General features: G+C 74.6%; 35 protein-coding genes, 1 tRNA gene and 1 pseudogene (1 of these 37 running past the window's edge). 25 read left to right on the top strand and 12 right to left on the bottom strand.

Annotated features, from left to right (window positions below; genetic code table 11):
* Window positions 1–1,174, bottom strand: partial view of a SpoIIE family protein phosphatase gene (locus ACFWOG_RS01815; RefSeq protein ID WP_380353728.1) — the 5' portion only. The gene continues 650 nt to the left of window position 1, outside the view; only the first 1,174 of its 1,824 coding nucleotides appear in the window; it begins with the start codon at window positions 1,172–1,174; the stop codon falls past the left edge of the window.
* Window positions 1,175–1,306: 132 nt separating this feature from the next.
* Complete coding sequence (locus tag ACFWOG_RS01820) at window positions 1,307–1,768, bottom strand: MarR family winged helix-turn-helix transcriptional regulator (RefSeq protein WP_329952778.1); 462 nt, start codon at window positions 1,766–1,768, stop codon at window positions 1,307–1,309.
* 83 nt (window positions 1,769–1,851) lie between these two features.
* Here ACFWOG_RS01820 and ACFWOG_RS01825 point away from each other — a divergent pair, with 83 nt between their 5' ends.
* On the top strand, window positions 1,852–2,757 hold the full coding sequence (locus ACFWOG_RS01825) for an SDR family NAD(P)-dependent oxidoreductase (protein ID WP_380353731.1): 906 nt from the start codon (window positions 1,852–1,854) through the stop codon (window positions 2,755–2,757).
* A 172-nt stretch (window positions 2,758–2,929) separates the two neighbouring features.
* Window positions 2,930–4,147: an ROK family transcriptional regulator gene (locus ACFWOG_RS01830; RefSeq protein WP_329952776.1), complete on the top strand. Its 1,218-nt coding sequence runs from the start codon at window positions 2,930–2,932 to the stop codon at window positions 4,145–4,147.
* A gap of 83 nt (window positions 4,148–4,230) precedes the next feature.
* Here ACFWOG_RS01830 and ACFWOG_RS01835 read toward each other — a convergent pair whose 3' ends face one another.
* The 3 genes from ACFWOG_RS01835 to ACFWOG_RS01845 form a co-directional block, all read right to left on the bottom strand.
* A complete protein-coding gene (locus tag ACFWOG_RS01835) occupies window positions 4,231–4,602 on the bottom strand; it encodes a hypothetical protein (RefSeq protein WP_380353734.1) in 372 nt (123 codons plus the stop codon).
* A 135-nt stretch (window positions 4,603–4,737) separates the two neighbouring features.
* On the bottom strand, window positions 4,738–5,097 hold the full coding sequence (locus ACFWOG_RS01840; protein WP_355403959.1) for a DoxX family protein: 360 nt from the start codon (window positions 5,095–5,097) through the stop codon (window positions 4,738–4,740).
* A gap of 221 nt (window positions 5,098–5,318) precedes the next feature.
* Window positions 5,319–5,813, bottom strand: coding sequence for a cupin domain-containing protein (locus ACFWOG_RS01845; protein WP_380353737.1), 495 nt, complete (start codon window positions 5,811–5,813; stop codon window positions 5,319–5,321).
* 81 nt (window positions 5,814–5,894) lie between these two features.
* Here ACFWOG_RS01845 and ACFWOG_RS01850 point away from each other — a divergent pair, with 81 nt between their 5' ends.
* The 3 genes from ACFWOG_RS01850 (at window position 5,895) to ACFWOG_RS01860 (ending at window position 9,084) form a co-directional block, all read left to right on the top strand.
* Window positions 5,895–6,746, top strand: coding sequence for a LysR family transcriptional regulator (locus ACFWOG_RS01850; protein WP_380353739.1), 852 nt, complete (start codon window positions 5,895–5,897; stop codon window positions 6,744–6,746).
* Between the two features lie 480 nt (window positions 6,747–7,226).
* On the top strand, window positions 7,227–8,288 hold the full coding sequence (locus ACFWOG_RS01855) for a right-handed parallel beta-helix repeat-containing protein (protein WP_380353742.1): 1,062 nt from the start codon (window positions 7,227–7,229) through the stop codon (window positions 8,286–8,288).
* 178 nt (window positions 8,289–8,466) lie between these two features.
* Complete coding sequence (locus tag ACFWOG_RS01860) at window positions 8,467–9,084, top strand: hypothetical protein (protein WP_380353743.1); 618 nt, start codon at window positions 8,467–8,469, stop codon at window positions 9,082–9,084.
* Window positions 9,085–9,336: 252 nt separating this feature from the next.
* Here ACFWOG_RS01860 and ACFWOG_RS01865 read toward each other — a convergent pair whose 3' ends face one another.
* Window positions 9,337–10,110, bottom strand: a complete 774-nt coding sequence (locus ACFWOG_RS01865) for a maleylpyruvate isomerase family mycothiol-dependent enzyme (RefSeq protein ID WP_329952769.1) — start codon at window positions 10,108–10,110, stop codon at window positions 9,337–9,339.
* A 669-nt stretch (window positions 10,111–10,779) separates the two neighbouring features.
* Between ACFWOG_RS01865 and ACFWOG_RS01870 the strand changes: the two genes are divergently transcribed.
* The 3 genes from ACFWOG_RS01870 to ACFWOG_RS01880 all read left to right on the top strand — a co-directional run bounded on the left by ACFWOG_RS01870 (window position 10,780) and on the right by ACFWOG_RS01880 (window position 14,545).
* A complete protein-coding gene (locus ACFWOG_RS01870; RefSeq protein ID WP_380353746.1) occupies window positions 10,780–11,484 on the top strand; it encodes a recombinase family protein in 705 nt (234 codons plus the stop codon).
* A gap of 125 nt (window positions 11,485–11,609) precedes the next feature.
* Window positions 11,610–11,792: a DUF6924 domain-containing protein gene (locus tag ACFWOG_RS01875; RefSeq protein WP_380353749.1), complete on the top strand. Its 183-nt coding sequence runs from the start codon at window positions 11,610–11,612 to the stop codon at window positions 11,790–11,792.
* 221 nt (window positions 11,793–12,013) lie between these two features.
* Window positions 12,014–14,545 carry a collagenase gene (locus ACFWOG_RS01880; RefSeq protein WP_380353752.1) on the top strand — a complete coding sequence of 844 codons (2,532 nt, stop codon included), beginning with the start codon at window positions 12,014–12,016 and terminating at the stop codon, window positions 14,543–14,545.
* Between the two features lie 301 nt (window positions 14,546–14,846).
* Here ACFWOG_RS01880 and ACFWOG_RS01885 read toward each other — a convergent pair whose 3' ends face one another.
* Together ACFWOG_RS01885 and ACFWOG_RS01890 are read right to left on the bottom strand one after the other, a co-directional pair.
* Window positions 14,847–15,083 carry an ATP-binding protein gene (locus tag ACFWOG_RS01885; protein ID WP_380353806.1) on the bottom strand — a complete coding sequence of 79 codons (237 nt, stop codon included), beginning with the start codon at window positions 15,081–15,083 and terminating at the stop codon, window positions 14,847–14,849.
* Between the two features lie 490 nt (window positions 15,084–15,573).
* A pseudogene (locus ACFWOG_RS01890) lies at window positions 15,574–16,089 on the bottom strand (pyridoxamine 5'-phosphate oxidase family protein); the annotation flags it as partial.
* A gap of 302 nt (window positions 16,090–16,391) precedes the next feature.
* Here ACFWOG_RS01890 and ACFWOG_RS01895 point away from each other — a divergent pair.
* Window positions 16,392–16,541 carry a hypothetical protein gene (locus ACFWOG_RS01895; RefSeq protein WP_380353754.1) on the top strand — a complete coding sequence of 50 codons (150 nt, stop codon included), beginning with the start codon at window positions 16,392–16,394 and terminating at the stop codon, window positions 16,539–16,541.
* Window positions 16,542–16,835: 294 nt separating this feature from the next.
* Here ACFWOG_RS01895 and ACFWOG_RS01900 read toward each other — a convergent pair whose 3' ends face one another.
* Together ACFWOG_RS01900 and ACFWOG_RS01905 are read right to left on the bottom strand one after the other, a co-directional pair.
* On the bottom strand, window positions 16,836–17,522 hold the full coding sequence (locus ACFWOG_RS01900; protein ID WP_380353757.1) for a response regulator: 687 nt from the start codon (window positions 17,520–17,522) through the stop codon (window positions 16,836–16,838).
* On the bottom strand, window positions 17,519–18,886 hold the full coding sequence (locus ACFWOG_RS01905; RefSeq protein ID WP_380353759.1) for a sensor histidine kinase: 1,368 nt from the start codon (window positions 18,884–18,886) through the stop codon (window positions 17,519–17,521). The genes ACFWOG_RS01900 and ACFWOG_RS01905 overlap by 4 nt, the downstream gene beginning before the upstream one ends.
* A gap of 133 nt (window positions 18,887–19,019) precedes the next feature.
* On the opposite strand from ACFWOG_RS01905, the gene ACFWOG_RS01910 reads away from it, so the two are divergent.
* Both ACFWOG_RS01910 and ACFWOG_RS01915 read left to right on the top strand, forming a co-directional pair.
* A complete protein-coding gene (locus ACFWOG_RS01910) occupies window positions 19,020–19,934 on the top strand; it encodes an ABC transporter ATP-binding protein (RefSeq protein ID WP_380353762.1) in 915 nt (304 codons plus the stop codon).
* Window positions 19,931–20,851, top strand: a complete 921-nt coding sequence (locus ACFWOG_RS01915; RefSeq protein ID WP_380353765.1) for an ABC transporter permease — start codon at window positions 19,931–19,933, stop codon at window positions 20,849–20,851. The genes ACFWOG_RS01910 and ACFWOG_RS01915 overlap by 4 nt, the downstream gene beginning before the upstream one ends.
* A 133-nt stretch (window positions 20,852–20,984) precedes the next feature.
* Here ACFWOG_RS01915 and ACFWOG_RS01920 read toward each other — a convergent pair whose 3' ends face one another.
* The gene (locus ACFWOG_RS01920; RefSeq protein ID WP_380353768.1) at window positions 20,985–21,968 is read right to left on the bottom strand and encodes a tellurite resistance/C4-dicarboxylate transporter family protein; all 984 of its coding nucleotides are present in this window, start codon (window positions 21,966–21,968) and stop codon (window positions 20,985–20,987) included.
* A gap of 292 nt (window positions 21,969–22,260) precedes the next feature.
* Between ACFWOG_RS01920 and ACFWOG_RS01925 the strand changes: the two genes are divergently transcribed.
* The 11 genes from ACFWOG_RS01925 to ACFWOG_RS01975 all read left to right on the top strand — a co-directional run bounded on the left by ACFWOG_RS01925 (window position 22,261) and on the right by ACFWOG_RS01975 (window position 37,991).
* Complete coding sequence (locus ACFWOG_RS01925; protein ID WP_380353809.1) at window positions 22,261–25,956, top strand: nitrate reductase subunit alpha; 3,696 nt, start codon at window positions 22,261–22,263, stop codon at window positions 25,954–25,956.
* Window positions 25,956–27,593, top strand: a complete 1,638-nt coding sequence (gene narH / locus ACFWOG_RS01930) for a nitrate reductase subunit beta (protein ID WP_329952762.1) — start codon at window positions 25,956–25,958, stop codon at window positions 27,591–27,593. The genes ACFWOG_RS01925 and narH overlap by 1 nt, the downstream gene beginning before the upstream one ends.
* Window positions 27,590–28,213, top strand: a complete 624-nt coding sequence (gene narJ, locus ACFWOG_RS01935; protein ID WP_329881063.1) for a nitrate reductase molybdenum cofactor assembly chaperone — start codon at window positions 27,590–27,592, stop codon at window positions 28,211–28,213. Before narH ends, narJ begins: the two co-directional genes overlap by 4 nt.
* A 30-nt stretch (window positions 28,214–28,243) precedes the next feature.
* Complete coding sequence (gene narI / locus ACFWOG_RS01940) at window positions 28,244–28,969, top strand: respiratory nitrate reductase subunit gamma (RefSeq protein ID WP_329952761.1); 726 nt, start codon at window positions 28,244–28,246, stop codon at window positions 28,967–28,969.
* Window positions 28,970–29,034: 65 nt separating this feature from the next.
* Complete coding sequence (locus ACFWOG_RS01945) at window positions 29,035–30,318, top strand: AAA family ATPase (protein ID WP_380353772.1); 1,284 nt, start codon at window positions 29,035–29,037, stop codon at window positions 30,316–30,318.
* Window positions 30,315–30,830 (top strand): hypothetical protein, encoded by a 516-nt coding sequence (locus tag ACFWOG_RS01950; RefSeq protein WP_380353775.1) that lies wholly within the window; start codon window positions 30,315–30,317, stop codon window positions 30,828–30,830. The genes ACFWOG_RS01945 and ACFWOG_RS01950 overlap by 4 nt, the downstream gene beginning before the upstream one ends.
* 65 nt (window positions 30,831–30,895) lie before the next feature.
* Window positions 30,896–32,578 carry a hypothetical protein gene (locus ACFWOG_RS01955; RefSeq protein WP_380353778.1) on the top strand — a complete coding sequence of 561 codons (1,683 nt, stop codon included), beginning with the start codon at window positions 30,896–30,898 and terminating at the stop codon, window positions 32,576–32,578.
* Window positions 32,575–35,490, top strand: a complete 2,916-nt coding sequence (locus tag ACFWOG_RS01960; protein ID WP_380353781.1) for a bpX6 domain-containing protein — start codon at window positions 32,575–32,577, stop codon at window positions 35,488–35,490. Before ACFWOG_RS01955 ends, ACFWOG_RS01960 begins: the two co-directional genes overlap by 4 nt.
* A 111-nt stretch (window positions 35,491–35,601) precedes the next feature.
* Complete coding sequence (locus ACFWOG_RS01965; RefSeq protein WP_329881053.1) at window positions 35,602–36,075, top strand: Rrf2 family transcriptional regulator; 474 nt, start codon at window positions 35,602–35,604, stop codon at window positions 36,073–36,075.
* Between the two features lie 111 nt (window positions 36,076–36,186).
* Complete coding sequence (locus ACFWOG_RS01970) at window positions 36,187–37,401, top strand: MFS transporter (protein WP_380353784.1); 1,215 nt, start codon at window positions 36,187–36,189, stop codon at window positions 37,399–37,401.
* Window positions 37,402–37,571: 170 nt separating this feature from the next.
* Complete coding sequence (locus tag ACFWOG_RS01975) at window positions 37,572–37,991, top strand: GNAT family N-acetyltransferase (protein ID WP_380353786.1); 420 nt, start codon at window positions 37,572–37,574, stop codon at window positions 37,989–37,991.
* Between the two features lie 58 nt (window positions 37,992–38,049).
* Here the strand turns inward: ACFWOG_RS01975 and ACFWOG_RS01980 are convergent, their stop codons facing one another.
* Complete coding sequence (locus tag ACFWOG_RS01980; RefSeq protein ID WP_380353789.1) at window positions 38,050–39,612, bottom strand: FAD-binding protein; 1,563 nt, start codon at window positions 39,610–39,612, stop codon at window positions 38,050–38,052.
* A 355-nt stretch (window positions 39,613–39,967) separates the two neighbouring features.
* On the opposite strand from ACFWOG_RS01980, the gene ACFWOG_RS01985 reads away from it, so the two are divergent.
* The 3 genes from ACFWOG_RS01985 (at window position 39,968) to pgm (ending at window position 42,400) form a co-directional block, all read left to right on the top strand.
* A tRNA-Tyr gene (locus tag ACFWOG_RS01985) sits at window positions 39,968–40,047 on the top strand.
* Window positions 40,048–40,202: 155 nt separating this feature from the next.
* Window positions 40,203–40,502: a YciI family protein gene (locus tag ACFWOG_RS01990; protein WP_380353792.1), complete on the top strand. Its 300-nt coding sequence runs from the start codon at window positions 40,203–40,205 to the stop codon at window positions 40,500–40,502.
* A 248-nt stretch (window positions 40,503–40,750) separates the two neighbouring features.
* Window positions 40,751–42,400 carry a phosphoglucomutase (alpha-D-glucose-1,6-bisphosphate-dependent) gene (gene pgm / locus ACFWOG_RS01995; protein ID WP_329881046.1) on the top strand — a complete coding sequence of 550 codons (1,650 nt, stop codon included), beginning with the start codon at window positions 40,751–40,753 and terminating at the stop codon, window positions 42,398–42,400.
* The last annotated feature ends 41 nt before the right edge of the window (window positions 42,401–42,441 follow it).

A 42,441-nucleotide genomic window follows, 5' to 3' on the forward strand; every position in this document is an offset into this window, starting at 1 on the left:
CGAGTTCCAGGTTCTGGTGCGGGTGGCCGGGCTCGCTCAGCAGGGCGCGCTGGAGGTCGAGCGCGATGCCCTGCGAGTGGCTGTACCGGCGGGCGTTGTCGATGCCGGTGGCGGCCCGGGCGGCGAGGTCGCCGACGAGGACGGCCTCGTCCGTGGTGAAGACGGGGGCGGTCGGGGGTGCGGTCGGCGCCGTGGCGTCACCGGTGCCGGCCGTGCCGGCCCGGGCCAGGGTCATCAGCCCGACCAGCCGGCCGCGCGCGGTCAGCGGGACGGCGAGGACCGACGTCACCCCGGCGGCCCGGTACGCGGCGAGGCTCGCCGGGTCGGGTGCGGCGTCGGCCAGCTCCTCGGGGGAGCGCGGCCCGACCAGGACCGCTACGCCGGAGGCGAGGGCGCGGGAGGCGGCCGAGCCGTCCCGGTGGCGGACGGACTCGCCCGGGTGGGCGAGGCCGGCGACCGCGCCGCGCAGCCGGTCCGCGCAGCCGACGGCGGCGCGGCGCAGTCGCAGCCCGGACGCGCCGTGGCCGTGGACGGCGGTCTCCGTCGGCAGGAGGTCGACGGTGACCAGATCGGCGAGTCGGGGCACGGCGAAGGCGGCCAGTTCGGCGCACGTGGTGTCGACGTCGAGGGTGGTGCCGATCCGCTCGGCGGCGGCGTCCAGCAGCGCCAGCCTGGTGCGGGTCTGCGCCAGGTCGCGCCGAAGTTCCTGCACGGGGTCGGGGTCGTCCAGGACGACGATGACCACGCCCGTGACGTGCCCGGCGGCCGACAACGCCCGGTAGCGCACGCGGAGCCCCGGCGGTACGGGGGCGCCCGGGCCCTCCGGGCTGCCGGTGGTGTGCTCGCGGTCCCGGCCGTCGGCGACGATCCGGCGCAGCGTGCCCGCCGCGCCCCCGAACGACGTCGACTCGACCGGCCGGCCGAGCAGGTCTGCCCGGCGCAGCCCGGTGGCGGTGGCGAACGCCGCGTTGAGGTACTGCCAGCGCAGGTGCTCGTCCAGGATCGCCACGCCCGCCGGCAGCACCGCCAGGAGGTCACGGAGCAGGTCGGGCATGTCACCTTCGGTGAGGTCGCCGCCGCTCCCGGCGAAGGCCGCCGCCGCTGCCGCGAACGCCGTGGCGTCCGCGCCTGCGGGTGTGGCGCCCTCTCCTCCGCCGCCGTTCCGGAACCGCATGCCCCCATGATCACCCGCCCGGGCGCGGCACGCCCACGGGTCGGTCGATCCTTGACCGATCGGGGGTGGGTGTTGTAGGAGGCCGCGACCGCTGCCGCGGAGGCGCGGCCGGCTCCGGGGCCCGCCGCGGGCTCAGGCGGTCGGCGGCTGCTTGAGCTTGGCCCAGACGGCTTCCAGGGCGGCGATGTCGGCGTCGTCCAGCCGGTCGTCGAAGGCCTCGGCGAGCGCGGTGCGGCGGGTGGCGTCGGCGGCGGCGAAGAGCGAGCGGCCCTCCGGCGTGAGGGCGATCCGCACCGAGCGGGCGTCGGTGGGGGAGGGGACGCGCTCGACGAGAGCGCGGGCCTGGAGCGAGTCGGCGACCCGGGAGACCTGGCTGCGGCTGAGCAGGGTCTTGGCGCCGAGGTCGGAGGCGGCGACCGGGGTGTCCTGGGCGTGCAGCCAGAGCATCACCTCGAACCAGGAGAGCGGCAGGTCGTGGGCCCGGGTGAGGGCCTGGTCGACGAGGGTGCTCAGGGTGGTGCCGGCCCAGACCAGGCCGTAGAAGGCGTGGTCGCGGGCGGTGAGGTCTCCCAGGGTGAGGTCGGTGCGCGCCATGCCGGCCACTCTACCGGTGTGCGTGTGCGTGCACGCATCCTGCTATGGTGTGTGTGCACGCACACAAACTCCAGGGAGTTTCGATGGCCACTCCGACGACCGGCCCGGCGACCACTCCGGCGACCACTCCGGCGACCGGTCCGGCGACCGCCGACCGCACCGTCCTGATCACCGGCACGTCCTCCGGCATCGGTCTCGCCGCCGCGGTGGGGGCGGCCCGCGCCGGCTACCGCGTCGTCGCGACCATGCGGGACACCGGCCGCTCCGGCGCGCTGACGGCCGCCGCCGCCGACGCCGGGGTCGCCGACCGGGTCGAGGTCGCCCGGCTCGACGTCACGGAGCCCGGATCCGTCGCCGCGTGCCTGGACGCGCTGATCGCCCGGTACGGCCGACTCGACGCCGTGGTCAACAACGCGGGCGCCGGCCGCGTCGGCACCGTCGAGCAGGACGGCCTCGACCCCGTCCGGGCGGCGATGGAGGTCAACTTCTTCGGTGTCGTCGAGGTCACCCGCGCCGCCCTGCCGCACCTGCGGGCGAGCGGCGGCCGGGTGGTCACCGTCACCAGCGTCGGCGGCGTGGTCGGCCAGCCCTTCAACGAGGCGTACTGCGCCGCCAAGTTCGCCGTCGAGGGCTTCATGGAATCCCTCGCCCCGGTCGCCGCGACCGTCGGCGTTCACGTCACCGTGGTCGAACCCGGCGCGGTGGCCAGCGAGTTCGTCGCCAGCCAGGCCATCGACCTGCCCGCCCTGCTGACCGCAGCCGGCCCGTACGCCCCCGCCCTGCAGTCGTACGCCGAGCGCACCCTCGCGGCCTTCGGCCAGGCCCAGAGCTCGGAGGAGGCCGCCGCGACCGTCGTCGAGGCGCTCACCGCCGAACGGCCGCCCTTCCGGGTGCAGACCTCCGAGCGGGCCCGTGCCTTCGTCGGCGCCAAGCTCGCCGACCTCGGCGGCTCGGCCGTCCAGCGGCTCACCGGCAGTTGGGTCGGCTGAGTCCCGACCCGGGCGGACGGTTCCTGGACGGACGGCCCCCGGCCCTCCGGTGCCCGGCCCGCCGGGGGAAAACCCGCCGGTGAGGGGGTTGACGACCGGTCATACTGGGCGGTGCCCAGGCCGGGGCGCCGACCGGGTGCTCCGCGCAGCGTCCGGACCGGAGGATGATCCGATGAACAGCCACCCACCGACCGCCGTTCCGGTGGCCGGGACGCAGCCGCAGCCGTGGAACCGGCAGCGGCTGCGCAGCAACAACGAGTGGCTGCTGCTGGAACTGCTGCGCACCGGCGGCCCGTCCTCGCGGGCCCAGCTCGCCCGTGACACCGGCCTCTCCAAGCCCACCGTCTCGACCGCGCTCGCCACGCTGGAAGCGGCCGGGCTCGCCCGGGAGGCGGGCCGCTACGTCCCCGAGCGCGGTCGCACCGCCGTCCTGTACGAACCGGACCCGACGGCCGGGTACGTGCTCGGCGTCGACATCGGCCGGGCCCGGCTGCGGGTGGCGGTCGCCGACCTCGCCGGCACGATCGTGGCCCGGCGCGACGTGCCCAACAGGGGCCGCACCGCCGACGCGGTGGCCGACGCGGTCGTGGCGGCGGCCCGGGAGACCACGACCGAGGCGGGTCTGACGGCGGGGGAGATCGTCCACGCGGTGATCGGCACACCCGGCGTCTGGGACGAGGAGCAGCGCGGCGTGCGGTACGCCACCAGCCTGCCCGACTGGGGCAGACCCGGGCTGTTCGACCGGATAGCCGCCGGTCTGGAGACCGGGATCACCGTGGGCAACGACGCGAACCTCGCCGCCCTAGGCGAGTACACCCTGGGGGCGGGCCGCGGGAGCGGCAGCCGGATGTTCGCCTACCTGCTGGTCGGTACCGGGCTCGGGGTGGGGGTGGTCAAGGACGGCGAACCGCTCACGGGAGCGCACGGTGCCCTCGGTGAGGTCGGCCTCGTCCCCCTGCCGCCGGGGCCGGACGGCGAGCCGGGCGGCACGATCGAGGAGGCGACGGCCGCCGACGCGATCGTGCGCACGGCACTGGACCTGGGCATGCCGGGGCCGCTCACGGCGCGGCAGGTGTTCGAGGCGGCCCGGGGCGGTGACCCGGCCGCCGCTGTCGCCGTCCGCCGCGCCGCCGGGCAACTCGCCTACGCGACCGCCGTGCTGTCGGCGGTCCTCGACCCCGATCTGGTCGTCCTCGGTGGCGGCGTCGGCGCCAGCGCCGACCTCCTGCTCGAACCGTTGGAGCACGCCCTCCGCGGGCTCACGGTGATGCGTCCGGCGCTCGCCCCGAGCCTGCTCGGCGACGAGGCCGTCCTGCTGGGCGCCGTCGCCACGGCGCTGGACATCGCCCGCCCCGAGGTCTTCGAACGCCGCTCCGCCCCGGTCGACTGACCGTCGGTCGGGCGGCGGCCGGACGCGCCGTCGGCCGGATCGCCGCACCCGGGCGGCGACCTGGCCACCGGAACCTCGGGTGGTCAGATCCCGGGGCCGTAGCCGGGGTCCGGCCGGTGGCGGGGGGCGTACCACTCGGCGAGTCCCCACGCCGCGAGCGCGAGCACGGCCACGGCCGCGAGTGCCGCGAGCCAGGGACGGGGCACCCACCTCGCGACCAGCGCCCGGGCGAGGAGCGGAACCAGGACGCCGCCGAGCACGATGAGTGGCAGATCGACGAGGAGCACGCCCAGATCGCGGGCATGACCCTCGAATCCGCCGTCGACACGGAGGGCGGCCCGCGGTGCCCACACGAGGGCCCCGGTCGTCGCGCCGAGGCCGGCGAGAAGGCATCCGGTGCGGCCCCCGGCCCTGGGGTGCACCCGGGCGGTCCGTCCTGCGGGGCTCTCGCTCATGCCCACGACGGACGCGGTGGCGCGCTGCGCGGTTCCGGCGGAGCCACCTGTCCGGCGCGCGGCGCTCGTCCTCGCGCGGTCGCTCGCCCTTGCGCGGTGGCTCGTCTCCGCAGGTCGGGGGCGACCGATCCACGATCACGGGCCGGCTGCCAACCAGGCGGTCACGGCCGCGGTGACGACGAGTCCGACGTTGAGTGTGATCCGGCGGTCTCCGCCCGTCAGGTGAACGGCGATCGCACCGGTCTGCAGGAGTACGAAGCCGACGGCCGCGGCCGGCGCCAGCCAGGGAGCGGTGCCGGTCAGCGGTGGCAGGACCAGACCGGTCGCGCCCAGTACCTCGATCGTCCCCAGCGCCCGCAGGGCCGGCAAGGGCGTGCGGTCGACCCAGGCCATCATCGGGCGGAGTCGATCGCGGCTGCGGATCACCTTCAGCGTGCCCGCGTAGAAGTAGAAGAGCGCGAGCAGTCCCGCGACGATCCAGTAGGCGATGTTCATGGTTCCCGTTCATGGCCCCCGGTTCGCGGGGGTCTGTCGATTGCGGCGTTCTCGTCGAGCACGTCGATCACGTCGAATGGTCCGGTTGCTTCGGTTGCTTCGATTGCCAGGGAAGCCCTGGAGCGGGCGGTCCGTCGTCCGAGGGGTTGGACACGAGAGGCGGTCGCGCTACGGCCCCGCCGGCCGGAGGGGGGCGGCTGGGCGGCTCCGTCCCGTCGGGTTCAGACGGGGTCGGTGGCGGGCTGCGTCACGTAGCGACTCATCGCGTCGACGTTGGCCTGCGGCGTCAGCGGCCGGCCGTCGGCGAGCGACTCCTGAAGGTCTCGGAAGTACTGCACGTACAGGTCGGGCGTGAAGGTGCTGAGCATGACAGCGGGTTGGTCCGTCAGGTTGGCGAAGGTGTGCGGGGTGCCGGGCGGAACCATCACGAGCGTGCCCGCGGCGGCGTCGTAGTCCTCCTCCCCGACGGTGAACCGCACGTTGCCGGACAGCACGTAGAAGCCCTCGTCGTGTCGGCCGTGGCGGTGCTGCGGCGGGCCCTGCGTGTGCGGGGCGAGGACGGACTCGGCGATCGCGAGGCGGTGGCCGGTGTGGCTGCCGTCCTCCAGAACGCGCATGCGCGTGGTACCCAGAACGATCGTCTCGCCGTCCAGGGGACCCACCACCGAGACGACGGGGTCGGCCTGCGGTTCGGTGCCCTTCGCTTCTTCGGTCATGTTCACGAGTGCACCGCCGGGAGCCCGCCGGTGTCCAAGACCCGTTCCGCGGCACCGATACCTGGTGGGTATCGTTGCAGCGTGGAGCTACGGACCTTGCGCTACTTCGTGGCGGTCGCCGAGGAACTTCACTTCGGCCGGGCGGCCACCCGGCTGCACATGAGCCAGCCGCCGCTGAGCCGCGCGATCAAGCAACTGGAGACCGAGGTCGGGGCTCTGCTCCTCGCCCGCTCGACCACCGGCGTCACGCTCACTCCGGTGGGCGCGGTGCTGCTCGACGAGGCGCGAGCCCTGCTCGACCACGCCGACCGCGTCCGGGTACGCGTGAGCGCGGCAGCCGGCGCCGAGACCATCACCGTCGGCATCCTGGGCGACGGCACGGACCCGGGAGTGGCCAGGCTGGCTGCGGCGTACCGCCGTAACCACCCCGGCCTGGACATCCGCATCCGCGACACCGATCTGACCGACCCGACGTGCGGACTGCGCGCCGGACTGGTCGACGTCGCCCTCACCCGGGCGCCGTTCGACGAGACCGCCCTGACGGTGCGTACGCTGCGGGCCGATCCGGTCGGCGTCGTGCTGCGCGCCGACGACCCGCTGGCCCGCCGCGACCGGCTGCGGCTGGCCGAGCTGCGCGACCGCCGCTGGTTCCAGTTCCCGCAGGGCACCGACCACATCTGGCAGGAGTACTGGAACGGCGGCAGGCCGCGTGAGGGACCAGTCGTGCGCGCCGTCCAGGAGTGCCTGCACGCGGTGCTGTGGAACGGCACTGTCGGCCTGGCGCCGCTCGGACACGACCTGCCCGCAGAGTTGACCGTGGTGCCGCTGATCGACATGGCGCCGAGCCGGGTGGTGGTGGTGTGCAACAGAGGGGAAACCAGCCCGTTGATCCGATCATTCATCGAGATCGCCACAGCAGCGTTCCGCCGCTGAGCGCCGACCGTGCCTCGTTCTTAGCCGAGGGAGCCGGCACGGGGCGCCGACAGCCGTGCGAACAACCTCCGGCGGCAGCCCGACGGAGAGTGAGTTGTTGGTCGACCCACCACCGTAGACGGAGACGAAGTCCCGGTGGTCCGCCGGGAAGGGAGTGCCCTACCTGCGGGCCGCCTCGTCCCGGTCGACGGGATCGCCGGCTCCGGCGTGCGGTGGCAGGATCCCGGACAGTCGGGCAGCACCCGGGTGCATCGGTAGTGCCTCTCGGAGAGCTCGGACACGGCCCTGCCGAGCGTGCGCATGTGCGCGGGGCCCGCCACCAGACCGTACTTGCCGAGTTCTGGTTCGGGGTCGGTCGAGGGGCTCGGCCGGGTGTCTCGGCGGGATGCGGGCGCGGGGGCGGCGTGAGGGCGGGCGGTGCGGGGAAGGAAGTTAGGGAGCTTTACTTGATCCTTCGTCGACGACTCCACCGGAGGTCGCGTGTTCCCCCGCTTCGCTCTCCTCGCCGCCGCGGCGGCGGCCCTGCTCGTGCCCGCCGTTCCGGCGGCGGCCTTCGCGGCCCCCGCCGCGCAGACCGTCGACGTCTCCACCGCGGCCCAGTTGAAGGCCGCGCTGGCGGAGGCCGTGCCCGGGCAGACGATCCGGCTCGCCCCCGGTGAGTACCGGGGCGCCTTCGTCGCCCAGCGGCCGGGCACCGCCGACAAGCCCGTCACGCTCACCGGGCCGCGCACCGCCGTCCTGGTCAACGACGGCCCCTCCGGCTCCGCCCCCTCCTGCCCGGCGCCCACCTCCGGCTGGGACTCCGGCTACGGGCTCTGGCTGTACGGCGCGTCGTACTGGAACCTCACCGGCTTCACCGTGAAGGACTCCAAGAAGGGCGTGGTGCTGGACGGTTCGCCGCACGTGGTGATCGACGGCCTGTACGTGCACCACATCGACGACGAGGGCGTGCACTTCCGCCGCTCCTCCGCCGACGGGGTGCTCCGCAACGCGGTCGTCGAGTACACCGGCCGGGTCCAGCCCGAGTACGGCGAAGGCGTCTACCTCGGTTCGGCGAACTCCAACTGGGGCTGCCACGGCAACAGCAACGGCGCGGACCGCTCGGACCGGGTGCTGGTGGAGGGCAACCGCATCGGGCCGTACGTCACGGCCGAGGGGGTCGACGTGAAGGAGGGCACCTCGGGCGGCACGATCAGGGGCAACACGTTCGACGGACGCGGCATCAGCGGCCAGAACTCCGCCGACTCGTGGGTCGACGTCAAGGGCAGCGGCTATCTGATCGAGGGCAACAAGGGCACGTTCTCCTCGCCGGGGACCTTCGCCAACGGTTACGAGACGCACAATCCGGCCACCACGCCGTCCTTCCCGAACGGCTGCGGGAACGTCTGGCGCAGCAATACCTCGGACCTCGGCGGTGTCGGCGCGTACGCGATCCGGATCACCTCCGTGTCCGCCTGCTCCGGACGCCCCAACGTGGTGTACGCGTCCAACACCGTCGCGCGGGCGACTGCCGGCTTGACGAACATCCCCGTCACGCCCTGATCGGTGGGCCGGGGGCGTGACAGAAGTAGGGCTGAATGTGATCGAATCTGCCCGATGATCGACTCTCCGTGATCGCCAGATCTCGATCTGCTCACAAGTGCTTGAATGATGGACATGTCCGGTGGAAGAGCTGATTGACTCACGATCCTCTTTCAAGTGGAACGGAGCGTTCACGTCCATGCCTTCACGGATGCGCGGCGGTCGTCGCGGCCTGGCCGCCGTCGCCGGACTCGTCTTCACCGTCGGTCTCGCACTGACCGGTTGTGACCCCACGACGGCGGACACCGTCACCTCGGCCGCCACGACGTCCGCCACCGCGGCTGCCACCGTCCCCGCGACCGCGCCCGAACCGGTGGTCCCGCCGAACACGCCCGCGGCCGCGCCCGTCCAGCCGACGACCCCGCCGGCGCCGACCGCCGCGCCGACCACGGACGTCGCGGTGCCGCCCCCCGCGGTCGCGCAGCCGCCCGCGCCGCAGACCCAGCCCACCAAGCCGGTCCAGCCCGCCGCACCGGTGACGCCCAAGGCGCAGCCGACGCCCACCAAGGCGGCGCCGCAGCCCAAGGTGACCACGGCCCAGCCGCCCACCGACCCGGAGCCGCCGGTCGCCGAGCCGAAGGCCCCCGAGACCAAGGCGGCTGCGGCCGGGGACTGCGAGATCCGCTCCAACGCGGGCAACTGCTACAAGGCGGGCCAGTTCTGCCGCAACGACGACCTGGGCAAGAGCACCCACGAGGCCGGTGGCCGGGTGATCACCTGCCGGATGGTCAGCGGAAAGCCGCACTGGCAGGTCTGACCGGACGGCACCCCGCGCGGGCCGCACTCGAACGCAGAGTGCGGCCCGCGCGGTGTCCGGCCCACCGTCGCAGGAACCGGGCCGAGCGGGGACGGCCCGACCGGCTCCCGACGACCTGCAGCGCACCTGCGGCGTGGCCTTCGTCCACGGCGGCCCGCAGCCTGCCCGCAGCCGCGCGACGGTCGCAACTCCGGTCCGGCGACGCCCGCAGGAGCGCGCGCACGACCGACAGAGGCGTCACAAGTGCGCGTCCTACGCGTTCGGGTCCCACTCCGCGAGCTGGTCCATCGGCTCGGTGTCGCCCGTGATCTCCAGGCCGTCGAGCGGGATGCGCGCGTAGAAGTAGAGGACCAGTTCGCTGGCTGCGCCCCGGATCGCCAGGTCGCCCGGCTCCGCGTCGGCGGCGAGGTCGTCGCAGTGGACGCCGTCGGCGTTGAGGGTCAGGCGCCAGGAGCGGCCCTCGGTCGCGTGCAGGTCGATGGTCGCCGGCTTGAACGGCCAGGGGACGGTCGTCGCCGAAACGGTCGTCAGGAACTCGTCGACGCCCTCGACCGCGACGTCCGTCGGCAGCGGCTGCGCGGCCCCCTGGGTGAGCTGGACGTCGTAGGTGTGGACGGCGATCTCCTGGATCTGGTGCCTGGCCAGGGCTCCGCTGGTCTCCGGGGCCTGCGAGCGGCCCCACCAGGTCCAGCAGCCGCGGTCCGGGCCGGCCTCGCGCATCGCGTCGAGCATGAGCCCGGTCGACTCGGCGAGCCAGGCGTCCAGGGCTTCGCGGTCGCGGGGCGCGGTCGGGGCGCCCTTCGGGTCCGTCTTCGCCGGGGGCGCGGCGCCCGGGCCCGCCGCGACGATGGCGGCCTGGCGGCGGCGGCCGTCGCCGAGGTGCTGCGCCAGTTCGCGCAGCGTCCAGTCCGGGCAGGCCGGGACCTGGACGTCGAGGTCGGGGGCGGACGCGATCGCGGCGCGGAACGCGGCCGAACGGTCTTCGATCAGCCGCAGGACCTCGGGGAACTCCAAAGTGTTTTGCACCCCGGTTGTGTATCACGGCGCTCCGGCCGCCAGGTAGCGAATTTGTCGGACGAACGCGTCGACGGCCGGGCGGAGCGCCGGGCCGAAGCCGTCCTGAAAACGCCGCGCACCGCTCGCCGACGGTGACTTCGACCACTGCGTTCGACGAGCGGGACGGCGACGACGTCAGCCGCTCGGCATCTACTCCTCCGAGGCCGAGGCCGAGGCCGAGGCCGTGGCCGGGGCCAGGCCGTGGCCGTGGAGCGGATCCGTGCCTTGAGCCGGGCCAGGTCCGGCGCGGCGGAGACGTCGGCGGATCCGAACACGGGGACGCCCGAGGGGGACTGAAGGGAATCGTTGTCAGACCTTACGCTCGTCCAACCAGCCGCCGGGCAGCTCGGCGAGCGTGTTCCAGAAGAGCTGTTCGTACGCTTGCAGGAGCCGGCCGTACTCGCGTGCGGCGTCCGTCTCCGGCGCCGTCAGCCCTGCCGCTCCGATCGCCTCGGCGGCGGCCCGTTCCGGCCCGGTGGCCGGCCGGCCGAAGAAGTCGAAGAACGCGCAGGCCTCGTCCTCGAAACCGTGGTGGCGGCGGAGCGCCTCGGCGAGGGCTGCGCAGTATCGGCCCCAGAACGCGTAGTCAGGTGTCCACCTCTGGGTGCCGACGCGCTCTGCTGATCGGAGTGTGGGGCCGTGGCGAGCAAGGTGAAGTACCTGGATCTTCTCCTTCGGAAGTCCCAGGTGGTCCGGGGAACCACCACGCGAGACATCCTGTCGTTGAAGTCGCAGGAGAGCCAGGGGCGGGCCTGGGGCAAGCGGAACGGTTACACGATCCGCCGCGTCTTCCGCGAGAACCTGTCTGCTTACAAGGCCGGGGTCAAGCGTCCGGATTTCGACGAGGCGTTACAGGCACTTCTCGGCGGCGAGCCGGACTGCTTGTGGGTCTACGACTCCTCGCGGTACAGCCGTCAGGGGGGGGACGTGTTGAAGGTCCTCGACAGGCCGGGGAAGAGGCTGTACTTCTACCTCAACCGGCTGGATAGCGAGGTCCCCGCTGACCGCATGCGCATCGTTGCCGAGGCGGAGCAGGCTCGTGAGTACAGCCGACTGCTGCCGGAGAAGGTCAGAGACGCCAAAGCGGTTGATCGGGACGCCGGAAAGTGGCTGGGCACGCCGCCTGATGGGCTGAAGGTCACGAAGAAGGGCAAGCTGAAGGGCAGCAAGCGCTGGCCCATGATCGAGCGTATCCACGACGAGGCGACGCAGGGGAAATCGCAGCGGCGGATCACGCTGGGAGTGACAGCTGACGGATGGACGGGCGCACATGGGGCCCCGTGCGGGTCAGCACCGTCGGCAAGATCCTCAGGAGCCCGGTCTATCTCGGATGGCAGATCGTGAGCGTGAGGGGAAGGCCGCAGAGTCGCGGGTGCGACGGCCCAGGCGAGCCGACCCGGTCGCTGTGCCGGGGCGAGGAAGCTGCTGCCGGGCGACTACCGGCACCCGCTGCTCGTCCTGGCGACACGGTGGCGCTCGGCTCGGCCGAGCTGCCGCTCGTCGTCGTGGGCCTGTGGGGTGGGCCGGGGCGCTTCATCCGGGTTGTCGCCGCGGAGTTCTGGGGCATCGAGAACAACCTGTCGATCGCGAACATGGACTTCGAGGATTTCGCCCGCGCCGTCGACCAGGGCGTGGTGTTCAGAGGCTTCTGAGCCGGACCGGCCGGCAGGCCAGGGCGGCTGGTTGCCGCCGACGCCGAGCCAGGATCCGCCTTTCTATAAGACATGTGACATGTCACGCCCTATTGATGGCATGTCAGGCACCGTGAGAGCATGCGTTCGACGCGCCCCGGCCGCCTCCCCCATCCCCCGCCTGCCGCGCGCCCGTCTGCCTTCCCCCCCACTAAGGAACGACGTTGCGCCTGCCCTCACGCATGCCCAGACTGCTCGCCGCGATCGCGGCCGGCACCACTCTCCTCGGCCTGGCGGCCGGCCCCAGCCTGGCCGCCACCCCCACCGCGGGGACCGCCCCCCGCGCCCAGCAGGCCCCGGGCAGCCTCCTGCCGCCCACCGACACCGCCGCGGCGGACCCCTCGGAGCACAGCGCACCGCAGAGCCGCCGACTGACGCCCGAGCAGCTCCCGCCGCTCGGCCTGCCCGTCCCACCCGGGTCCGCTTCCTCCGGAACCGCCTCGGCCACGGCCTCGCCGCGGGCACTGTCCGCGGCCCCGACGGCCGCCCAGTCCTGCACCCCGGCCGACTTCGCCGCCCGCTCCGGTGCCGCACTCGTCTCCTACGTCAAGGCGTCGACGCCCACGTGCATCGGCTCGCTGTTCTACACCTCCGGCTCCGAGGCCTCGGCCGTGTTCCGCCAGAGCCGGATGGCGACGGTCGCCGACGCCTTCCGGGACGCCGCCGCCTCCTACCCCGGGGACAACTCGACGAGCCTGTGGCAGCTCGTCCTGTTCCTGCGCGCGGGCTACTACGTGCAGTCCAACGACCCCCAGCGCATCCCGGGCTTCGACAGGTCGCTCACCGACGCCGTCGCGCGCGGCATCGACGCGTTCGTCGCCGGCCCGCACTTCACCGACGTCACCGACGCGAACGGCGAGGTCGCGAACGACGTCGTCGTCCTCACCGACAGCGCCGGGCTGCAGGCCCGCTACCTCAGCACCTACCAGCAGGTGCTGAACGCCTACGACCGCTCGTACGACAGCTCCAGGAACATGGTCACCCTCGTCAACAGCGTCTTCACCCCGCTGGACCGGGGCCACGACAACAACCCGGACTTCCTCGCCGCCGTCACCGCGGACCCGAGCCTCATCGACACGCTCGACGACTTCGCCCGCGAGCACCGCGACCTGCTGGGCACCGACAACGCGGTCCTGGACGCCAACGCCGCCCGCGTGCTCACCCGCTTCGTCAAGTACCCGGCCTTCCAGGCCAAGGTGCGGCCGCTGGTCAAGGCCCTCCTCGACGGATCCTCGATCACCGGCCCCACCGCCCCCCTGTGGGTCGCCACCGCGAGCATGGCCGACTACCTGGACCCGGCCCAGTGCTCCACCTACGGCATCTGCGACCTGAACGATCGGCTGCTCGCGGCCGCGCTGCCGGTCCGTCACACCTGCGACGCCACCCGGAGCATCCTGGCCCAGGACCTCACCCCGGCCGACCTCGCCGCCGTCTGCGCCGACCTCAAGGGCGAGGACGCCTTCTTCCACAACCTCGTCCGCGACAACGGCCCCATACCCGGCCAGTACGAGTCCTCCGTGCAGATAGCCGTTTTCGCAGGCAGGGCGGACTACCAGACCTACGCCGGCGCGATCTACGGCGCCAACACCAACAACGGCGGCATCACCCTCACCGGCGACCCCGGCGACCCCGCCAACCAGCCCGTCACCATCATGTACCGGCACCCCACCGACAACGGCTTCACCGCCCGGATCTGGAACCTCAACCACGAGTACGCCCACGTTCTGGACGCCCGCTACAACCTCAAGGGCGGCTTCACCCAGCAGACCAGCGTCCCCGACCTGTGGTGGATCGAAGGCGTCGCCGAGTACGTCTCCTACACCTACCGCGGCCTCACCGCCACCAACGCGGTGACCCAGGCCCCCAAGCACACCTACCCGCTCAGCACCCTGCTCCAGAGCACCTACCTCAACAGCGACGTCGTCCGCGTCTACCACTGGGGCTACCTGGCCGCCCGCCACATGATCGAGAAGTACCCCAGCGTCGTCCAGGGCATGCTCCACTACTTCCGCACCGGCAACTACGCCCAGGGGTACGCCTACTACAACGCCATCGGCACCCGCTACGACGCCGGCTTCAACACCTGGCTCGACCTCTGCGCCAGCGACACCTGCCTGAGCGCCGGCACGCCGGCCGCCGCCTTCGACAGCACCGCCACCGGCCTGACCGCGCAACTGACCGACCGCTCCACGGTGACCGGCGGCAAGGGCACCATCACCTCCCGCGCCTGGAACCTCGGCGACGGCACCACTTCCACGGACACCGCCCCGTGGAAGACCTACACCAGGCCCGGCACCTACACCGTCACCCTGACCGTCACCGACAGCAACGGGAAGACCGCCACCACCAGCAGGCCCGTCACTGTCACCACCCCCGCCGCCCCCACCGCCTGCACCGGGACCGACCCGCGGGCCATGGACCGCAACTGCTTCCGGACCGGCCGGACCGCCGCCGCGGGCGAGCAGGACAAGCTGTACATCCACCTGCCCGCCGGCACCGTGACCCTCAACGTCACCACCACCGGCGGCACCGGCACCGCCCACCTCTACTACAACACCGACACCTGGGCCTCCAACACCGCCTACACCGCCTCCTCCACCAACAGCACCGGCACCCAGAGCATCACCGTCACCAACACCACCGCCGGCTACCGCTACATCACCCTCTACGGCAGGACCGCCTTCAACGGCGTCACCGTCACCACCCAGTACTGACCCGCACACCGGCGTGAACAACCCGCCGCAACTCCGGGCGGGGGCGTTCGCGCACCGGCGGCCCCGCCCGCACGGGCACGCCCCCGCCCGGGAGAGCGCCCCGCCCCGGCACGCCGCCAGCCTCGTCCGTCTTCGACGCCTGCGAGGTCTGCGACGGCGCTGCCGCCCTCAACGCCCCTCGCTGTCTCGCCGTCTGCTACGGGGCTGGACCGATGGGCCCGCGAGTGCCCGGGAGGGTCCGGGCGGTGGCGTACTGCCTTGCGGCGGAATGGGTGATACGGCGGTGACCCGCGCCCGCGGGTCACCGCTGACGGTGTCGGTCACCGGGCCGGGGTGCTGCCGTGCGGTGGGGGAGCGGTGCGGCCGCGACGGGGCAGTTCGACGCGCGGACGGTGAGGCCGCCGCCGCGGTACGGGGTCGCGGTGACCGTGCCGGTGATCGCCCGGACGACGGCGAGGCCGAGTCCGGAGCCGTCGTCGCTGCGCTGCCGGCCGCCTTGGAACGGTCCGAAGAGCGCGGGGACCTCCCGCGGGTCCAGGACCGGGCAGGTGTCGGCGACCTCGACGACGGCCTCGGTGCTGGTAGGCCCGCATGTTCAGGGGTCGCGTATTCGCCGTAGCTGTCGGCCGATCGTCACCCTGTGTCAGGGGACTGCGCCTACGGGTGCGGTCTCTGATCCAAGTCCACGTGCCCTCGTGCTCACTGAGTTCAGCGCGTTGGGCGATCAGGCGTTCGCGGAGGTCGAGTTCCTCGGCGGTCAGTGGCTCGTCGGGGCGCCGGATGCGGGCCCGCCCGCTCGGGCCGCAGGGGCGGTTCATGGTCGACGGGGACGGCGCCGGCCGCCTCGGCTTCGGCGGGGGCCCGGACACCGAGGCGGCCGAGGGGTGCTGGTCCTTGTTCTTGCCGCTTTTGATGGTGAGCTTCTTGGCGATCTCGGGGACAGGGACGCCCTTGTCCTTGAGCGCCTGGGCGAAGGTGAGCATGTCGTCGTCGATGACCTTGGGCTGGCCGCCGTGGTTGCCCTTGGAGGCGGAGGACACCTGGCCTTCGAGGGTCTTCTCCCGGATGTAGTTCCGCTCGATCTGCGCGGCCGCGGCGAGCACGGCGAAGAACATGGCGCCCATGCCGTTGGGGTCGTGGATGCCGGTGAGCGGGCCGGTGAGGAGTTCGAGCTGGACGCCGGCAGCCTGCAGTTGGCCGGAGAGCGTCATCAGCTCGGCCGCGTTCCGCGCGAGGCGCTTGAGCTCGTGGACGGTGAGGATGACTTCCTGGTCGGGGGCGGCCTCCTTCATGTCGGGTCGAGGCGCAGGACCGCGACGTAGTTCAGCGGCGTGGCCCGGGGCGACGTGGTTGACGACCGCTTCCAGGGCCTGGCGCGGCTCGTCCTCGTCGGTGGCCTGATGTGCCAGCCCGTGGGCGACGACGGAACGGTAGTTGACGGGGTGACGGAAGGCGGAGCGGCCGAGGAGCAGGCCGTCGAGATGGGTGACCGTCACGCAGACGGGGAGGCCGGCTGGTCGGCCGACCACCAACTCCTCGCCCACCTAGGCGAACCCACGCTCCGAACGGCTCTGCTCATCCGGTAGGACACCCGCGGGCGGTCCACTCACCGTGCGGTACCAGCAATGCCACCGACCGGAGCCGACCCTGGAAGGTCCCAGTTCTGCACCGGTACCGGATCGCCCCCGCCGGGCCAGCACTTCCCCAAGCCGGAGCACCACGCAGACGATCACCGTGGCCGCGCGGCTGCTGCTCCCGGACCTTCATCCGGATTGCCGACTTCGGCCGACGCGGAGCGGCTCTCCCGCAGGGGCTGGGCCGCCACGGCAAGGTGACGCAGGTCGCCGTGCCCGACTCCGGACACCAGGTCCCGGCGTTCCAACCGCAGATCTGCCGGGAGATGCTCTACAGCTGGCTCTTCGAACGCTCCTTCCCCGGCTACGACCCCCAGCAGACACTCAAGCAGGGCAACGGCGCCGGCCTGTGGAAGGGGTGAACACATCCGCACGGAGCCCCCGGGAGCCAGCCCGGCGGCTCCGATGAGCCGAGAACACGTTCGCGAACGCCGCCACCAGTGCGGGCGGTTCACCGTCCGGAGCCAACTCGCTCCAGAGGTCGTGCAGTTGCCGTACGATCTGCCCGTCCGTCGCCATCGGTGGTCCTCCGCCTCGCCGCTCCGGCCCCCGCGAGCCATTCCTACCCTGGGGAGCCGCGGGAGGTGCGGTCGACACGGCGGAGGCGGGTGGGAAGGAAGCCCGGAGGGAAGGAAGCCCGGCGGGGAGCGGCCGGCTCAGCGGGGCAGTGTGACCAGCCCCGCCTCGTACGCCAGGATCACCAGGTGGACGCGGTCACGCGCGTCGAGCTTGGAGAGCAGCCGTGTCACGTACGTCTTGACGGTGGCCATCGACAGGACAAGCTCCCCGGCGATCTCGCCGTTGGACAGGCCGCGCCCGACGAGGGTGAGGATCTCCCGCTCCCGGTCGGTGACGCCGCCGATCCGTCGCGCCGCCGCCACCGGCGCAGCTGCGGAGGCCGGCGCCGGGGCGGGTTCGGGCCGGCCGGCGAACTCGGCGATCAGGCGCCGGGTGACGCTCGGCGCGATCAGGGCGTCCCCGGCGGCGACCACCCGGACGGCGGCGAGGATGTCGTCCAACGCCATGTCCTTGACGAGGAATCCGGACGCCCCCGCCCGCAGGGAGGCGTAGACGTACTCGTCCTCGTCGAAGGTGGTGAGCACCACGACGCGCGCCGGTTCCGGGCCGGCGGTGACCAGACGGGTGGCCTCGATGCCGTCCATGCCGGGCATGCGGATGTCCATCACCACGACGTCGGGGCGCAGTTCCCCGGCCAGCCGGACCGCCTCGGCACCGGTTCCGGCCTCGCCGACGACCTCCAGGTCGGTGGTCTCCGAGATGACCATCTCCAACGCGGCCCGGACCAGCGGCTGGTCGTCGGCCAGCACCACGCGGACGGTCATCGCACCCCTCCCGGCACGGGCAACCGGGCCGCGACCCGGAAGCCGCCACCCGTCCGGGGCGCGGCGTGGAACTCGCCGTTCAGCAGGGCGACCCGCTCGCGCAGACCGGCGAGGCCGTAGCCGCTGCCGGAGGTGTTCCTGCGGCCGAGGCCGGCGTCGGTGATCTCGACGGCCACCTCGTCCGCGTTCCGGCAGTCGACGGACACCCGGCAGGACGGGGTGGCCGCGTGGCGGACCACGTTGGTGACCGACTCCTGGATGATGCGGAAGGCGGCGAGGTCGACCTCCGGCGGGAGCGGGCGCCGTTCGCCGTGCCAGTGGACGTCGACCCGCACGCCGGCGGCCGTCGTCGCGGAGGTGAGCCGGTCCAGTCCGGCGAGGCCCGGTGGCCGGTGCGGCGGAGTCGGTTCGGCGCCCGCGTGCGGGGCGGTGACCGTGGCCGCGCCCGGGGCGGCGCCCGTGCCCGCGTGCGGAGCCGGGCCCCGGGAGGCGTCCGTGCCGGCGTGGTCCTCCCGGTCGGCCTGGCGCAGCGCCCCGAGCATCCGGCGCAGGCCGGCGAGCGTCTCCCGCCCCGCGGCCTCGATCTCGGCCAGGGCCTCGCGGGCCCGGTCCGGCCGGGTGTCGATGACCCGCCGTGCCGCGCCGGCCTGCAGCGCGACGATGCCGATGCTGTGCGCCACCGTGTCGTGCATCTCGCGGGCGATGCGCAGCCGTTCGGCGGTCGCGGCCTGGGCGGCCGCCCGGGCGCTCAACGTCTCGGCGTGCTCCCGGGACTGGCGCACGGACCGGCCGACCAGCCAGGCGATGACGGCGACCAGGATGCCCCCGTCCGAGGCGCCGACGCCGGTACCGCTGAGCAGACCGCCGCCGAGCTCGCTGATCATGCCCAGGTGGGCGACCAGCACGCCCAGCACCAACGCGAAGACGGCGCGCGAGGTGCGACGCGGTCGGGTGGCCGCGACCAGGCAGAGCGCGGCGTCGACCGCCAGCAGCGCCGTCGGGGGCAGCTGCACGTCGGAGCGCCAGGTCTCCGTCTGCGCGACGGTGGCCGCGAGCAGGAGGCCCGTGGACAGCAGTGGCCACCGTCGCAGCAGCGCGGCGGCGGCGAACGCGACCAGGGTGGCGAGCACGGTGGTGGTCCAGCCCTGGAGCTCCGGGGGGAGGCCGGGCCGGTCGGACGGGACGGTGTGCGGGCGCGCGCCGACCACCACGAAGGGGTACACCAGCGAGAGGCACCAGGCCAGGGCCGTCCACACACCCGGCGGCACGCGCTTCGTCGGCGGCACGGTCCCCGGCGACGGCGACGGCGACGGCGGCGACGATGCCGGGGACGTGGACAGGGGCGGGGGGAGCGGCGCTGACATGCGGTGATCGTATCCAGGCGACCGGGCCCCGCCATCGGACCACGGTCGTACGACCAGGGGTGACAGTCCCTCCGGTCGGGTGTCGACCCCGGTCCGATGCCCCGGCGGGCCCGGCCCCGGCACCGTTGAGCCCATGATCGAAGTCCGTGAACTGACGAAGCGCTTCGGCCGCACCACCGCGGTCGACGGCCTCACCTTCACCGTCCACCCCGGCCACGTCACCGGCTTCCTCGGGCCGAACGGCGCCGGCAAGAGCACCACCCTGCGCATGGTCCTGGGTCTCAACGACCCCACCGGCGGCACCGTCACCGTCGACGGCCGCCCGTTCCGGGACCGGCCGCGCGGTCTGCGCCACGTCGGCGCCCTGCTCGACGCGGGCGACGTCCACGGGGGTCGCAGCGGCCGGGCCCATCTGCGGGCACTGGCCCGGAGCAACGCGCTGCCGCGCGGCCGGGTGGACGAGGTGCTGGAGGAGGTCGGGCTGGCCGGGGCGGCGGGCCGCCGGATCGGCGGGTACTCGCTCGGTATGAGGCAGCGACTCGGCATCGCGACGGCGCTGCTCGGGGATCCGCCGGTGCTGCTGTTCGACGAGCCGCTCAACGGGCTGGACCCGGAGGGGGTGTTCTGGGTGCGCGGCCTGTTCCGACGCCTCGCGGCCGAGGGCCGGACGGTGTTCGTCTCCAGCCATCTGATGAGCGAGATGGAGCACACCGCGGACCGGCTGGTGGTCATCGGGCGCGGCGAGCTGATCGCCGCCGAGAGCGTGGCGGAGTTCGCCGCCCGCGGCACCCGGCAGGCCGTGTCCGTCCGTACCGCCGAACCCGCCGCGCTCGCGGCCGTGCTGAGGGCCGCGGGCGGCACCGTCCGGCCGGAGGGCGGTGACGGTTCGCTCACCGTGACGGGCCTCGACGCGAGCCGGATCGGCGAACTCGCCCTCGAACGAAGGCTCCTGGTCCAGGAGCTGACCACCCGTGCGGCCTCCCTGGAGGACGCCTTCAGGGAACTCACCGCCGACAGCGTCGAGTACGCCGCAGGAGACCACCGATGAGCGCGCCCACCACTCCGATCGGCGCCCCGGTGAGCGCGCCGGCCGGCGCCCCGCCCAGGCCCCGGACCGCCACCGGTCCCCGGACCGCCAGCGTGCCCCGGGCCGGCACCGAGCCCCGCGCCCGGTTCCGCGACCTGTTCGCCGCCGAGTGGATCAGGTTCTGGTCGCTCCGCTCGATGCCGTGGGTGCTGGGCGTGAGCGCCCTGGTCGTCATCGGCGCCAACCTCAAGGCCGCGAAGTACACCTACGACCACACCACCCCCGACGACCCGGTGTCGGCGGCCGGGGCCTCGTGGGCCGCGACGAACGCCTCGTTCACCGTGTTCGCCGCCGACATCGTGATGATCGTCGCCGGCAGCGTCGGCGCCGTCGTGATCGTCAGCGAGTACGCCACGGGGATGATCCGCACCACGCTCGCGGCCGTCCCCGACCGCCGCGCGGTGGTGACGGCCAAGGCGTCCGTCCTGGCGGTGGCCATGCTCGGCTACGGCGGCCTCACCGCGGGCGTGTCGTTCGGCTTCGGCCAGGCGATCCTGTCGGGCCGGCACCTCGGTCTGTCGATCACCGACCCCGGCGCTCTGCGGGTCGTGTCGGCCGCCGCGCTGCTGGCCCCGGTCTGCGCGTTCGTCGGCCTGGCTCTGGGCGTCCTGATCCGGCACGCCGCAGGCACCGTGGTCACCACGGTCCTGCTGCTCTTCCTCGCCCCGGCGTCCTTCTCCGAGAGCAACCGCTGGACGGCCCTCGTCGGGCACGCCATGCCGCTCACCGCCTGGCAGCGGCTGGCCAGGGTCGACCTGACGGAGACGCTCCTCCCGCCGTACCCGGCGACGGTCGGCGGTTCCTGGGCGGCGTACGCGGCCTGGCCGGTCCTCTCCCTGCTGGTCGCCGTGATCGTCCTGCGCCGCCGGGATCTGTGAGGCCCGCGCCGCAGGCAGCCCGGCGGCCCGGCGGCCCCCGGCTGCCCGGCTGCCCGGCTGCCCGGAGCCCGCGAGCCGGGAGCCCGCGCGGCCCCGGGCGGCCCGGCCGGAGGGCCGCCGGGACCTCGCGGGGTCAGCCGTCCCGGACGGCGACGGGCTCCCCGGTCCGCCGCGACGGGCGGACCCGCCGGACCCGGCGGACCGCCCCCCAGGCGGTGAGCAGCCAGACCGCCGCGGCGACCCACAGCAGCGGGCGGCCGAGCGTGTCCAGCCAGGGCACCCGCGCGGCGGCGGCCGTGGAGAGGCACGCCACGGCGGTCATGCCCAGCGGGAAGACCGTGGACCAGCGGCGCAGGTCGTACCCGGTCCGGGGGCGCAGGAGTTCGGCGCAGAGCAGGACCAGGTACCAGGCGAGCGCGAGTGCGAGCAGGACGAGGGTGGTCGTCCGCAGGACGGAGCGCGCCGTCCCCGACCAGACCCCCGACGCGAGCAGCTTGGAACCGGCGAGGGCGGAGATGGCCATGGCCCCGCCCGCGACCCAGTGGTCGCCGGCCCCCGTCGCCACCTGGCGGAGGTCGAAGCGGAACAGCGCGTCCCCGTACAGGACCAGCCCCAGCAGGAACAGCAGCAGGGCCGCCCGGGCGAGCCAGTCGGTGGTCTGCGGGGCGAGGACGGCGGCCAGTACGGCGAGGCCCTGGGTGGCGACGCAGATCAGGAACGCCGCGCCCGGCATCCGCCGCCCGAGGTGGCGCAGCACCGCCGTAAGCAGGACCGGCCAGGCCGCGGTGGCGAGGACGAGCAGCGCGGCGGCCGTCCCGGTCCAGCCCAGCAGGTCGAGCCGGACGCCGAGCACGTCGGTGGCGGCCACCGCCGTGAGGGCGGGCGGGGTCCGCGCGAGGGAGGTCCAACCCCGCCGGTCGCCGACCAGCAGCGCGGCGAAGCCGGCCGCGAGGAGCAGCCAGATCGCCGCGGCCAGGACGAGCGCCACCGTCGAGAGCACGTCGAAGCCGGTGAGGTGGAAGCCGACCGAGATGATCCCGGTCGCCATCACCACCGCGCCGGCCCCCGGGGGCGGCGCGGCCCACCGGCGGTCGCTGGGCTCGTTCATGACCTCCATCGCAGCGCCCGCGCGCCGGTCCCGCCAGTCGGAACGCCCCCGCACGCCGGTCGGACGGGACGGGACGGGACGGGACGGGACGGGACGGGGCGGGGCGGGGCGGGGCGGGGCGGGACAGGGCGGGGTCGGACGGGAAGGCCCAGTGCGGGGAGGCCGCCCACCCGATGGGACCTCCCGCCGCGCGCGCCGGGCCGCCCTCGGGTTCGATGGCCCCACGGGCGGGTCCGGAACGGGAAGGTGCCAGGTGCGCGAGCCGACGAGCGAGCCGGGGCCGGCGGGCGGAACCGGCGAGGTGCGGCCGGCGGGCGAGCCGGGGGCCACGCTGCTGCGGGCCGGCCGGTTCTTCCGCCCCGGGACGGCGGCGGCCGACCTGCACAGCGTGCGGATCACCGGCGGACGCGAGTCGGACGCCTTCTACCGGGACCGCTGGAGCCACGACAAGGTCGTCCACTCCACCCACGGCGTCAACTGCACCGGGTCGTGCCGCTGGAAGGTCTACGTCAAGGACGGGATCATCACCTGGGAGACCCAGGCCACCGACTACCCGTCCGTCGGCCCGGACCGGCCCGAGTACGAGCCGCGCGGCTGCCCGCGCGGCGCCGCCTTCTCCTGGTACACCTACTCGCCCACCCGGGTGCGCTACCCGTACGTGCGCGGGACGCTGCTGGAGCTGTACCGCGAGGCGCTGGGCCGGCTGAAGGACCCGGTGCTGGCCTGGGCCGACATCCAGGCGGATCCGGAGCGCCGCCGCGCCTACCAGAGGGCCCGTGGCAAGGGCGGGCTCATCCGGGCGAGCTGGGACGAGGCGGTGGAGATCATCGCCGCCGCGCACGTCCACACCGTCAGGCAGTACGGCCCGGACCGGATCGCCGGGTTCTCGCCGATCCCCGCGATGTCGATGGTGTCGCACGCGGCGGGCGCCCGCTTCCACTCCCTCATCGGCGCCCCGATGCTCTCCTTCTACGACTGGTACGCGGACCTGCCGGTCGCCTCGCCGCAGGTGTTCGGCGACCAGACCGACGTCCCGGAGTCGGGTGACTGGTGGGACGCCGCCTACCTGATGATGTGGGGCTCCAACGTGCCCGTCACGCGGACCCCGGACGCGCACTGGATGGCCGAGGCCCGCTACCGGGGCCAGAAGGTGGTGGCCGTCTCCCCGGACTACGCGGACAACACCAAGTTCGCCGACGAGTGGATGCACCCGCACCCGGGGACGGACGGCGCGCTCGCCTTCGCGATGGGGCACGTGATCCTGCGCGAGTTCTTCGTGGACCGGCCGACGCCGTTCTTCGAGGACTACGTCCGCCGCTTCACCGACCTGCCGTTCCTGGTCACGCTCACCGCCCGGGACGGGGCGTTCGTGGCCGACAAGTTCGTCCGGGCGAGCGACCTGGGCGACACCGGAGAGGGCGCCGAGTGGAAGCTCGCCGTGCTCGACGAGGCGACCGGGCGCCCGGCCGTGCCCAACGGCTCGCTCGGCTTCCGCTGGACCGAGTCCGGCAAGGGCCGGTGGAACCTCGACCTCCAGGACGTCCGCCCGCGCCTGTCGCTGTACGCGGACGGGGCCGCGGAGCCCGTGGAGGTGCTGCTGCCGCGCTTCGACACCGAGGGCGGCGAGCACGGCCAGGGCCGCGGCGAGACCGTCCGCCGGGGTGTGCCCGCGACCAGGCTCGGCGGCCCGGACGGGCCGCTGGTCACCACCGTGTACGACCTCCTGCTCGCCCAGTACGGGGTCGGCCGCGCCGACCTGCCGGGGCACTGGCCGTCCTCCTACGACGACGGGCGAACGCCCGGCACCCCCGCCTGGCAGGAGCTGCACACCTCCGTGCCGGCGGCCCAGGCGGTGCGCGTGGCACGGGAGTTCGCGCGGACGGCCGAGGAGTCCGAGGGCCGGTGCATGATCCTGATGGGCGCCGGGACCAACCACTGGTTCCACTCCGAGACGATCTACCGCACGTTCCTCGCCCTGCTGACCCTCACCGGCTGCCAGGGCCGCAACGGCGGGGGCTGGGCGCACTACGTCGGCCAGGAGAAGTGCCGCCCGTCGACCGGCTGGGCGACCCTGGCCGGCGCCGCCGACTGGGCCCGCCCGCCCCGGCAGATGATCGGCACCGGGTGGTTCTTCCTCCACACCGACCAGTGGCGCTACGACACCTTCTCCGCGGACGTCCTCGCGTCCCCGCTCGGCACCGGCCGGTTCCGCGGCCTGGCCACCGTCGACCTGCTGGCCCGTTCGGCTCGGCTCGGCTGGATGCCGTCCTACCCGACCTTCGACCGCAACCCGCTCGACCTGGTCGACGAGGCCCGGGCCCGGGGCCGCGACCCGAAGGACCACGTGGTCGACGAACTCGCCGCCGGGCGGCTCGGGTTCGCCTGCGAGGACCCGGACGCCCCCGCCAACTGGCCCCGGGTGATGACGCTGTGGCGGGCCAACCTGCTCGGCTCCTCCGGCAAGGGCGCCGAGTACTTCACCCGGCACCTGCTGGGCACCCACTCCTCGCTGCGCGCCCGCGAGGCCGACGAGTCGGTCCGCCCCCGCGACGTCCGCTGGCACGAGGAGGCACCGGAGGGGAAGCTCGACCTGCTGCTCTCGCTGGACTTCCGGATGACCTCGTCGACGCTGCTGTCGGACGTCGTGCTGCCCGCCGCGACCTGGTACGAGAAGCACGACCTCTCCTCCACCGACATGCACCCGTACGTGCACGCCTTCACCCCGGCGATCGACCCGCCCTGGCAGGCGCGCACCGACTTCGAGGCCTTCCACGCGATCGCCGGGCGCTTCAGCGAGCTGGCGCGCGACCACCTCGGCACCCGGCACGACCTGGTCGCCACCCCGTTCCAGCACGACACCCCCGGCGAGACGGCGCAGCCCGGCGGCGTCGCCCTGGACTGGCGCCAGGGGGAGTGCGCGCCGGTGCCCGGCGCGACCCTGCCGAACCTGACCGTCGTCGAACGCGACTACACCGCGATCGGGGCCAAGATGGCGGCCCTCGGCCCGCTGGTGGAACGGCTCGGCCTGCCCGCCAAGGGCATCGCCCTGCGGCCGGACGAGGAGGTCGAGTACCTCAGGCGCCTCAACGGGGTGGTCCGCGGCGGCCCCGCCGACGGCCGCCCCGCGCTGGACACCGCCGTCAAGGCGGCCGACACCGTACTGGCACTGTCCGGCACCACCAACGGCCGGCTGGCCACCCAGGGGTTCCGCACCCTGGAGGCCCGTACGGGGCAGCAGATGGCGCACCTCGCCGCCGAGCACGAGGGCCGGCGGATCGGCTACGCCGACACCCAGGCCGCGCCGGTCCCGGTGATCACCTCGCCCGAGTGGTCCGGCAGCGAGGCGGGCGGACGCCGCTACAGCCCGTTCACCCTCAACACGGAGCACCTCAAGCCCTGGCACACGCTCAGCGGCCGGCAGCACTTCTTCGTCGACCACGACTGGATGCACGAGCTGGGGGAGGCGCTGCCCGTCTACCGGCCGCCGCTGGACATGCACCGGCTGTTCGGCGAACCCGCCCTCGGACCGGACGGGCAGCGGGAGGTGACGGTCCGCTACCTCACCCCGCACAACAAGTGGTCGATCCACTCCGAGTACCAGGACAACCTCTTCATGCTCGCCCTCTCGCGGGGCGGACAGGTCGTCTGGATGTCGGTCGAGGACGCGGCGGCCATCGGCGTCGAGGACAACGACTGGATCGAGGCCGTCAACCGCAACGGCGTCGTCGTCGCCCGCGCGGTCGTCTCCCACCGCATGCCGCCCGGCACGGTCTACATGCACCACGCCCAGGAACGCACCGTCAACGTCCCCCGGTCGGAGACCACCGGGCGGCGCGGCGGCATCCACAACTCGCTGACCCGGGTGCTGCTCAAACCGACCCACCTGATCGGCGGCTACGCCCAGCTCTCGTGGGCGTTCAACTACCTCGGCCCGACCGGGAACCAGCGTGACGAGGTGACGGTGATCCGCCGCCGCAGCCAGGAGGTGCGGTACTGATGCCCCAGCGTGAAGCTCCCGTCGGACGCGTCATGGCCCAGGTCGCCATGGTCATGAACCTCGACAAGTGCATCGGCTGCCACACCTGTTCCGTCACCTGCAAACAGACCTGGACCAACCGGCAGGGCATGGAGTACGCCTGGTTCAACAACGTCGAGACCCGCCCCGGACTCGGCTACCCGCGCCGCTACGAGGACCAGGAGAAGTGGCGGGGCGGCTGGCGGCTCGACCGGCGGGGCCGGCTCCGGCTCAGGCAGGGCAGCCGGCTGTTCAAGCTGGCCTCGATCTTCGCCAACCCCGTGCTCCCCACCCTCCGGGACTACTACGAGCCCTGGACGTACGACTACCGGGCCCTCACCGACGCGCCGCTCGGCGACGACTACCCCGTCGCCCGCCCGCACTCGCTCGTCACCGGCAAACCGATGACGGTCGAGTGGTCGCCCAACTGGGACGACGACCTCGGCGGCGCGCCCACGTACGGGCCCGAGGACCCCAACGTGGAGCGGATGCGCACCGAGGCGGGCCGCCGGATCCGCTTCGAGTTCGAGCAGAGCTTCATGTTCTACCTGCCCCGGATCTGCGAACACTGCCTCAACCCGTCCTGCGTCGCCGCCTGCCCGTCCGGCGCGATCTACAAGCGCGAGGAGGACGGCATCGTCCTCGTCGACCAGGACGGCTGCCGGGGCTGGCGCCAGTGCGTGACCGGTTGCCCGTACAAGAAGATCTACTTCAACCACCGCACCGGCAAGGCCGAGAAGTGCACCTTCTGCTACCCGCGCGTCGAGGTCGGCCTGCCCACCGTCTGCTCCGAGACCTGCGTCGGTCGGCTGCGCTACCTCGGCGTCATGCTCTACGACGCCGACCGGGTGGCCGCCGCCGCCTCCGTGGCCGACGAACACGACCTCTACGAAGCCCAGTTGGGTGTCTTCCTCGACCCGGCCGACCCCGAGGTGCGGCGGGCCGCCGAGCGCGACGGCATCCCGCACGACTGGATCGAGGCCGCCCGCCGCTCGCCGGTCCACACCCTCATCAGCACCTACCGGGTCGCGCTGCCGCTCCACCCGGAGTACCGGACGATGCCCATGGTCTGGTACATCCCGCCGCTCTCCCCGGTCGTCGAGGAGGTCGCCCGGAGCGGCCACGACGGGGAGGACCCCGGCAACCTCTTCGGTGCGATCGACGCCCTGCGGATCCCGCTCGAATACCTCGCCGAACTGTTCACCGCGGGCGACACCCGCCCGGTCCGCGCGGCCCTCGACCGGCTCGTCGCGATGCGCTCGTACATGCGCTCCGTCAACCTCGGCCGGGAGCCCGACCTCGCCGCGGCCCGGGCCGTCGGTCTCGACGGTCCGCAGATCGACGAGCTGTTCCGGCTGCTCGCCGTCGCCAAGTACGAGGACCGGTACGTCATCCCGACCGCCGCGCGGGCCGACGCCGAGCGGCTGGAGGAGTCCGCCGTCCCCACCGGCTGCGGACTCGACCACGAAGGAGGGCCGGGCATGGGGCCGGACGGCGCCGACGGGCCCGTCGGCGCCGACTCCGGCCGGCGGACCCTGCCGATGGTGACGATCGAGAGCTTCCACGCCCTGCGCAGACGCCAGACCGCCGACCGGACCGACGAGGAGGAACCCCGGTGACCGAGGACCTCGCCCTGGTGCGCCGGGCCGCCGCCGTGCTGCTCTGCTACCCCGACCGGGACGCCCCCGGTACCCTCCGGCTGCTGGCGGCGGAGCTCCGGCCGGTCCGCCACCCCGCCGCCGAACCGCTGCGCGCCTTCCTCGCCCGCGCCGGGACGCGCTCCGCCCCCGAACTCGCCGCCGACTACGTCGAGACCTTCGACTTCACCCAGCGCCACAGCCTCCACCTCAGCTGGTGGACCGACGGCGACACCCGGCGGCGCGGCGAGGCCCTGGTCCGGTTCAAGGAGGTCTACCGGGCGCACGGCCTGGAGTTCACCGACGAGGAGCTCCCCGACTTCCTGCCCGCGGTCCTGGAGTTCGCGGCCGCCACCGGCTCGGACGCGCTGCTGCGCGAGCACCGGCCGGCCCTCGAACTCCTCCGGCTCGCCCTCACCGAGCACGGCACGCCGTACGCCGACGTCCTCGTCGCCGTCTGCGCGACCCTGCCCGGACCGTCCCCCAAGGACCGGGCCGCCGCCCGGGCGCTCGCCCGCAGCGGGCCGCCGCGCGAGCAGGTGGGCCTGGACGCGGACCCGCCCTACGGCCACCTCGGCCTGCTCCCCGTCCTGCCCTCCTGAGCGGAGTCCGCCGATGAACACCTTCCTCCGATGAACACCTTCCTCTGGGGCGTGCTGCCGTACCTGGCCGCCGTGCTGCTGGTCTCCGGCCTGGTCTGGCGGTACCGCTACGACAAGTTCGGCTGGACCACCCGCTCCTCCGAGATCTACGAGTCGCGGCTGCTGAACATCGCCTCGCCGATGTTCCACTACGGCATCCTCTTCGTCCTCGCCGGCCATCTGATGGGCCTGTTCGTCCCCGCCTCGTGGACGGACGCCGTCGGCCTGGACGAGCACGCCTACCACCTGGTGTCGCTCTTCGCGGGCTGCGCGGCCGGGTCCCTGGCGGTGGCCGGGATCCTGATGCTGCTTTACCGCCGGCGCCGCAACGCGGCCGTGTTCCGCGCCACCACCCGCAACGACAAGCTGATGTACGTCGTGCTGCTGGGTGCGATCGTCCTGGGGCTGGTCGCCAAGCTGATGCACTCCTCGGTGAGCGAGGGGTACGACTACCGCACCACCATCGCCCCGTGGGCCCGCAGCCTGTTCACCCTCCGGCCCGACGTCGGGCTGATGGCCGACGTCCCGCTCGCGTTCAGGCTCCACGCGGTGGTCGGCCTGGCGCTGTTCGCCCTGCTGCCGTACACCCGCCTGGTCCACATGTTCAGCGCCCCCGTGCAGTACCTGTTCCGCCCCTACATCGTCTACCGCAGCCGCGACCCGGAGCAGCTCGCCGACCGGGCGCCGAAGCGGGGCTGGGAACGGATCAAGTACTGACCCCCTCCGGCCCCCTCCGAAACCGCTGGTCGCCCCCGGTGCGGCCACCGTAGACTCCGGTGCTCGTGACCGACACCAGCATCCCGACCGCCGCCCGCACGGCCGAGCCCGCACCCGCATCCGAGCCCGTACCTGCGCCCGTACCTGCGCCCTCCTGTGCGGACGACCTCGTGGGCGACTTGGTGGACGGCCGGGCGGGCGACCCGGCGGCCGACCCCGCCGCCGCGCTCCGGCCGGACGCCGAACTGATCGGCGCCGCCGTGGCCGCCGCCGGCCGGGGCATGATCGACCGTGAGACGGTGGCCGAGGTCGTGGCGCTCTGCGCGGTCGCCGGAGAGCACCTGCTGGTCGTCGGCCCGCCCGGCACCGCCAAGTCCGAGGCCGTCCGCCGGGTCGCCGCGCAGCTCGGCGGACGCTACTTCGAGTACCTGCTCGGCCGGTTCACCGAACCCAACGAGCTGTTCGGCCCCGTCGACCTGCGCAGCCTGCGCGAGGGCCGGGTCGAGTTCGAGACCGCCGGCATGCTGCCCGAGGCCGACATCGCCTTCCTCGACGAGGTCTTCCTCGGCTCCACGGCCGTCCTCAACACCCTGCTCGGCCTGCTCAACGACCGCGTCTTCCGGCGCGGCGGAACCGTCCTCGCCAGCCCGCTGCGGGTCTGTGTCGGCGCCGCCAACCACCTGCCGGACGACCCCGCGCTCGCCGCCTTCGCCGACCGCTTCCTCGCCCGCGTCTTCGTGGAGCCGGTCGCCGACGCCCGGCTGGAGGAACTGCTGGAGGCCGGGCGCAGGCCCGCCGCCGCCCCCGTCCGGCCCACCGACCTGCTCGGCGCCCTCGACCGGCTCGCCGCCGCCGCCCGCACCTGCGACCTGGACGACGTCACCCCGCTGCTCGGCGCCGCGCTGCGCCGGCTGCGCGCCGCCGGCGTGCCGATCGGCGACCGGCGGGCCGTCCGTTCGCAACGGCTGGTCGCCGCCGCCGCCGTCCTGGACGGCCGTACCACCGCCTCCGCCCGCGACCTGTGGGTGCTGCCGCTGATCGCCCCGACCGCCGACACCCAGGCGCTCGCCCGCGACACCCTCGGCGACCTCATCGAGAAGGCCGCCAACCAGAGCCTCGTGCACGCCGCCGAGGAACTGTCGCGCAGTTCGGCCGCGCGCGCCGAACGGCTCACCCGCACCGGGGCCGAGCTGCTCGCCGCCCACCGCGAGCTGCCCGGGGGCCGCGACGCGCGGCTCCGGCTGGAGGCCGCCCTGCGGGAGATCGACGCCGGGTTCGCCCCCGCGGACCTGCCCGCCGGCCTGGCCGGCATACGGGCCGAGCTGGTCGCGGCGGTCGCGCCCTCGTGACCACCGTGCCGCCCGACGCCCCGTCGGCCCCGTCTCCGGCCGTCGCTCCCGCCGCACCGCCCTCCGTCGCGCCCTCCGTCGCTCCCGCCGCGCCGCCCGCCGCACCGCCCGCCGTCAGACTCGGCTGGGAGCGCCGCGAACCGCCGCTCACCGCCGCCGCCGTCCTCGCCACCGACGAGGCGGTCCCCGCGCTGGCCGCCGCCACCCGGGACCGGATCGCCGACGGCGCCCGGCTCGGCGTCCTCGCCGACGACACCGCACTGCTCGTCCTCGGCGCCGAGGACGACCTCCCCTGGGCGGACGGCGCCCGCTACCTCGGCCACGACGGCGGGCTCCTGGTGCCGACCACCGCCCGGCCCGTCCCCGCCGCCGTCCTCTGGCGCACCGCCCTCGGCGCCGAGGCCGGACAGCTCTGCGTCCTCACCCCCGGCCACGCCCTCGTCGCCGCCCCGCCCGCCCCCGCGACCGACCCCGAGGCTCTCACCCCGTACATCCGGAGGGCCGCCCGGTGACCACCGGGGCGCCGGTGGAGGCCGGGCGAACGGTGGGGGCCGGGCGAGTTGCGGGGCCCGGCCGGATGCCCGTCGGGCTGGCGCCCTGGGCGGGCACGCTGTCCGCGCTCACCCCCGAACTCGCCCTCGCGCTCGGGCCGTTGCTGCGCCACCTCGACTCCCTGGTGGGCGAGCGCGAGCCGGTGGCCGACGGCCCGGGCAGCCCGGAGGGGCTCGGCGGCCTCGGCCGGACCGGCCGGCCGGACCAGCTGCTGCCCACCGAATGGCTGCTCGCCGAGGAGTACCCCGACGAGTTCCTGCGCCGCTTCGCGGACCGTGAACTCCTTTACCTCGCACCCGAGGTGCGCACCCCGGTCAGCCGGGGCCGGACCGTCGCACTGGTCGACACCGGGCCCGCCCAGGCCGGGCCCGGCCGACTGGTCCAGCTCGCCGCGCTGCTCGTCCTGCACCGGCGGGCCGCCGTACGCGGCACCGAACTCGTCGTGGGCGTCCTCGGCGACCCGCCCGACCGGTGGCTCACGGGGGACCTCGCCGAGCTGCTGCCCGCCTGGCTGCGCTCGCGCCGGCCCGCCGACCCGACGCCCGAGGACGTGGACCGCGCCCGGCAGGCACTGGACGCCGCCGACCGCGCCTGGCTGCTCACCTCACCCCGGCTCGCCGCCCGCCTCCCCGCCCGGCCCCGGGTGCTGACGAGCGAGACGACCCGCTGGGGCACGGCCGGCGCCACCCACGTCACCGTGCTGATCGACCGGTCCAAGGTCGAACTGGCCCTGCCCGCCGGCGAGATCGCCGTCCGGGCACTGCGCGGCGCGGAGTTCCGCCGCAGCGGCCCCGACGCCCCGCCGGCCGTCCCCCCGTCCGAGGCCTTCGGCGCGACCGGGGGAGCGCTGCCCGCCTTCACCACCGAGTCCCGCACCCTGGTCGCCCGGGGCGCGAGCACGGACGTCCTGCTGGCCGTCGGCATCCCGGACACCGACCACCTGCATCCCACCGTCCTCCGGGCGAAGCGGCACCGGCTGCACGGGCCGGTGGTCGCCGCCGGGCGGGCCGGCCGACGGCTGATCGCCCTCCAGCTCCGCAAGGGGCACCTGATCCCGTACGTCAGCGGCCGTCCGTTCGGCTCGCCCGGCGACTACCGGGCCGATCCGGCCGACCTCGGCCTCGACGGGGCGGAGCTGGCGCGACTGCTGACCCGGCCGCTCCTGCCGCTGCTGCGCACCGGCGGCGACCTGCTCCTGCCGGTCGCCGGCCGCTGGCGGCGGCTCGCGGCCGACGGCACGGTCACCGACGACGGGCCGGTCGGCCGGGGCGCCGAGAGCCCGAGCCACTTCAACCGGTTCCGCGAACCGCGGCTCTTCGAGCGGAGGTTGCAGCCCGACGCCGCCCGGGCCAGGCACCTGCTGCACGCGGGAGGCACCGTCGCCTGGTCCGAGGACGGCAAGAGGTGGACGGTCTGGACCAGGCTCGGTGACGAACGGCGGCTCTCCTTCCGGGAGAACGCCGAGGTGCTCGGTCTGGTCCACGACCGCCGCGAGCCCGCGCTGATCACCTGGTCGCCCGGCGTGCGCACGCTGCGGGCGGTCCGCGCCGACGGCGTCCGCACGCTGAGCCGGTTCTCCGGCGGCCCGACCCAGCCGGCCCTGCACCCCACCCTGCCGCTGATCGCCGCCGAGACGGCCTCCGGCCGGATCGTGATCGGCGACGCCGTCACCGGCCGGATCCGCCACTTCCTCTGGAGCAACCGGTGAGCCCCGGCACGGCACTCTCCCCGCGCGCCACCGTCACCGCCGCCGGGTTCGTCCTCGACGTGCCCGTGATCGGCCGGGCGGAGGCCGTCCACCGCGTCCTGGCGCACTGGCGGGACGGCGCCGAGCTGCGTGAACTTCCGGACGGTCGCTGGCTGTTGGTCCTGGCCGAACCCGTGGCGGTCCGGGTCGACCGGGCCCCCGGGCTGCCGCTGCGGGCGGCGGCCGACGGCACGCTCGCCGCGTTCGGGGCGGCCGAAGGACCGTCCGGCCCCGGCCGGCTCGTCCTCGTCGAGGCCGGACGGACGATCACCCGGCCCCTCGCCGGCCTGACGGCGACGGACCCGTCCGGCTGGCTGTCCCCGGCCGGTCTCACCCTGCACCGCCCGCGCCCGGTCGGCGCCGCCGCGGGGCCCGAGGCCGCACCCGTCGTGGACGCCGTGCCGACGCGCCCGCGCCCGGACCTGCGGGCGGCGGCGGGCATCCTGCCGCCCTCAGTACGGGCCGGCCGGCTCGCCGCCGAGACCGGCGGCTCCGAGGCCCCGTCCGGGCAGGGCTCCTGGAAGGGGCCCGTCCGCGCCGTCCGGGCCACGCCCGCCGGCCGGCTCGCGTACCTGGCCACCGCCCTCGTCCTGCTGGGCGTCGGCTGGCTGGTCCTGTTCTCCGACCGGGCCCACCTGGTCGTGGACCAGGGGCCGCGCATCGTCGGACTGTTCGCCCTCTGGTTCGTCCTGACGGTCGCCTACCACCTGATCCGCGGCGACCGGGGCGGCCACCGCGGTGGCACGGAAGGTGGGAACGCCGCCACCGGGGCCACCGCCGGGGCGGCCACGGGAGCCGCGACCGGCCCCGCCCGCAGGTCCGCCCGCACCCGCCGTCCCGTCCTCCGCCACCTGCTCGCCCGCCTCACCCTGCGGACCCCGGCGGCCCGGTCGCTCCACCGCCGGCACCTCCGCTACCTGCGCGAGCTGACCCGGGCCTTCGAACAGCGCCGCTGGGACGACGCCCTGCGCGACGCCCTGCCGCTCGCCGCGCGCGCCTCCGACGACACCGGGCGGCCCTGGCTCTCGCTGGGCCTGCCCCGGCGCTTCACCGGCGCCCTGCGCGCCACCCCGCGCAGCGATGCCCTCGCCGTGGCCTCACCGTTCCACGGCCCCACCTCGCACCAGCACCTCACCGCCCTCTACCGGCACGCCGCCGAGCGGCTGGAGAAGGCGGGCCGGATCGACGAGGCCGCGTTCGTCCTCGCCGACCTGCTCGACGCGCCCGCCGAGGCGGTCGCCCTGCTCGACCGGCACGACCGCTCCGCCCAGGCCGCCGAACTCGCTGAGGGGCGCGACCTCGCCGCCGAACTGGTGGTCCGCCTCTGGTGGCGGGCCGGCGAACGCGACCGCGCCGTCCGCACCGCCCACCGCAGGTCCGCGTTCGCCGCGGCCGTCGTCCGCCTCGCCGCCACCGACCCGTCGGCCGGCCGCGAACTGCGCGCCGCCTGGGCCGAACACCGCCGCGCGGCCGGCGACCGGCTCGGCGCCGTCGAGGCGGCCTGGCCGGACGAGGCGCTGCGCCCCTCGGTCGTCGCCGACCTGCGCGACGCGGTCGCCCTCGGCGGGCCCGACCGGGGCCGGGCGCTGCCCCACCTGCTGGCGCTCGGCGTCGGGCAGTCCACCCGGGCGTTCGCCCGCGCCGTCCTCGACGGCGACGGCGACCCGCGCAGCAGCGGCCGGACCGCGCTCGCCGCCACCCTGGCCGAGATGCCCGCCGCCGACCCGGCCGCCGACCGTGAACTCGCCACCGCCGCCGCCCTGGCGGCCGTCCGCGACGGCGGAGTCGGCGGGCCGGACGCCGGGCCGGGTGCCCGCGCGGCGGACGCCCTCCTCGACCGGCTCCTGCTCCGCGCCGACCCGCTGGTCGCCGAGGACCTGGCCCGCCCGCGGCCCGCGCCGCGCCCGGCGGGCGTCACCCCCGCGTACACCGCCGCCGACCGGCCCGGCACGCTCCCGGTCCTGGACGCGGCGCTGCTCGCCTCGGGCCTGCTGCTGGTCGCCTGCGGCCAGGCGGGAGTGCGGCTGATCGGACCGGACGGCCGCACCCGGGCCTCCTGGGACACGCCCGCCGACCGGCTGGTCCTCGCCGACCACGGCGCCGTCGCCCTGCTGGTCGCCGACTACGGCGACCTCCGGGAGGTGTCCCGCCTCGACCTCGTCACCCGCGCCGTCCGCCCCTGGACCACCCTGCGCGCCCGGCAGTTCGCGTCCTCCTTCGACGGCCGGCACCTGATCACCGAGGACGCGGACGGCATCGCGGTGCTCGACACCCTGGCACCCCGTCCGTCCGTCGTCTGGCGCGAACTCGTGGTGGGGCAGAGGCTGGTGGGCCGCATCAACCGCACGTCCGGAGGCTGCGCGGCCGTCGTCCGGTCCTCCCTTCCCGACGGTTCCCCGTTCACCGAGGTCTGGCGCTGGGACCTGCCCGGCTGGGAGCTGCGGGCCCGCCTCCGGGTGGACGACGCCCTGGCCGAGCCGCACCTCGAACCCGCCGCCCTCGCCGCGGGCGGCCTGCTCGCCGCCTCGGCGCCGACCGGGGAGGCCCCGGGGACCACCACCCTCTGCTGGACCTCCGGCCTGCCGACCGTCCGACTGCGACTCGACGGTGCGGCCTCGGACGCCCCCGCCACCGACGGCGACCACTGGGCCGTGACCGTGCCGCTGCCCGACGGCGCCGGCCTGCGGCTCCACGCCGGCACCGGCCCGGCCCGGGGGCCCGCCCTCACCGCGGTCTTCCCGGACGCCGACCCGTCGCGGATCGGCGTCCGCCGCCACGCCGGGGCGGTCACCTACCGGCACCGCTCCGGCCGCGTCCTCGCCACCTCGGCCGACGGCGCCACCCTCCTGGCCAACGTCCGGGTGACCGTCTGACGGAGCGGAGCGGGGCGGCCGGTCGGCGAGGCGACCCGGCGGCACGCGGGGCGTTCGTGCGGCCGCCCGCGCGGGGCGGTAACGGGGACGTGTAGTATCCCGATTGTGCTGATGGGTGAGGGTGTGGAGTGGGGCCTGCACTGCTGTCTGGCGTTGGCGTGGCTCGATGAGCAGGCGCCGATTCCGGCAGGGCGGTTGGCGGAGATCTTCGAGCTTCCGCCGGTGTACCTGAAGAAGCGGTTGCAGCCGCTGGTGCGGGCCGGGGTGCTGGCGTCGGTGGCGGGCGCGCGGGGCGGGTACCGGCTGGCCCGGGCGCCGGAGCGGATCACGCTGATGGAGGTGGTGGCCGCGGTGGAGGGCACCACCGAGGCGTTCCGGTGCACGGAGATCAGGCAGCGGGGCGCGGGAGCGGAGGCGGCGGCGAGCGACTTCGCCAAGCCGTGCGGCGTCGCCGGGGCGATGCGGCGTGCGGAGCTGGCGTGGCGGCGCGAACTGGCCGCGCAGACCGTCGCCGACCTGCTCGCCGCCAGTCCGGCGGGAGCCCCGGCGCGTATGCGCCGCTTCCACGAGCGCCTCGGTTCCTGACGCCGCACCGGCCTGCCCGGCGCCGCTCTGTGCATTGCACCCCCGAATCGACCTGGCCCGAACCGATGCGGCCCGGCCGTCCGGCCGGGCCTTCCAGGAAGGAGAATCGGGATGTCTGATGTCTCGTTAGCGCGGGCGGCGGTGGCCGAACCCCGAGGCGGCCGTGCCGGGGTGGTTCCGGTGCTCGCCCTCGGCACCTTCGCCGTCGGCACCGACGCGTTCGTGGTGGCCGGCTTCCTGCCCGAACTGGCCGCCGACCTCGGCGTCTCGACGTCGGCCGCCGGACAGGCGGTGACGGTCTTCGCGGCGGCCTACGCCCTGCTCTCCCCGGTGCTCGCCACCCTGACCGCCCGGGTCCCGCGCCGGACGCTGCTGGTCACGGCACTGGCCGGGCTCGGGGCGGCCAACCTGGCCTCCGCGCTCGCACCGACCTTCGCCGCGCTGCTCGCCACCCGCGTGGCGGCGGCCGGGGCCGCGGCGGCGTTCACGCCCAACGCGGGGGCGGTCGCGGCCTCCCTGGCCCGCCCGGAACGGCGGGCCGGGGCGCTGGCCGTGGTGGTGGGCGGGCTGACGGCGGCGACCGCGCTCGGGGTGCCGCTGGGCGGGCTGGCCGGTCAGTGGACGGGGTGGCGGTGGGCACTGGGGGCGGTGGCCGGTCTGGCCCTGGCCGCCGCCGGGGCCGTTGCCCTCCTGCTGCCGGCGCTGCCCGGCGGTCCGGCGGTGGCGCTGCGCGAGCGCCTGGCGGTGCTGCGCCGGCCGGCGGTGCGGGCGATCCTGCCGCTGACGGCGTTGGGCATGGCGGCGGCGTACACGGTGTACGCGTACAGCGTGCCGGCGCTGGCGGCGGTGGGGCTGACGGCCCGCGACGCCGCGTGGGCGCTGGGCCTGTACGGGGTCGGCGCGGTGCTCGGCAACCTGGGGGCCGGGCTCGCCACCGACCGGCTGGGCGGGGTGGGGGTGCTGACGGCCGGCTACCTCGTGATGGCGGTCGCGCTGGGCGGGCTCGGCCTGCTGGCGGCGAGCGGCACGCGCGCGCCGGTGCTGGTGGGGCTGCTCGCACTGGCCTGGGGAGCGAGCAGTTGGTGCCAGACGCCGCCGCAGCAGCACCGGCTGATCGCCGCTGCGCCGCAGGAGGCGCCGCTGGTCGTCGCCCTGAACTCGTCCGCCATCTACGCGGGGATCGGCGCCGGCACCCTGTCGGGCGGCCTGACCGTCCACTCGGGCGCCGCCGCGCTGTACGCGACCGCCACCGGGCTGGCCCTGCTCGCCCTCCTGTACCTGCTCCTCACGGCCGCGACACTCCCGCGCGCCGACCGGCACGGATAGGCAGCTGTCGCGGCTCCGGGGCCGTGATCGTGCACTTCGTCGCCGAGGCCGTACGGCTGGACGATGTCCCGGTGGGTAGGGGCAGGTCCGCGTTCATCGACACCGGGCCGCCTTCCCCCGTCGGGTCCCGCCCGTGGTCGGGTGGCGTCGGCCTGACTATCATGTAATCCATGAATGTCGATTCCAACCCTTACGAGGTGCGGCCGGGCGTGCCGGACGTCGCGACCTTCCGGCACCTGCGCACCGCCTCCGGCATGAGCGACCGCCCGGCCGAGGCGGTGGCCGCCGGGCTGCCGAACACCTGGTTCGGCGTGACGGTGCGCCTCGACGGCGAGCCGGTCGGCATGGGCCGGATCATCGGCGACGGCGGATCGGTGTTCCAGATCGCCGACGTCTGCGTGCTCCCCGCCCACCAGGGCCGGGGCCTGGGCGCACGGATCATGGCCCGGCTCACCGCCGAGCTGGAGGACCGCGCGCCCAAGGGCGCCTACGTCTCGCTCATCGCCGACGGCGACGCCCACCGTCTCTACGCCAGGTACGGCTTCGTGGAGACGGCCCCGTACTCCGTGGGCATGCACCGCCTGGTGTGAGCGCGGCGTCCCCGGTCCGTCCCGCCGAAGGGCGGGGCGGGACGGGGCCCGCGGCCGGTCAGGCGTGGATGCCCTGGCCCGGGGTGAGGATGCCCGCCGGGTCGAAGCGGCGCTTGGCGGCCACCGCGCGCCCCCACCGGGTGCCGTAGTGGCGCCGCCAGTCGGAGCGGGTCATGTCCGGGATCGCGCCGATGAGGTACCGCGTGCCGCCCAGCGCCACCGCCCGGTCGTACAGGCGGCGGTTGCGCCGCAGCGCGGCGGCGTGGTCGGCGCCCGGGGCCGGGAAGGAGAGCAGGTCGAAGTGGAAGCCGACCGGCTCGTCCGGCATCACGGCCATCGGGCGGGTGAGCACGTCCTTCCGGTACGGGTAGAAGAGCAGCAGCCCGGAGCCCAGGTCCTCCGGCGTGAGCAGCGCGGTGGCCTCGCGCATGAACGTCGCGGTCGTCGAGGCGGGCAGGAAGAGGCTCAGCCAGGGCTTGGGCTGCGCCCAGAGGCCGGCGGCCTTCAGGTACCCGGCGAAGCCGTCCACCCGGAACGCGTACTCGCGCGCCGTCTGGTCGACCACCGTCGTCTCGGCCGCGACGCAGCGCAGGCCGCGCAGCAGGGCCGCCCGGTCCGGTACGGCGGCGCCGTCGTAGTGGGCGACGAGTTCCGCCTTGTAGCGCCAGCCGGTGCCGGCCGCGTTCCGCACGACCTCGCCGACCTGGAGGTCGAAGCGACGCTCGGCCATCAGCCTTTCCTGGTCCGCGAGGTAGGCGGACAGGTCGTCGTAGAACAGGTTGAAGACGAGCGCCCGCTCGCGCGCCCGGACCAGGCGCACGGTGGCGCGGACGATGATGCCGGCCTGGCCGCCGCCGGCGAGGACCGCCTCGAACAGCTCGCGCTCGGACGTGCGGGAGGCGGTGACCAGGCGGCCGGTGCCGGTGACCACGTCGACCGACTCGACCGTGTCCACCTGGAGCCCGAACCGCTGGACGCCGCCGCCGATCCCGCCGACGCTCAGGGTGCCGCCCACGGAGAGGTGCAGGTAGTCCGTCAGGCAGGGGGGCGTCCAGCCCTGGGCCAGTGCGGCCTCGGTCAGTCGGGCCCAGGTGACGCCGGCCTCCACCACGGCCCGGCCGGGGGTGATCCGGACGATCCGGTCCAGGCCGCGGGCGTCGATCGCGATGCCGCCGCGGGCGGACGCCTGCCCGTAGCTGGAGTGCGACTCCAGCTCCGCCGTGGCGCCGGTGCCGCTCTGGCCGTTCATCGCCACCGGGATCCGGTGCCGGCGGGCGAAGGCGACCACCTCGGCGACGTCCCGCACCGAGCCGGGGTGCAGGACGGCGCGCGGCGCGGCGGTCACCAGGTGCCCGAAGTCCCCGCCGAACCGCGCCAGCGTGCCGGCATCGGCCACCACGGTCCCGTCCAGACGCGGCAGTGCGGCCAGGGCGGAGCCGGCCGCGCCGCCGGGCGCACCGCTGGCACCGGCCCCGGTGGCGGGCGTTCCGGCGGCGGGCGTTCCGGCCGGAGCGGAGTCCCCGGCGGCGACGGCCCAGGAGCGGCCGACGGTGTTCCAGCCGATCACCGTCGCCGCCGCGCCGACGAGCAGACCGCGGCGGGGCAGGGATGACTTGCTCATTTCAGATTTCTCCGATCAATCGTCATATTGTCAGTGTTGTATCGCATTGCCGTCGGCGCGTACACGTGTCATCGGTCCCTCAAGGGCGGCGAACGGGGCCGGTGTTCGGGCGCGCTCCCGGCGGCCGCGGTCGGCTCCGGAGTGGTCTACACCACATGAGGGGGGCGAACGCATTGATCCGGACACGTACATGTCGCCACCGGCACCCGGCTGACCAGCCGGAAAGCCCCTCCGGGGCGGTGTCCGGCACGGAACGGCCGTGGCCGGAAAACCGGTTGTCGGGCCTGGCGGGGCCGGGGGAGAGTAGAGACATCGCGATCGACGAGAGAGACGAGAGCGACGAGAGAGAAACCGAGGGCGAGCTGGGCCTGGGAGAGCCCAAGGGCCTGTAAAGCCCCCGCTTCGGCTGTGGTGGTTCGAATCCATCCTCGCCCACCCTCGGGATGCCCCGGGCCCCACGGCCCGGGGCATCGTCATGTCACGGCCGGCGAATCCGGCCGAACGGCCCTGCGCCGACGGTGCGTGACGTTCCGTCGGGGAGCGGTGCCCGGTGGAGCGGCGCTCACCTGCGCCCGGCTAGCCTTGGCCGCATGTTCGTTCTGGAGCTGACCTACACCGCGTCCCTCGACCGCATCGACGCGGCCCTCCCCGCCCACGTGGAATGGCTCGGCCGGCACTACGCCGGCGGCACCTTCCTGGCCTCCGGCCGCAAGGTCCCCCGCGACGGCGGCGTCATCCTCGCCACCGGCGACGACCGGGCCGCGATCGAGGCGGTCACCCGGACCGACCCCTTCGTGGTGGAGGGCCTCGTGGAGTACACGGTGACGGAGTTCCTGGCGACCACCGTCGCCCCCGTCCTCGAAGCGCACCGCCAGCGGCTCCCCGCCTGAGGTCCCGCCCGCCACCGCCGTGCCGGGGGCCGCACGGCCGGTACCGGTGTCCGGTCCGGGGCCCGGAGCGGTCCGACGACGCGTCCGCCCGGTGCAGCGCGTCCGCCGGTCCCACTCGACCCGCCTCGCCGGGCGGCCCCGCCCGGGTACGGTCGGCAGTCGTCCACTGGCTACGATCGGTGAGCACGGGGCACGGAAGCGCCGGGCCGCTGGCCGGCGCACGGCGAGAAATCTGGTGGGAGAAGACGATGGCACACGTACGGGCCGGGCAGCCGGCGCAGCCGGGCGACCTGGTGGACGTGGCGCGGTTGGTGACGGCGTATTACACGCTGCACCCGGACCCGGAGGAGCCGGGCCAGCGGGTGGCGTTCGGCACCTCGGGCCACCGCGGCTCCTCGCTGGACGCGGCGTTCAACGAGGACCACATCGCCGCCACCACCCAGGCGATCTGCGAGTACCGGGCCGCGCGGGGCGTCACCGGCCCGCTGTTCCTCGGCGCCGACTCGCACGCCCTGTCCGAGCCGGCCACGGCCACCGCCGTCGAGGTGCTGGCCGCCAACGGCGTCACCGTCCTGCTGGACAGCGCGGACGGCTACACCCCGACCCCCGCCGTCTCGCACGCGATCCTGACCCACAACCGGCGCAGCCCCCGGGCGCTGGCCGACGGCATCGTGGTCACCCCGTCGCACAACCCGCCGCGCGACGGCGGGTTCAAGTACAACCCGCCGAGCGGAGGCCCGGCCCCCTCCGAGGCGACCGGCTGGATCCAGGACCGCGCCAACGCCCTGATCCGCGAGGGCCTGCGGGGCGTCAAGCGGGTCCCGTACGCGCGGGCCCTGGCCGCGCCGACCACCGGTCGGCACGACTACGTCACCGCCTACACCGAGGACCTCGTCTCCGTCCTGGACCTGGACGCGGTGCGGGCCGCCGGCCTGCGGATCGGCGCCGACCCGCTCGGTGGCGCGTCCGTCGCCTACTGGGGGCGGATCGCCGAGACGCACCGCCTCGACCTGACCGTGGTCAACCCGGTGACCGACCCGACCTGGCGCTTCATGACGCTGGACTGGGACGGCAAGATCCGGATGGACTGCTCCTCGCCCGCCGCGATGGCCTCGCTGATCGCCCGCCGCGACGAGTACGACATCGCGACCGGCAACGACGCGGACGCCGACCGGCACGGGATCGTCACCCCCGACGGCGGCCTGATGAACCCCAACCACTACCTCGCGGTCGCCGTCGACTACCTCTACCGGCACCGCGCCGACTGGCCCGCCGACGCGGCGGTGGGCAAGACGCTGGTCTCCTCGTCGATGCTCGACCGGGTCGCGGGCGACCTGAAGCGGCAGCTCGTCGAGGTGCCGGTCGGTTTCAAGTGGTTCGTCGACGGCCTGCTGGAGGGCTCGATCGCCTTCGGCGGCGAGGAGTCGGCCGGCGCGTCGTTCCTGCGCCGCGACGGCGGGGTCTGGACCACCGACAAGGACGGCATCCTGCTCGCCCTGCTGGCCGCCGAGATCACCGCCGTGACCGGCCGCACGCCCAGCGAGTACTACCGCGACCTGACCGAGCGGTTCGGTGCCCCCGCCTACGCCCGGGTCGACGCCCCGGCGGACCGCGAGCAGAAGGCGCTGCTGTCCCGGCTGTCGGCCGACCAGGTCCGGGCCGGCGATCTGGCGGGCGAGCCGGTCACCGCCGTGCTCACCGAGGCCCCGGGCAACGGCGCGGCCATCGGCGGCATCAAGGTGTGCACCGAGAACGCCTGGTTCGCCGCCCGCCCGTCGGGCACCGAGGACGTCTACAAGATCTACGCCGAGTCCTTCCAGGGACCCGACCACCTGGCCCGGGTCCAGGAGGAGGCGCGCACCCTCGTCAACGAGGTGCTCGCGGGCCAGACGGACTGACGATCCCCGCCGCACGTGCGGTCCGGCCGGTGGGCGACGAC

The organism is Kitasatospora sp. NPDC058406 (assembly GCF_042722765.1).
In the GTDB taxonomy this organism is placed as follows: domain Bacteria; phylum Actinomycetota; class Actinomycetes; order Streptomycetales; family Streptomycetaceae; genus Kitasatospora.

What these genes read in the sequence shown, in the direction of transcription:
- ACFWOG_RS01845 (WP_380353737.1), bottom strand. Translation starts at nt 5,813, where the DNA reads ATGACCGAAGAAGCGAAGGGCACCGAACCGCAGGCCGACCCCGTCGTC.
- ACFWOG_RS01975 (WP_380353786.1), top strand. Translation starts at nt 37,572, where the DNA reads ATGAATGTCGATTCCAACCCTTACGAGGTGCGGCCGGGCGTGCCGGAC.
- ACFWOG_RS01965 (WP_329881053.1), top strand. Translation starts at nt 35,602, where the DNA reads ATGGGTGAGGGTGTGGAGTGGGGCCTGCACTGCTGTCTGGCGTTGGCG.
- ACFWOG_RS01910 (WP_380353762.1), top strand. Translation starts at nt 19,020, where the DNA reads ATGATCGAAGTCCGTGAACTGACGAAGCGCTTCGGCCGCACCACCGCG.
- ACFWOG_RS01905 (WP_380353759.1), bottom strand. Translation starts at nt 18,886, where the DNA reads ATGTCAGCGCCGCTCCCCCCGCCCCTGTCCACGTCCCCGGCATCGTCG.
- ACFWOG_RS01970 (WP_380353784.1), top strand. Translation starts at nt 36,187, where the DNA reads ATGTCTGATGTCTCGTTAGCGCGGGCGGCGGTGGCCGAACCCCGAGGC.
- ACFWOG_RS01920 (WP_380353768.1), bottom strand. Translation starts at nt 21,968, where the DNA reads ATGGAGGTCATGAACGAGCCCAGCGACCGCCGGTGGGCCGCGCCGCCC.
- ACFWOG_RS01835 (WP_380353734.1), bottom strand. Translation starts at nt 4,602, where the DNA reads ATGAGCGAGAGCCCCGCAGGACGGACCGCCCGGGTGCACCCCAGGGCC.
- ACFWOG_RS01860 (WP_380353743.1), top strand. Translation starts at nt 8,467, where the DNA reads ATGCCTTCACGGATGCGCGGCGGTCGTCGCGGCCTGGCCGCCGTCGCC.
- ACFWOG_RS01990 (WP_380353792.1), top strand. Translation starts at nt 40,203, where the DNA reads ATGTTCGTTCTGGAGCTGACCTACACCGCGTCCCTCGACCGCATCGAC.
- ACFWOG_RS01980 (WP_380353789.1), bottom strand. Translation starts at nt 39,612, where the DNA reads ATGAGCAAGTCATCCCTGCCCCGCCGCGGTCTGCTCGTCGGCGCGGCG.
- narH (WP_329952762.1), top strand. Translation starts at nt 25,956, where the DNA reads ATGCCCCAGCGTGAAGCTCCCGTCGGACGCGTCATGGCCCAGGTCGCC.
- ACFWOG_RS01900 (WP_380353757.1), bottom strand. Translation starts at nt 17,522, where the DNA reads ATGACCGTCCGCGTGGTGCTGGCCGACGACCAGCCGCTGGTCCGGGCC.
- ACFWOG_RS01825 (WP_380353731.1), top strand. Translation starts at nt 1,852, where the DNA reads ATGGCCACTCCGACGACCGGCCCGGCGACCACTCCGGCGACCACTCCG.
- ACFWOG_RS01880 (WP_380353752.1), top strand. Translation starts at nt 12,014, where the DNA reads ATGCCCAGACTGCTCGCCGCGATCGCGGCCGGCACCACTCTCCTCGGC.
- ACFWOG_RS01820 (WP_329952778.1), bottom strand. Translation starts at nt 1,768, where the DNA reads ATGGCGCGCACCGACCTCACCCTGGGAGACCTCACCGCCCGCGACCAC.
- ACFWOG_RS01915 (WP_380353765.1), top strand. Translation starts at nt 19,931, where the DNA reads ATGAGCGCGCCCACCACTCCGATCGGCGCCCCGGTGAGCGCGCCGGCC.
- ACFWOG_RS01830 (WP_329952776.1), top strand. Translation starts at nt 2,930, where the DNA reads ATGAACAGCCACCCACCGACCGCCGTTCCGGTGGCCGGGACGCAGCCG.
- narI (WP_329952761.1), top strand. Translation starts at nt 28,244, where the DNA reads ATGAACACCTTCCTCTGGGGCGTGCTGCCGTACCTGGCCGCCGTGCTG.
- ACFWOG_RS01955 (WP_380353778.1), top strand. Translation starts at nt 30,896, where the DNA reads ATGCCCGTCGGGCTGGCGCCCTGGGCGGGCACGCTGTCCGCGCTCACC.
- pgm (WP_329881046.1), top strand. Translation starts at nt 40,751, where the DNA reads ATGGCACACGTACGGGCCGGGCAGCCGGCGCAGCCGGGCGACCTGGTG.
- ACFWOG_RS01840 (WP_355403959.1), bottom strand. Translation starts at nt 5,097, where the DNA reads ATGAACATCGCCTACTGGATCGTCGCGGGACTGCTCGCGCTCTTCTAC.